Origin of the sequence: Caloramator sp. Dgby_cultured_2 (genome assembly GCF_028872215.1) — a bacterium.
Classification (GTDB): domain Bacteria; phylum Bacillota; class Clostridia; order Clostridiales; family Caloramatoraceae; genus Caloramator; species Caloramator australicus.
Genome location: NZ_CP118396.1, coordinates 2,277,501 through 2,333,330 on the forward strand (window position 1 = coordinate 2,277,501; position 55,830 = coordinate 2,333,330).

Annotated in this window: 72 protein-coding genes, 5 tRNA genes, 2 rRNA genes, 11 pseudogenes, 2 CRISPR repeat arrays and 1 other annotated feature (2 of these 93 running past the window's edge); of the genes and pseudogenes, 83 read left to right on the forward strand and 7 right to left on the reverse strand. The window is 33.2% G+C overall.

Going from position 1 to position 55,830, the window contains the following annotated elements; genetic code table 11:
- The 20 genes and pseudogenes from PWK10_RS15805 to PWK10_RS15895 all read left to right on the forward strand — a co-directional run.
- A 23S ribosomal RNA gene (locus PWK10_RS15805) occupies positions 1-1,299 on the forward strand (it extends 1,579 nt beyond the left edge of the window).
- A gap of 14 nt (positions 1,300-1,313) precedes the next feature.
- A 5S ribosomal RNA gene (rrf, locus tag PWK10_RS15810) occupies positions 1,314-1,430 on the forward strand.
- Between the two features lie 29 nt (positions 1,431-1,459).
- Positions 1,460-1,536 (forward strand) — tRNA-Asp (locus tag PWK10_RS15815).
- A gap of 3 nt (positions 1,537-1,539) precedes the next feature.
- Positions 1,540-1,615: transfer RNA gene (locus PWK10_RS15820), tRNA-Thr, on the forward strand.
- Between the two features lie 45 nt (positions 1,616-1,660).
- Complete coding sequence (locus tag PWK10_RS15825) at positions 1,661-2,143, forward strand: HD domain-containing protein (protein WP_274766693.1); 483 nt, start codon at positions 1,661-1,663, stop codon at positions 2,141-2,143.
- 59 nt (positions 2,144-2,202) lie between these two features.
- Positions 2,203-2,892 (forward strand): response regulator transcription factor, encoded by a 690-nt coding sequence (locus PWK10_RS15830; protein ID WP_008908113.1) that lies wholly within the window; start codon positions 2,203-2,205, stop codon positions 2,890-2,892.
- Positions 2,867-3,196: a hypothetical protein gene (locus tag PWK10_RS15835; RefSeq protein WP_274766694.1), complete on the forward strand. Its 330-nt coding sequence runs from the start codon at positions 2,867-2,869 to the stop codon at positions 3,194-3,196. Before PWK10_RS15830 ends, PWK10_RS15835 begins: the two co-directional genes overlap by 26 nt.
- Before the next feature lie 113 nt (positions 3,197-3,309).
- Positions 3,310-3,576, forward strand: a complete 267-nt coding sequence (locus PWK10_RS15840) for a hypothetical protein (RefSeq protein ID WP_274766695.1) — start codon at positions 3,310-3,312, stop codon at positions 3,574-3,576.
- 37 nt (positions 3,577-3,613) lie between these two features.
- Entirely contained in the window at positions 3,614-3,850 is a 237-nt protein-coding gene (locus tag PWK10_RS15845) for a histidine kinase dimerization/phospho-acceptor domain-containing protein (protein ID WP_342455817.1), read from the forward strand.
- Positions 3,851-3,900: 50 nt separating this feature from the next.
- Positions 3,901-4,218 (forward strand): sensor histidine kinase, encoded by a 318-nt coding sequence (locus PWK10_RS15850; protein WP_274766697.1) that lies wholly within the window; start codon positions 3,901-3,903, stop codon positions 4,216-4,218.
- 114 nt (positions 4,219-4,332) lie between these two features.
- Positions 4,333-5,013 (forward strand): GerMN domain-containing protein, encoded by a 681-nt coding sequence (locus PWK10_RS15855; protein ID WP_274766698.1) that lies wholly within the window; start codon positions 4,333-4,335, stop codon positions 5,011-5,013.
- Positions 5,014-5,094: 81 nt separating this feature from the next.
- Positions 5,095-5,595 carry a transcription repressor NadR gene (locus tag PWK10_RS15860; RefSeq protein ID WP_274766699.1) on the forward strand — a complete coding sequence of 167 codons (501 nt, stop codon included), beginning with the start codon at positions 5,095-5,097 and terminating at the stop codon, positions 5,593-5,595.
- 17 nt (positions 5,596-5,612) lie between these two features.
- Positions 5,613-7,821: pseudogene (locus PWK10_RS15865) on the forward strand (UPF0182 family protein).
- Positions 7,782-8,021 (forward strand): hypothetical protein, encoded by a 240-nt coding sequence (locus PWK10_RS19035; protein ID WP_342455558.1) that lies wholly within the window; start codon positions 7,782-7,784, stop codon positions 8,019-8,021. The pseudogene PWK10_RS15865 and the gene PWK10_RS19035 overlap by 40 nt, the downstream one beginning before the upstream one ends.
- Positions 8,022-8,041: 20 nt before the next feature.
- A complete protein-coding gene (locus PWK10_RS15870) occupies positions 8,042-8,263 on the forward strand; it encodes a hypothetical protein (RefSeq protein ID WP_274766700.1) in 222 nt (73 codons plus the stop codon).
- A gap of 64 nt (positions 8,264-8,327) precedes the next feature.
- A pseudogene (locus PWK10_RS15875) lies at positions 8,328-9,430 on the forward strand (aminopeptidase).
- A 35-nt stretch (positions 9,431-9,465) separates the two neighbouring features.
- Positions 9,466-9,664 (forward strand) — a binding site (T-box leader).
- A 44-nt stretch (positions 9,665-9,708) separates the two neighbouring features.
- A complete protein-coding gene (gene serS, locus PWK10_RS15880) occupies positions 9,709-10,989 on the forward strand; it encodes a serine--tRNA ligase (RefSeq protein WP_274766701.1) in 1,281 nt (426 codons plus the stop codon).
- Positions 10,990-11,232: 243 nt separating this feature from the next.
- Positions 11,233-11,323, forward strand: a tRNA-Ser gene (locus PWK10_RS15885).
- Between the two features lie 15 nt (positions 11,324-11,338).
- Positions 11,339-11,427: transfer RNA gene (locus PWK10_RS15890), tRNA-Ser, on the forward strand.
- 35 nt (positions 11,428-11,462) lie between these two features.
- Positions 11,463-11,539, forward strand: a tRNA-Arg gene (locus PWK10_RS15895).
- Between the two features lie 148 nt (positions 11,540-11,687).
- Here the strand turns inward: PWK10_RS15895 and PWK10_RS15900 are convergent.
- The gene (locus PWK10_RS15900; protein WP_274766702.1) at positions 11,688-11,975 is read right to left on the reverse strand and encodes a hypothetical protein; all 288 of its coding nucleotides are present in this window, start codon (positions 11,973-11,975) and stop codon (positions 11,688-11,690) included.
- Positions 11,976-12,399: 424 nt separating this feature from the next.
- Between PWK10_RS15900 and PWK10_RS15905 the strand changes: the two genes are divergently transcribed.
- From PWK10_RS15905 to PWK10_RS15930, 6 genes are all read left to right on the forward strand, one after another.
- Complete coding sequence (locus tag PWK10_RS15905; protein WP_446715391.1) at positions 12,400-12,504, forward strand: TipAS antibiotic-recognition domain-containing protein; 105 nt, start codon at positions 12,400-12,402, stop codon at positions 12,502-12,504.
- Between the two features lie 367 nt (positions 12,505-12,871).
- Positions 12,872-13,215: direct repeats of the CRISPR family, unit length 37 nt; unit sequence GTAGAAATGACCTTGACCTGATTGAAGGGATTATCAC.
- Positions 13,216-13,218: 3 nt separating this feature from the next.
- On the forward strand, positions 13,219-13,743 hold the full coding sequence (locus PWK10_RS15910) for a DIP1984 family protein (RefSeq protein ID WP_008908700.1): 525 nt from the start codon (positions 13,219-13,221) through the stop codon (positions 13,741-13,743).
- 331 nt (positions 13,744-14,074) lie between these two features.
- Positions 14,075-14,803 (forward strand): M48 family metallopeptidase, encoded by a 729-nt coding sequence (locus PWK10_RS15915; RefSeq protein WP_274766703.1) that lies wholly within the window; start codon positions 14,075-14,077, stop codon positions 14,801-14,803.
- 128 nt (positions 14,804-14,931) lie between these two features.
- Entirely contained in the window at positions 14,932-15,129 is a 198-nt protein-coding gene (locus tag PWK10_RS15920) for a hypothetical protein (RefSeq protein ID WP_274766704.1), read from the forward strand.
- Between the two features lie 50 nt (positions 15,130-15,179).
- Positions 15,180-15,557 carry a lecithin retinol acyltransferase family protein gene (locus tag PWK10_RS15925; protein ID WP_274768328.1) on the forward strand — a complete coding sequence of 126 codons (378 nt, stop codon included), beginning with the start codon at positions 15,180-15,182 and terminating at the stop codon, positions 15,555-15,557.
- A gap of 15 nt (positions 15,558-15,572) precedes the next feature.
- Positions 15,573-16,289 (forward strand): rhomboid family intramembrane serine protease, encoded by a 717-nt coding sequence (locus PWK10_RS15930; RefSeq protein WP_274766705.1) that lies wholly within the window; start codon positions 15,573-15,575, stop codon positions 16,287-16,289.
- An 81-nt stretch (positions 16,290-16,370) separates the two neighbouring features.
- On the opposite strand, the gene PWK10_RS15935 is transcribed toward PWK10_RS15930, so the two are convergent.
- Positions 16,371-16,508, reverse strand: a complete 138-nt coding sequence (locus tag PWK10_RS15935) for a zinc-ribbon domain-containing protein (RefSeq protein WP_274768329.1) — start codon at positions 16,506-16,508, stop codon at positions 16,371-16,373.
- Positions 16,509-16,702: 194 nt separating this feature from the next.
- On the opposite strand from PWK10_RS15935, the gene PWK10_RS15940 reads away from it, so the two are divergent.
- The 3 genes and pseudogenes from PWK10_RS15940 (at position 16,703) to PWK10_RS15950 (ending at position 19,348) form a co-directional block, all read left to right on the forward strand.
- The gene (locus PWK10_RS15940) at positions 16,703-16,858 is read left to right on the forward strand and encodes a hypothetical protein (RefSeq protein WP_274766706.1); all 156 of its coding nucleotides are present in this window, start codon (positions 16,703-16,705) and stop codon (positions 16,856-16,858) included.
- Entirely contained in the window at positions 16,831-18,093 is a 1,263-nt protein-coding gene (locus PWK10_RS15945) for a magnesium transporter (protein ID WP_274766707.1), read from the forward strand. Before PWK10_RS15940 ends, PWK10_RS15945 begins: the two co-directional genes overlap by 28 nt.
- A 9-nt stretch (positions 18,094-18,102) precedes the next feature.
- Positions 18,103-19,348: pseudogene (locus tag PWK10_RS15950) on the forward strand (Nramp family divalent metal transporter).
- A 48-nt stretch (positions 19,349-19,396) separates the two neighbouring features.
- Here the strand turns inward: PWK10_RS15950 and PWK10_RS15955 are convergent.
- From PWK10_RS15955 to PWK10_RS15965, 3 genes and pseudogenes are all read right to left on the reverse strand, one after another.
- Positions 19,397-19,951, reverse strand: a complete 555-nt coding sequence (locus tag PWK10_RS15955; RefSeq protein ID WP_342455818.1) for a carbohydrate binding domain-containing protein — start codon at positions 19,949-19,951, stop codon at positions 19,397-19,399.
- Positions 19,945-20,283 carry a carbohydrate-binding protein gene (locus PWK10_RS15960; RefSeq protein WP_274768331.1) on the reverse strand — a complete coding sequence of 113 codons (339 nt, stop codon included), beginning with the start codon at positions 20,281-20,283 and terminating at the stop codon, positions 19,945-19,947. Before PWK10_RS15960 ends, PWK10_RS15955 begins: the two co-directional genes overlap by 7 nt.
- Before the next feature lie 84 nt (positions 20,284-20,367).
- Positions 20,368-21,909 (reverse strand): annotated as a pseudogene (locus tag PWK10_RS15965) (carbohydrate binding domain-containing protein); the annotation flags it as partial.
- Between the two features lie 579 nt (positions 21,910-22,488).
- Between PWK10_RS15965 and PWK10_RS15970 the strand changes: the two are divergent.
- From PWK10_RS15970 to PWK10_RS16045, 16 genes and pseudogenes are all read left to right on the forward strand, one after another.
- Entirely contained in the window at positions 22,489-22,662 is a 174-nt protein-coding gene (locus tag PWK10_RS15970; RefSeq protein WP_274766708.1) for a hypothetical protein, read from the forward strand.
- On the forward strand, positions 22,644-23,324 hold the full coding sequence (locus PWK10_RS15975) for an ABC transporter permease (RefSeq protein WP_274766709.1): 681 nt from the start codon (positions 22,644-22,646) through the stop codon (positions 23,322-23,324). The genes PWK10_RS15970 and PWK10_RS15975 overlap by 19 nt, the downstream gene beginning before the upstream one ends.
- Positions 23,325-23,334: 10 nt before the next feature.
- The gene (locus PWK10_RS15980; protein ID WP_274766711.1) at positions 23,335-23,664 is read left to right on the forward strand and encodes a hypothetical protein; all 330 of its coding nucleotides are present in this window, start codon (positions 23,335-23,337) and stop codon (positions 23,662-23,664) included.
- 14 nt (positions 23,665-23,678) lie between these two features.
- The gene (locus tag PWK10_RS15985; protein WP_274766712.1) at positions 23,679-23,870 is read left to right on the forward strand and encodes a hypothetical protein; all 192 of its coding nucleotides are present in this window, start codon (positions 23,679-23,681) and stop codon (positions 23,868-23,870) included.
- Positions 23,867-24,229 (forward strand): ABC transporter permease subunit, encoded by a 363-nt coding sequence (locus tag PWK10_RS15990; protein WP_274768332.1) that lies wholly within the window; start codon positions 23,867-23,869, stop codon positions 24,227-24,229. The genes PWK10_RS15985 and PWK10_RS15990 overlap by 4 nt, the downstream gene beginning before the upstream one ends.
- Before the next feature lie 271 nt (positions 24,230-24,500).
- Positions 24,501-24,668: a hypothetical protein gene (locus PWK10_RS15995; protein ID WP_274766713.1), complete on the forward strand. Its 168-nt coding sequence runs from the start codon at positions 24,501-24,503 to the stop codon at positions 24,666-24,668.
- Entirely contained in the window at positions 24,665-25,936 is a 1,272-nt protein-coding gene (locus PWK10_RS16000) for an extracellular solute-binding protein (protein WP_274766714.1), read from the forward strand. The genes PWK10_RS15995 and PWK10_RS16000 overlap by 4 nt, the downstream gene beginning before the upstream one ends.
- Positions 25,937-26,232: 296 nt before the next feature.
- Positions 26,233-26,811 carry a hypothetical protein gene (locus PWK10_RS16005; protein ID WP_274766715.1) on the forward strand — a complete coding sequence of 193 codons (579 nt, stop codon included), beginning with the start codon at positions 26,233-26,235 and terminating at the stop codon, positions 26,809-26,811.
- A gap of 31 nt (positions 26,812-26,842) precedes the next feature.
- Positions 26,843-27,106, forward strand: a complete 264-nt coding sequence (locus tag PWK10_RS16010; RefSeq protein ID WP_274766716.1) for a hypothetical protein — start codon at positions 26,843-26,845, stop codon at positions 27,104-27,106.
- Between the two features lie 17 nt (positions 27,107-27,123).
- Positions 27,124-27,264: a HAMP domain-containing protein gene (locus PWK10_RS16015; protein ID WP_274766717.1), complete on the forward strand. Its 141-nt coding sequence runs from the start codon at positions 27,124-27,126 to the stop codon at positions 27,262-27,264.
- Positions 27,261-27,974, forward strand: a complete 714-nt coding sequence (locus PWK10_RS16020) for a sensor histidine kinase (RefSeq protein ID WP_274768333.1) — start codon at positions 27,261-27,263, stop codon at positions 27,972-27,974. Before PWK10_RS16015 ends, PWK10_RS16020 begins: the two co-directional genes overlap by 4 nt.
- Before the next feature lie 27 nt (positions 27,975-28,001).
- Positions 28,002-28,436 (forward strand): response regulator, encoded by a 435-nt coding sequence (locus tag PWK10_RS16025; RefSeq protein ID WP_274768334.1) that lies wholly within the window; start codon positions 28,002-28,004, stop codon positions 28,434-28,436.
- A 34-nt stretch (positions 28,437-28,470) separates the two neighbouring features.
- The gene (locus tag PWK10_RS16030) at positions 28,471-28,719 is read left to right on the forward strand and encodes a hypothetical protein (protein WP_274766718.1); all 249 of its coding nucleotides are present in this window, start codon (positions 28,471-28,473) and stop codon (positions 28,717-28,719) included.
- A complete protein-coding gene (locus PWK10_RS16035; RefSeq protein WP_274766719.1) occupies positions 28,671-29,519 on the forward strand; it encodes a helix-turn-helix transcriptional regulator in 849 nt (282 codons plus the stop codon). Before PWK10_RS16030 ends, PWK10_RS16035 begins: the two co-directional genes overlap by 49 nt.
- A gap of 233 nt (positions 29,520-29,752) precedes the next feature.
- Positions 29,753-30,853: pseudogene (gene tnpB, locus PWK10_RS16040) on the forward strand (IS200/IS605 family element RNA-guided endonuclease TnpB).
- A 105-nt stretch (positions 30,854-30,958) separates the two neighbouring features.
- Positions 30,959-31,909, forward strand: a pseudogene (locus PWK10_RS16045) (iron-containing alcohol dehydrogenase); the annotation flags it as partial.
- A gap of 185 nt (positions 31,910-32,094) precedes the next feature.
- Here the strand turns inward: PWK10_RS16045 and PWK10_RS16050 are convergent.
- Entirely contained in the window at positions 32,095-32,370 is a 276-nt protein-coding gene (locus PWK10_RS16050) for a prenyltransferase (RefSeq protein ID WP_342455559.1), read from the reverse strand.
- A 172-nt stretch (positions 32,371-32,542) separates the two neighbouring features.
- A complete protein-coding gene (locus tag PWK10_RS16055) occupies positions 32,543-32,869 on the reverse strand; it encodes a prenyltransferase (protein ID WP_274766721.1) in 327 nt (108 codons plus the stop codon).
- A gap of 227 nt (positions 32,870-33,096) precedes the next feature.
- Here PWK10_RS16055 and PWK10_RS16060 point away from each other — a divergent pair.
- The 38 genes and pseudogenes from PWK10_RS16060 to PWK10_RS16245 all read left to right on the forward strand — a co-directional run.
- Positions 33,097-34,353, forward strand: a pseudogene (locus PWK10_RS16060) (double-cubane-cluster-containing anaerobic reductase).
- 9 nt (positions 34,354-34,362) lie between these two features.
- Positions 34,363-34,578: a DUF3343 domain-containing protein gene (locus PWK10_RS16065; RefSeq protein WP_008908207.1), complete on the forward strand. Its 216-nt coding sequence runs from the start codon at positions 34,363-34,365 to the stop codon at positions 34,576-34,578.
- A gap of 13 nt (positions 34,579-34,591) precedes the next feature.
- Positions 34,592-35,362: pseudogene (locus PWK10_RS16070) on the forward strand (acyl-CoA dehydratase activase).
- Positions 35,355-35,846 (forward strand): C-GCAxxG-C-C family protein, encoded by a 492-nt coding sequence (locus tag PWK10_RS16075; protein WP_008908205.1) that lies wholly within the window; start codon positions 35,355-35,357, stop codon positions 35,844-35,846. Before PWK10_RS16070 ends, PWK10_RS16075 begins: the two are co-directional and overlap by 8 nt.
- 31 nt (positions 35,847-35,877) lie before the next feature.
- Positions 35,878-36,641, forward strand: a pseudogene (locus PWK10_RS16080) (TDT family transporter).
- Between the two features lie 314 nt (positions 36,642-36,955).
- A complete protein-coding gene (locus tag PWK10_RS16085) occupies positions 36,956-37,165 on the forward strand; it encodes a hypothetical protein (protein ID WP_274766722.1) in 210 nt (69 codons plus the stop codon).
- Positions 37,155-37,685 (forward strand): CRISPR-associated endoribonuclease Cas6, encoded by a 531-nt coding sequence (gene cas6, locus PWK10_RS16090; protein ID WP_274766723.1) that lies wholly within the window; start codon positions 37,155-37,157, stop codon positions 37,683-37,685. Before PWK10_RS16085 ends, cas6 (PWK10_RS16090) begins: the two co-directional genes overlap by 11 nt.
- Before the next feature lie 12 nt (positions 37,686-37,697).
- Positions 37,698-38,261, forward strand: coding sequence for a TM1802 family CRISPR-associated protein (locus PWK10_RS16095; RefSeq protein ID WP_274766724.1), 564 nt, complete (start codon positions 37,698-37,700; stop codon positions 38,259-38,261).
- 14 nt (positions 38,262-38,275) lie between these two features.
- Positions 38,276-39,610 carry a TIGR02556 family CRISPR-associated protein gene (locus tag PWK10_RS16100; RefSeq protein WP_274768335.1) on the forward strand — a complete coding sequence of 445 codons (1,335 nt, stop codon included), beginning with the start codon at positions 38,276-38,278 and terminating at the stop codon, positions 39,608-39,610.
- Positions 39,600-40,475 (forward strand): type I-B CRISPR-associated protein Cas7/Csh2, encoded by an 876-nt coding sequence (gene cas7b, locus PWK10_RS16105; RefSeq protein WP_274766725.1) that lies wholly within the window; start codon positions 39,600-39,602, stop codon positions 40,473-40,475. Before PWK10_RS16100 ends, cas7b begins: the two co-directional genes overlap by 11 nt.
- A 4-nt stretch (positions 40,476-40,479) precedes the next feature.
- A complete protein-coding gene (gene cas5b / locus PWK10_RS16110; RefSeq protein ID WP_008908200.1) occupies positions 40,480-41,196 on the forward strand; it encodes a type I-B CRISPR-associated protein Cas5b in 717 nt (238 codons plus the stop codon).
- Between the two features lie 34 nt (positions 41,197-41,230).
- Positions 41,231-41,494, forward strand: coding sequence for a CRISPR-associated endonuclease Cas3'' (locus PWK10_RS16115; RefSeq protein WP_274766726.1), 264 nt, complete (start codon positions 41,231-41,233; stop codon positions 41,492-41,494).
- A 68-nt stretch (positions 41,495-41,562) separates the two neighbouring features.
- On the forward strand, positions 41,563-41,820 hold the full coding sequence (locus tag PWK10_RS16120) for a hypothetical protein (RefSeq protein WP_274766727.1): 258 nt from the start codon (positions 41,563-41,565) through the stop codon (positions 41,818-41,820).
- Complete coding sequence (locus tag PWK10_RS16125; RefSeq protein ID WP_274766728.1) at positions 41,817-42,017, forward strand: hypothetical protein; 201 nt, start codon at positions 41,817-41,819, stop codon at positions 42,015-42,017. Before PWK10_RS16120 ends, PWK10_RS16125 begins: the two co-directional genes overlap by 4 nt.
- Before the next feature lie 46 nt (positions 42,018-42,063).
- Positions 42,064-42,606, forward strand: coding sequence for a hypothetical protein (locus PWK10_RS16130; RefSeq protein ID WP_274766729.1), 543 nt, complete (start codon positions 42,064-42,066; stop codon positions 42,604-42,606).
- Positions 42,573-43,181: a helicase-related protein gene (locus tag PWK10_RS16135; protein WP_274766730.1), complete on the forward strand. Its 609-nt coding sequence runs from the start codon at positions 42,573-42,575 to the stop codon at positions 43,179-43,181. The genes PWK10_RS16130 and PWK10_RS16135 overlap by 34 nt, the downstream gene beginning before the upstream one ends.
- Positions 43,182-43,261: 80 nt before the next feature.
- Positions 43,262-43,534, forward strand: coding sequence for a hypothetical protein (locus PWK10_RS16140; RefSeq protein ID WP_274766731.1), 273 nt, complete (start codon positions 43,262-43,264; stop codon positions 43,532-43,534).
- A 152-nt stretch (positions 43,535-43,686) separates the two neighbouring features.
- Positions 43,687-44,844: direct repeats of the CRISPR family, unit length 30 nt; unit sequence GTTCTTAGCCTACCTATGAGGGATTGAAAC.
- A 105-nt stretch (positions 44,845-44,949) separates the two neighbouring features.
- A complete protein-coding gene (locus PWK10_RS16145) occupies positions 44,950-45,159 on the forward strand; it encodes a Dna2/Cas4 domain-containing protein (protein ID WP_274766732.1) in 210 nt (69 codons plus the stop codon).
- Between the two features lie 52 nt (positions 45,160-45,211).
- Positions 45,212-45,439, forward strand: a complete 228-nt coding sequence (locus tag PWK10_RS16150) for a Dna2/Cas4 domain-containing protein (protein WP_274766733.1) — start codon at positions 45,212-45,214, stop codon at positions 45,437-45,439.
- Between the two features lie 145 nt (positions 45,440-45,584).
- Positions 45,585-46,438, forward strand: a pseudogene (gene cas1b, locus PWK10_RS16155) (type I-B CRISPR-associated endonuclease Cas1b).
- 1 nt (position 46,439) lies between these two features.
- Positions 46,440-46,702, forward strand: a pseudogene (gene cas2 / locus PWK10_RS16160) (CRISPR-associated endonuclease Cas2).
- 48 nt (positions 46,703-46,750) lie between these two features.
- Entirely contained in the window at positions 46,751-47,107 is a 357-nt protein-coding gene (gene csx20, locus PWK10_RS16165; RefSeq protein WP_274768336.1) for a CRISPR-associated protein Csx20, read from the forward strand.
- Between the two features lie 31 nt (positions 47,108-47,138).
- The gene (locus PWK10_RS16170) at positions 47,139-47,396 is read left to right on the forward strand and encodes a hypothetical protein (protein ID WP_274766734.1); all 258 of its coding nucleotides are present in this window, start codon (positions 47,139-47,141) and stop codon (positions 47,394-47,396) included.
- Positions 47,397-47,598: 202 nt separating this feature from the next.
- Positions 47,599-47,907: a hypothetical protein gene (locus PWK10_RS16175; protein ID WP_274766735.1), complete on the forward strand. Its 309-nt coding sequence runs from the start codon at positions 47,599-47,601 to the stop codon at positions 47,905-47,907.
- Complete coding sequence (cas6, locus tag PWK10_RS16180; RefSeq protein WP_274766736.1) at positions 47,904-48,062, forward strand: CRISPR system precrRNA processing endoribonuclease RAMP protein Cas6; 159 nt, start codon at positions 47,904-47,906, stop codon at positions 48,060-48,062. The genes PWK10_RS16175 and cas6 (PWK10_RS16180) overlap by 4 nt, the downstream gene beginning before the upstream one ends.
- Entirely contained in the window at positions 48,055-48,477 is a 423-nt protein-coding gene (locus tag PWK10_RS16185; protein WP_274766737.1) for an HD domain-containing protein, read from the forward strand. The genes cas6 (PWK10_RS16180) and PWK10_RS16185 overlap by 8 nt, the downstream gene beginning before the upstream one ends.
- A complete protein-coding gene (locus PWK10_RS16190) occupies positions 48,474-48,857 on the forward strand; it encodes a hypothetical protein (protein WP_274766738.1) in 384 nt (127 codons plus the stop codon). Before PWK10_RS16185 ends, PWK10_RS16190 begins: the two co-directional genes overlap by 4 nt.
- Before the next feature lie 47 nt (positions 48,858-48,904).
- Positions 48,905-49,195 (forward strand): hypothetical protein, encoded by a 291-nt coding sequence (locus tag PWK10_RS16195; protein ID WP_274768338.1) that lies wholly within the window; start codon positions 48,905-48,907, stop codon positions 49,193-49,195.
- Between the two features lie 140 nt (positions 49,196-49,335).
- On the forward strand, positions 49,336-49,608 hold the full coding sequence (locus PWK10_RS16200; RefSeq protein WP_274766739.1) for a hypothetical protein: 273 nt from the start codon (positions 49,336-49,338) through the stop codon (positions 49,606-49,608).
- 91 nt (positions 49,609-49,699) lie between these two features.
- Positions 49,700-50,314: a type III-A CRISPR-associated protein Cas10/Csm1 gene (cas10, locus tag PWK10_RS16205; RefSeq protein ID WP_274766740.1), complete on the forward strand. Its 615-nt coding sequence runs from the start codon at positions 49,700-49,702 to the stop codon at positions 50,312-50,314.
- Between the two features lie 11 nt (positions 50,315-50,325).
- Entirely contained in the window at positions 50,326-50,469 is a 144-nt protein-coding gene (locus tag PWK10_RS16210) for a hypothetical protein (protein ID WP_274766741.1), read from the forward strand.
- Positions 50,459-50,725, forward strand: a complete 267-nt coding sequence (csm2, locus tag PWK10_RS16215; protein ID WP_274766742.1) for a type III-A CRISPR-associated protein Csm2 — start codon at positions 50,459-50,461, stop codon at positions 50,723-50,725. Before PWK10_RS16210 ends, csm2 begins: the two co-directional genes overlap by 11 nt.
- Positions 50,715-51,527 carry a type III-A CRISPR-associated RAMP protein Csm3 gene (gene csm3 / locus PWK10_RS16220; RefSeq protein WP_008910000.1) on the forward strand — a complete coding sequence of 271 codons (813 nt, stop codon included), beginning with the start codon at positions 50,715-50,717 and terminating at the stop codon, positions 51,525-51,527. Before csm2 ends, csm3 begins: the two co-directional genes overlap by 11 nt.
- Before the next feature lie 16 nt (positions 51,528-51,543).
- The gene (gene csm4, locus PWK10_RS16225) at positions 51,544-52,470 is read left to right on the forward strand and encodes a type III-A CRISPR-associated RAMP protein Csm4 (protein WP_274766743.1); all 927 of its coding nucleotides are present in this window, start codon (positions 51,544-51,546) and stop codon (positions 52,468-52,470) included.
- Positions 52,471-52,497: 27 nt separating this feature from the next.
- Complete coding sequence (csm5, locus tag PWK10_RS16230; RefSeq protein ID WP_274766744.1) at positions 52,498-53,217, forward strand: type III-A CRISPR-associated RAMP protein Csm5; 720 nt, start codon at positions 52,498-52,500, stop codon at positions 53,215-53,217.
- A gap of 597 nt (positions 53,218-53,814) precedes the next feature.
- Positions 53,815-54,828 carry a helix-turn-helix transcriptional regulator gene (locus PWK10_RS16235; RefSeq protein WP_274766745.1) on the forward strand — a complete coding sequence of 338 codons (1,014 nt, stop codon included), beginning with the start codon at positions 53,815-53,817 and terminating at the stop codon, positions 54,826-54,828.
- Entirely contained in the window at positions 54,821-55,582 is a 762-nt protein-coding gene (locus PWK10_RS16240; RefSeq protein WP_274766746.1) for a hypothetical protein, read from the forward strand. Before PWK10_RS16235 ends, PWK10_RS16240 begins: the two co-directional genes overlap by 8 nt.
- 103 nt (positions 55,583-55,685) lie before the next feature.
- Positions 55,686-55,830, forward strand: the 5' portion of a protein-coding gene (locus tag PWK10_RS16245; RefSeq protein WP_446715392.1) for a hypothetical protein. 14 nt of this gene lie beyond the right edge of the window; only the first 145 of its 159 coding nucleotides appear in the window; the start codon lies at positions 55,686-55,688; its stop codon lies beyond the right edge, outside the window.

The following is a 55,830-nucleotide window of genomic DNA, read 5'->3' on the forward strand; positions in this document are numbered from 1 at the left end:
CACTGCCGAGAAAAGCCTCTATCGAGGATGCAGGTGCCCGTACCGCAAACCGACACAGGTAGGCGAGGAGAGAATCCTAAGGCGAGCGAGAGAACCCTCGTTAAGGAACTCGGCAAATTGACCCCGTAACTTCGGGAGAAGGGGTGCCTGCGAGAGCAGGCCGCAGAGAATAGGCCCAGGCGACTGCTTAGCAAAAACACAGGTCTCTGCTAAGTCGAAAGACGAAGTATAGGGGCTGACGCCTGCCCGGTGCTGGAAGGTTAAGGGGAAGGGTGAGAGCTCTGAACCGAAGCCCCAGTAAACGGCGGCCGTAACTATAACGGGTCCTAAGGTAGCGAAATTCCTTGTCGGGTAAGTTCCGACCCGCACGAATGGCGTAACGACCTGGGCGCTGTCTCAACGAGGGGCTCGGCGAAATTGTAGTGCAAGTGAAGATGCTTGCTACCCGCGATTGGACGGAAAGACCCCGTAGAGCTTTACTGTAGCTTAGCATTGGGTTTTGGTATTGTCTGTACAGGATAGGTGGGAGGCTAAGAAGTAGGGTCGCCAGGTCCTACGGAGCCGACGTTGGGATACCACCCTGATGATACTGAAGCCCTAACCGGAGGCTTTGAAGCAAGTCACGGGACATTGCTAGGTGGGCAGTTTGACTGGGGCGGTCGCCTCCTAAAAGGTAACGGAGGCGCCCAAAGGTTCCCTCAGCGCGGTTGGAAATCGCGCGGAGAGTGCAAAGGCAGAAGGGAGCTTGACTGAGAGAGAGACATCTCGAACAGGGACGAAAGTCGGGCTTAGTGATCCGGTGGTTCTGAGTGGAAGGGCCATCGCTCAACGGATAAAAGCTACCTCGGGGATAACAGGCTGATCTCCCCAAGAGTCCACATCGACGGGGAGGTTTGGCACCTCGATGTCGGCTCGTCGCATCCTGGGGCTGAAGTAGGTCCCAAGGGTTGGGCTGTTCGCCCATTAAAGCGGCACGCGAGCTGGGTTCAGAACGTCGTGAGACAGCTCGGTCCCTATCCGTCGCGGGCGTAGGAAATTTGAGGGGAGCTGTCCTTAGCATGAGAGGACCGGGATGGACGAACCTCTGGTGCACCAGTTGTCATGCCAATGGCACAGCTGGGTAGCCAAGTTCGGAAGGGATAAGCGCTGAAGGCATCTAAGCGCGAAGCCCACCCCAAGATGAGATTTCCCACGCGGAAGCGGTAAGACCCCTGGAAGACTACCAGGTAGATAGGCCAGAGGTGTAAGCGTCGTAAGGCGTTTAGCTGACTGGTACTAATAGGTCGAGGGCTTGATCTTATTGTGCAGTGAAATCCGGTGGTAATGGAGGTAGGGAAACACCCGTTCCCATTCCGAACACGAAGGTTAAGCCTACCTACGCCGATGGTACTAGGCTGGAGACGGCCTGGGAGAGTAGGTGACTGCCGGGTAAGTGCCAGGCACTTAAGTTTAAGATTTTGGCCCAGTAGCTCAGTTGGTTAGAGTGCCGGCCTGTCACGCCGGAGGTCGAGGGTTCGAGCCCCTTCTGGGTCGCCATATGCCGGCTTAGCTCAATCGGTAGAGCAACTGACTTGTAATCAGTAGGTTGTAGGTTCAAGTCCTATAGCCGGCTCCATAAAGGCAAGGAGAAATCCTTGCCTTTTTTCATAGGGGTGATTTTATGCTTTATAGGGTAAAACAGTTTTTAAGGGCCATAACGGCAAAATTAACTGAAGATGATTACAGGTTTATTAATTTTTATTTAAATGAAAGGGAAAGGCAGCTTTTCTATAGCTTAAGTAAATCTGAGCAGTATCACAGCATTAATGTGGCACGATGTGTTTTAGAAACCTCCATAAAGGAAGGATGTTATGATATTATTCTTATTAAAGCAGCTCTACTGCATGACATAGGAAAGATAGATAGCGGCCTTAATCCTATAACGAAATCTATTATGGTTATTTTAGATAAGATATTTTCACAAAAGCTTAAAATGCTAAAAAGGATTAAATTCATAAGGGCTTATTATGACCATCCTAAAATTGCCCTTGACTATCTTGGAAATAAGAAGAACTATCTTGCTTTTCTTATTGAAAATCATCATAATTATAATATAAATGATAGAAAACTTAAATTATTGCAGAGGGCTGACTGCAAAAATTAGAATATTTTTAATTTGACAAAAAATGTTATAATATATTGAAAGAGAATAGGGGGATTTGATTGAACTATAGAATTTTACTAATCGATGATGAAGAAAATATCGTAAAGGGTATAAAATATAATCTTGAGAACGAGGGATATAGCGTTGATGTTGCCTTCGATGGAGAAGCTGCCCTTAGGATGATATCAGAAAATATATATAATTTAGTAATTCTCGATATAATGCTTCCCCATTTTGATGGACTTCATGTATTAAAACGTATAAGGGATAGATCTACAGCAATTCCAATATTGATGCTCACGGCAAAGGGATATGATGAGGATAAGGTGAAGGCCTTTGAACTTGGAGCTGACGATTATTTAACAAAGCCCTTTAGCATTACTGAACTTAAGGCAAGGGTAAAGGCTCTTTTAAGAAGAGCTTATGAAACGTCAAATACAAAGATAGATATTATAAAAAGTGGAGATATAATGATAGATGTTGCTTCAAGGAAGGTCAGCATAGCTGGAAAATTAGTTGACCTCACTGCAAAGGAATATGATATATTATTTTTGCTTGTTACAAATCCTAAGAAGATCTATAGCAGAGATACCCTCCTTGAAATAATATGGGGATATGATTATATTGGTGATTCTAGAACTGTTGATGTCCATGTAAGAAGATTAAGGGAAAAAATAGAAAAGGATCCTGCTAATCCTCAGTATATTTTGACAAAATGGGGAGTTGGTTATTATTATAGTGGAGAATAATCTACGATATAGGCTTATCTTGTCTTATTTTTCAATCATATTTTTACTTGTTTTTCTTATAAATGTATCTATATATTATATCCTTCAGAAGTTTTACATCGATTCCAAGAAAAATGACGTTTTATTTGCTGCAAAAACAAGCCTCGATTATATCGATGTTTATAACAATAAAGTAGATTTAGAAAAACTAAAGGAAATACAAAGGGATGTATATTCTAGGATAGTAATTGTTTTAAACGGTAAGGTTGTTTATGATGATTTTAACAAGATATTGCCGTTAAGTGATCTGTTCAAAAAGAAATAGTAACCAAACAGTTAAATATCTATGGGGAAAAATACTATATTCTTTCATATCCTATAATGCTTTATAATAATCATATTGGGAATATAGTATTTATAAATCCCATGAAATGGGCGTTGCAAAGAATTAAATATATAGAAAGCCAAATAATTGTAATTTCAATTTTGGTTTTAGTTTTAGCATTTTTATATAGTCTATATATATCAAAAAGCATAACAAGACCATTAGATGAATTTGTATTTGAAATTGAAAAATCAAAGGACAATTTGGTTTTAGACGAGATAAATATAGATGGCTATAAAGAGATTAAAAGATTATGTGAAGCCTTTAATAACATGAATAAAAGAATTATAGAATTAGATAAAAAAGAAGACAATTTGTAGCAGATGCCTCCCATGAATTAAAATCTCCCTTGCAGGGATAAAGGTTTTAGTAGAATCACTGCAACAGGGGGCGATGGAGGATAAAAATATACGAGATGAATTTTTAAACAGTATTAATAATGAAATAGATAGACTATCAAACCTTGTTAATGGACTTTTAGAACTTGCACAAATTGAAAATTCTGATGAACTTAGAATGAGTAGCCTAGATATAAAGGAACTTATAAAGGATGTTGTAAAGAGCTTAAATCCAATTGCAAAAATAAAAATATAACTATAAATGTAGAGGGCGAAGGCATAATAACCTATGTAAATAGGGATAATATGTTTAGGGCAATTTACAATATAATCGAAAACGCCATAAAATATTCCTTTGAAGATTCTAAAATCGATATTTTAATTAAAAAGGACGAACAAATAAAAATAACTATAAAAGATTATGGGATGGGAATACCTGAGTGTGATCTTCCATATATATTTGACAGATTTTACAGAGTCGACAAAACAAGGGCGAGAAAAACAGGTGGGGCAGGCCTTGGGCTTTCTATTGCAAAGCATATCATAAAACTTCATAAGGGGGACATAGAAGTTAAAAGCAAAGTGGGGGAAGGAACTGCTTTTATAATTAAACTGCCTATTTAATGGAGGGACTAATATGAAAAGGATACTTGCCACTTTGCTTTGTTTTTTATTACTTTTAGGATGTAAAAAACAGGAGGTAAAGGTAGAAGATATCACGATAGAACAAAAAAGCAGATGGTAAATATTATTTTATTCTTTTCAGATCAGCAGGGGAAATATTTAGTTCCTGAGGAGAGGAAGGTTGCCTTTGATACTTCCCTTGAAAGAACCATTTTAAAGGAGCTTATTAAAGGTTCTAACAAAGGATACAAAAACACTATTTCTCAAGGTACAAAGATAATATCGCTAACCAAGAAGGATGATACTCTTATTGTGAATTTATCTAAAGAATTTATTAAAAACCATCCAGGCGGGGCGGATAACGAAAGGATGACGATTTTTTCCATAGTAAATTCTTTAACAGAAATACCTGGGATTAGAAAGGTTAAAATAGAGGTTGGAGGAAAAACATATAATACATTGAAGGGAAATGTTGCGATAAATGTTCCACTATCTAGAAACCGTAACCTTTTTAATAGAGATAAAAAGAGCCCACCTAATGAAATATTAAAAAGACAGATGACTTTAGAAAAACAAGGAAGATGGCTTGACGCTTATCTTTTAATGTCGGATGATGAGAATAATACCTATAGAAAATATTATGATGATTATGTTAAGGAAATGGAGGAGACAAAATCCTTAGGCTTTTTACAGGCGGACTTTGTTGTAGGAGGATATACTCTAGATCCTTCAAAGAAAAAGGCGAGGGTTAAGGTTAATTTCTATGAGACAGATGCATCAGGCAAAAAGTATTAGGAAAGGATTTATACTTTACATGCGTTAATATTGACGGTGCATGGATGGTAGATTGGTTAACTGCTCAATAGGAGGGATCAAATGAAGGGGGATGAAAGAAAGCTTGAGATTTTGAACCTTTTAAAGGAATCTAAAAATCCAATCAAGGGGGCTTATCTTGCGGAAAGGTTTGGCGTTACAAGGCAAGTTATAGTTCAGGATATTGCTCTTTTAAAAGCCCAAGGCCACAACATAGTATCAACGCCCCAAGGATATATATTCTTAGGAGGAAATGAAAGCTATTCAAGGGTAATCGCCGTAAAGCATGGACCTAAGGATATAGAGGAGGAACTAAAGACCATAATTAAGCTTGGTGGTAAAGTGATAGACGTTACTATAGAACACAAGGTTTATGGTGAAATCACAGGAAAATTAATGCTAAAATCCCTTTACGATGTTGAAAAATTTATTGAAAGGCTAAGGGAAAGTTCTGACATGCCCCTTTCTAATCTGACAGGAGGGGTGCATCTTCACACCATCGAAGCGGACTCTGAAGAAAACCTTGAGAGGATAGTAAAGGAATTAGATAAAAGGGATTTTTAATCGATTAGGGGTATTATATGAAAGGTTTTATTGGAAAGCTTCTAATAATCATTGTTATTTTGTTAATTTTAATTTCATCCATCTCTGGCTTTTTAGTGGACATCCAGTGGTTTAAGGAGGTTGGATACTTAAACGTATTTTTACATCCTTTAAGGCAAAGCTTTTAATATTTATTCCTTCCTTTTTTGTTTTTCTAATTGCAATATATTTCTACGCAAAATTTCTTGCTAAAAACTACCTAGAAATAGGCGGAATGGTTTACGACAAGGCAGAAATAAGGAAAAGAAATAAAATTATATTCTACATCTCTTTAGCTATAACGCTTATAATTTCATTTATATTTACCTCGGCCTTTTGGTATAGGATTTTGGAATATGTAAATGGAGAAAATTTTAATATTAATGATCCTATTTTCAATAAGGACATAGGATTTTTGTATTTAAGCTTCCGTTAATTCAAGCCATATTGAGCTTTTTGATTACTGTTGTATTGGTCCTTGCGATTATTTCCTTCATATTTTACGCCTTTGAAAGGGCAAAGGATGGCTTAAGCCTTATTGGGTTTAACTTTAGGCAAAACCCAAAATCCAGATTCTTTGGAAGACAGCTTGCTTATTTTGCCGCTTTGTTCTTAATCCTTTTATCCGGCGTATTTTATATTAGGGCATTAAATTTAGTTTATTCCCCAAGGGGAGTTGCCTTTGGAGCAAGCTATACTGATGTTCATGTAACATTACCTTTATTAAGAGTTTTAATCATACTGTGCATTATTTCTTCATTTATTATATTTTTCTCCATACTAAGGGGAAGGATTAAACCTATTATCTATACTGCAGCCTTTATAGTTTTATTTATAGCCTTTGAAGGTATAGCTTCCTTTATAGTAGAAAAAATAATAGTAGCGCCTAACGCAAGGGAAAAGGAAATGCCCTATTTAGAGCACAACATCCAATACACAAGAAGGGCCTTTGGACTTGAAAATATAAAGGAAATAGATTTTGATGTAAAAAACGATTTAACTTCAAAGGATATAATAGAAAACAAGAACACAATTGATAATATAAGGGTTACGGAATTTTCCCAATCTTTAGAGGTATTTAACCAAATTCAATCAATTAGAAACTATTATAGGTTTAACGATGTGGATATAGATAGATATATAATTGATGGAAGGTTAAGACAAGTGTTTATATCTGCAAGGGAACTTGATAATTCCCTAAGGGATCCTAAATTCCAAACATGGCAGAATAGAAGATTGTTCTACACCCACGGCTATGGAGCAGTTATGTCCTACACTAATGCTGTAACTCAAACCGGCCTTCCCCAGTTTATAGTAAAGGATATACCAATGTCGGGCAGATTCAATGTTGCAAAACCTCAGATTTACTTTGGGGAGATAAACAACGATTATATAATAATAAATGCTAAAAATAACGAGATAGATTACCCTTATGGAAGCGGAGAAAAGGAAACAAGGTATGATGGAAAGGCTGGAATTAAGCTTAATCCATTAAATAGGCTTTTATTTACCCTAGCCTATGGGGATTTTAATATTATATTATCTAACAACATAACCTCTGATTCAAGGATAATCCTGCATAGGGATATTGTAAAAAGGGTAAGAAAGATTGCACCATTTTTAAACTATGATGAGGATCCATACCTTGTAATGGCAGGGGACAGGTTCTATTGGATTATAGATGCCTATACAGTTACAAATAGATTCCCCTATTCCGAACCCTATTACGGAATAAACTACATCAGAAACTCAGTAAAGGTTGTTGTTGATGCTTATGATGGAAGGGTTGACTTTTATCTTACAGATAAAAACGATCCTATAGCTTTAACGATAGGGAATATATATAAGGGTATCTTTAAAGATATAAAGGATATGCCTGAGGATCTTAAAAAGCATTTAAGATACTCAGAAGATGTATTTTTAATTCAATCAACAGTTTATGAAAAATATCACATGAAAAACCCAATATCTTTTTACAACAGCGAGGATCTATGGTCTATTGCAAGGTATAAAAATCCCGACGGAAGCGAAAGACAGGTTGAGGCGGTTTATCAGGTTATGAAAATATTTGACGATGAGGAGTTTTTACTTACGATTCCATATACCGTTGCTAAAAAGGAAAACATGGTTTCATGGCTTGCAGCAAGGATGGATAAAAATTTAGGGAAATGGTTCTTATTAGATTCCCGAAGGAAAAGGCAATATTAGGACCTCAACAGTTTAATTCAAGGATAAATACCGATATACAAATATCAAGCCTTATAACCCTTTTAAATCAGCAGGGCTCCAGCGTAATATTAGGCGAAACTAATATAATACCTGTTAAAAATTCCCTTCTCTATGTAAGGCCGCTATACCTTAAAGCCCAGGGTGGAAAGAGCCTGCCTGAACTTAAAAGGTCATTGTAAACTATGGAGATTCTATAGTTATGGAGGACAACATAGGTCTTGCCATCCAAAAACTATTTGCAGCACAAGTTCCAACAACACCTGTAGAGGAGGAAGAAGATATTAAGACCCTCATTTTAAGGGCAGATGGCACCTACAAGAATGCAATAGAAGCCCAAAGGCAGGGGGACTGGGCTGGATATGGAAGGTATATAAAGGAATTAGAAAACATCCTAACTAAACTAAAGGAAAAATCAAAGTGATATTGTAAATTTATGGTTCTATGGTATAATTTCCATAGAACCATTTTTGATTGGGGGTTTAAAGATGGATCCAAGACTTTTAAAACTTTCTGATGTTTTATTGACCTATTCGTTAAAGATTAAAAAGGGAGATAAGCTTTTAATTTCAGGAGGGGAATCCACATTACCTTTAATTAAGGCGATATATAAAAGGGCAATAGAGCTAGGTGCGTATCCTCAGATTGATATAGGTGTTGAAGACTTAACTGAAATACTTTTAAAATATGGTTCGGAGGATCAAATTACATATACACCCGAATCTCTAAAAAGAGCCTTTGAAACGGTAGATGCTGTTTTAACTATTTGGGGAGATAAAAATACAAGATTTTTAACTAATGTAGATGCTTCAAGGATGAAGTTAAGATCAAGGGGAAGAAGAGAGCTTATGGAAATATTCCATGAAAGGATGGCAAAGGGAGAGTTAAGATGGTGTGGAACTCAGTTCCCAACCCATGCAAATGCGCAGGAAGCCTCCATGTCCCTTTCAGAATATGAGGATTTTGTATATGGTGCAGGATTTATAGACGAAGATGATCCCGTTGCAAAATGGATGAATATAAGGGATGAGCAGCAGAAAATATGCGACTTTTTAAATACAAAAGAAACCTTAAGAATTGTTTCTAAGGATACCGACATTACAATGAGCATAAAGGGCAGAAAATGGATAAATTGCTGTGGTGAGGAGAACTTCCCAGATGGGGAAGTATTTACAAGCCCTATAGAGGATAGCGTGAATGGACATATAAGGTTTAGTTTCCCTGGAATATATGCAGGAAGAGAAATCGAGGATATATATCTTGAATTTAAGGATGGAAAGGTTGTAAATGCAAAGGCAGCAAAGGGAGAGGATCTTCTTTTAGAGCTTCTTGAAACCGATGAGGGTGCAAAATTCCTTGGTGAGGTTGCGGTAGGAACAAACTACGGAATTCAAAAATTTACAAAAATATGCTATTTGATGAAAAGATAGGCGGAACAGTTCACCTTGCCATTGGAAGGGGCTTCCCGGAAGCCGGCGGACAAAATGTATCTTCAATCCACTGGGATATGCTCTGTGATATGAAGGAAGAAGGCAAAATCTTTGCAGATGGAGAGCTTATATACGAAAAAGGTCAATTTTTAATAAAATAATTTAGTTGCATTTTTGAAAATATTGATATAATATATTAAAACCGGTGATGGAGAATAGTAGATAAGGTTTAAACTCAAGAGAGCCGGTGGTTGGTGTGAACCGGTGTTTAGCCTTATTGAATCCACTCCAGAGGGTTTGCGAAGAGCAAAACGGATGTGGCCGTTATACCACAAAGAGAGGACCTTATGGTCAATTAGGGTGGCACCGCGAAAGTATAGCCTTTCGTCCCTTTGGGGATGGAAGGCTTTTTATTATATAAAAACAAGGAGGGAAGAAAATGTTAGATATTAAAAGAATAAGAACAAACCCAGAGGAAGTTAAGGAAGCACTAAAGATTAGGGGAGAGGCCTTCACCCTTGATATGATAGACAAAGTTGTGGAGCTTGATGAAAGAAGAAGAGAGATTCTTGTCGAGGTGGAGGCATTAAAAAACAAAAAGAATACAGATTCGCAGGAGATTGCAAAATTAAAAAGAGAGGGTAAAAACGCAGAACACCTTGTTGCTGAAATGAAGGAGCTTTCTGATAAGATTAAGGAGCTGGATGATGAACTTGCAAAGGTTGAGGAGGAGATTGAATATCTTCTTCTTAGAATTCCAAATATCCCAAATAAAGATGTTCCAAAGGGAGATACTGACGAGGATAATGTTGAGGTTAGAAGATGGGGTGAACCAAGAAAGTTTGAATTTGAACCAAAGGCCCACTGGGATATCGGAGTGAACCTTGGAATACTTGATTTTGAGACGGCATCAAAGGTTACAGGAGCAAGATTTACATTCTATAAAGGGCTTGGTGCAAGGCTTGAAAGAGCTTTAATTAACTTTTTCCTCGATCTTCATACAGAAAAACACGGATATACAGAGGTTTTCCCACCATTTATGGTGAATAGAAAGAGCATGACAGGAACAGGACAGCTTCCAAAGTTTGAAGAGGATGCCTTTAAGGTTTCTGATTTTGACTACTTCTTAATTCCAACTGCAGAAGTTCCTGTTACAAATATGCACATGAATGAAGTATTAGACGGTTCAAAACTTCCTTTAAAATATGCTGCATATTCTGCATGTTTTAGATCAGAGGCAGGTTCAGCAGGAAGGGATACAAGGGGACTTATAAGACAGCATCAATTTAACAAGGTGGAGCTTGTTAAATTTGCTGATCCAGAAAAGAGCTATGAAGAGCTTGAAAGTCTAACAAGGGATGCAGAGGAAGTTCTGCAGCTTCTTGGACTTCCGTATAGAGTTGTATTAATCTGTTCGGGTGACTTAGGATTTACAGCAGCTAAAAAGTATGATATAGAGGTTTGGATGCCAAGCTACGGAAGATATGTAGAAATTTCAAGCTGCTCAAACTTTGAAGACTTCCAAGCAAGAAGAGCTAACATAAGATTTAAGAGGGATCCAAAATCAAAACCAGAATACGTTCATACATTAAACGGTTCTGGAGTTGCAGTAGGCAGAACAGTTGCAGCAATACTTGAAAACTATCAACAAGAGGATGGTTCAGTTATCGTTCCAGAAATATTAAGACCATACATGGGTGGAATAGATATAATAAAGTAGGCTCAAGAGCCTACTTTATTATTGAGTGCCAGGCACTTGACATTTTGACTTTTTGATATTTCCATATACTTACAAAACACATTTACATTTTTACAAATAATTACTTCTTGAAAAATGCCTATTTAGACTGTATACTATCTATTGTGACTTGAGGTGTGGCACATTAAAAATAATTTAATAAAAGATATAAAAAATATGTTGACATAAGTGAATGTAGCTGCTATAATAATTAATGTCCGACACGGAGAGGTGGTCGAGCTGGTTTAAGGCACCGGTCTTGAAAACCGGCGTGGGGGTAACTCCACCGTGGGTTCGAATCCCACCCTCTCCGCCATATTTTATATATTGTGGAGAAGTACTCAAGCTGGCCGAAGAGGCGCCCCTGCTAAGGGCGTAGGTCGGGAAACCGACGCGCGGGTTCAAATCCCGCCTTCTCCGCTAAAGCCGCACAGAGTGCGGCTTTTGATTAATATGCGCCCGTAGCTCAGCTGGATAGAGTAGCTGACTACGAATCAGTTGGTCGGGGGTTCGAGTCCCTCCGGGCGCACCAAAACCCTGCAAGCTTTATGCTTGTAGGGTTTTTACTAGTGCCAGGCACTTAAGTTTAAGATTTTGTCTCTATATTAATAGTAAGGGTGGGCAATTATCTAAATGCCCACCCTTGTTAAGTTATTTAAGTAAATAACAAAATTTATTTTTTATTTTGCTATCTTTAGCTTAGTTATTTCATTCCAGTTTTTAGATGTTACATATTCGATAGCGTTAATATCATCTCTAATGTTATCAAGTTTTTCTTTAACCTCGGTTTTAAATTCTGTAAGGTCGGCCACTTGGTCAAATATAGCGTTAACTTTATTGTTTATATTTTTAATATTGCCTTTTACTTCTATGATGTCGTTTTTTATCTCTAAAATGTCGGCTTTAATAGGTTCAAGTTTTTTATCAAGCAGTTCTTCAATTGCAGCCAAAAGATTTTGATTATCCATATAAAAACACCTCCGGAAGTGATATAAATATTATAACACAAAGGGTAAAGGACATAAATAATCACTTAGACTTTTTATTTTTATTATATACTTCAAACAGATGATTAATTTTCATAGCTGCAGCTTTTTTAACTTCCGGTAAAACATGAGAATATATGTAATTCCTCTATTGCTGCGGGTGGTAATAGAATAATCCTAATGCCGGAGCTTTTAGGTTTTTTAAATATTATAATAGTATTTTTCTTTATTTATGATGTTAAGTATATTTATTATAGTTTTAGGTGATAAACCTTCTTTTAGTTTTTCATTCATTAATGCAAATAACGTCTAAGGGGGGAATAAGCTTCACATGACAGCTTGTTAGCTTTTAAATGATTATTGATTACTGTTAAATTGAAATATTTAGAGGATTAGGAAGCTTTGCATTACAGATGAGCGCTTTACACAAAACATAGATAATGTAAAACCTGGCCTTGCAGGATTTATGAGTAAGGTAATTAAGGTGTATTGTGATAGGGTAAAGAAGTAATTAGTCTTTTATTAGGAGAAAAGATTTGTTTTATGTGAAATATATTTTAAAAAAATAGTCCTGAACTACTTTTTAGTTTGGGGCTATTTATTTTTAATAAGAAAAATAATTAATAAAATAGAAGGATTTTGAATATTTTGGTAGAATTAATATTATAGAAAAATAAATCAAAAACCCCTAAAATGTTTTTATACATAGGGGTTTTTTGAAAACCTCTACATCGCAGAAAAATCAAAGCTTGAGAGGCAATTTTTTTAACATACAATCTGTGTATAAAACTTATTTTAACAGCTAAAAAAGCGATTTTAAATAGGTTTTCAAAAACCACATTCTCAGGCTAGATTTTTCAATGCCTCCCGAGGGTGCCGTAGAAATGACCTTGACCTGATTGAAGGGATTATCACGCTACTGTAATCGGCCTCAGACCAGAGGTCTATATTAGAGTAGAAATGACCTTGACCTGATTGAAGGGATTATCACATATTTAGGTCCTTCTTCATCACCGCCTGGGAATACGGGCGCGTAGAAATGACCTTGACCTGATTGAAGGGATTATCACAGGAATATTCTTTACGTCCTTTAGCAATGTTACACAAAGTAGAAATGACCTTGACCTGATTGAAGGGATTATCACACAAGATGCTGATAAACTCATATTTTTACACCTTCTTTCAGTAGAAATGACCTTGACCTGATTGAAGGGATTACTATTGCATGAGAAATAAGAAAGGAGGGATTTTTACGAATCTTAATGAAGCAAGGCTGCTTTTAGATAGGTATAATAATGACTTGGCAACATTATATTCTGAGCTTAAAAATAATGTTGTAATTCAAAAAATTAAAGAATTGAATGGGACAGAAGAAGTATTGAGCAACACAAAGAGTTTTGTTGAAATTTATACTAAAATAGTTGAATTAATCAATAATATAAACAAGTTATCTTCAGAAATAAATAAAGCTAATAATGAAATTGAATGCATGCCAGGGGTTACAATTCAAAATGCGCTATCCTCTTTAAAATCTCTTAGAACTTTGCGTTCTAATTTGTCGGCAATATATACATGCAACAGCTTTAAACAAAGAAAATCAGACGTAAATGGTAGTTCTTACTATTTAATTCAAGAATTAAATTTTGATAAAGAATGGCTCCAAAAAGAAATAAATAGAATAAGTGAAGAGATAGATAAATATGAAGCTGCAATATTAAAGGCTAATAATGAAGCTCAGATTGAATTTTGATGTTAACGGTGCACAGCTTCAAATATATACTGCTTACATTCTGTAGGCAGATATATATTTTGAATAGGTATAGTTATGCGATTTAGTTTTTTAGCACAACTAACAATTTACATGTTATACTTCATTTTCTTAATATTACATTTTACATTTACAGGTTATATTTTGTGTTTTTTAATTAATTATTTTTCATAACCACCTCAAGTTGTGCACTGTTAATCATATCATACATGTGTTCTGCGGGCGGCATATGTATGATTAACTTTAGCCCGCAATTTTATATTTTCAACTTATAGTTAAAGTTTTAAAATATCAATATAGAAAGGACATTGACATGCCACATATAATCTACAATGGACAAAGGATTGATTATAAAGTATCTAAAAAGGGAAAAAAGATGATAACTATTAGAGTAAATGAAAAAGGGGAGGTTATTGTAACTGCTCCTCCTGTTGCAGATGATGATTTTATTCGTATGTTTGTTGAAAAGGGTGCAAATTTAATTTTAGAAAAGTTAAAGGAGCTTGGGAAAAATAAAAAGGATGAAAAGAAGAAAGAATTTAAAACGGGGAAAAGGCTGCCCTTTTTAGGAAGTGAACTTACTCTAAAGGTTATTGTGGATGATGTGGATAAAATAAGAGCATATAAAAAGGATTGTGAATTAATCGTTTGTGTTCCTAAGCTTTTAGATAAAACTGAAAGACAGCAGCATATTAATGATATAATCATAAAATGGTATAAAGAACAGGCAAAGAAAATATTTAAGATAAGGCTTGATTATTACAGCCGAAAATATGGATTTGAATATAAAAGGATGGCTGTAAAGGAACAAAGGACAAGATGGGGAAGCTGCTCAACTAAGGGGAATATAAACTTAAATTGGAGGCTTTTGTTTGCACCGATCGATGTTATAGATCATGTAATAATTCATGAGCTTTGTCATCTAAAACATCACAATCACTCAAAATCCTTTTGGAATGAAATAAAATCTATAGATCCCGATTACGAAAGTAAAAAGAAGTGGCTGAAGGAAAATGAAAAGTTGATATTTTCAATAATTTAGGGTAGGAGAAATCCTACCCTATTATTTTAAAATAAATATTTATAATGTTTACATTAATTGCTATAATATGTTTATAAAATTTTTATAGGAGGATATAAAGATGGGGGTTTTTTAAGGATTTGTTTGATTTGGATGCATATGATTTAGAAGACGCTTTTAGAGATTTGTTTGGTCCGCGTAAAAGAACAATATTAGATGATTTCAATGAAGTTGTAATTGAACCTATAAGAGAAGAGTTGAATGATATTAAAGAAGAAATAAAAAGTAGCAATCAAAGGGTAAAAATGAATTTAAGAAAAAGTGTAAGGAAATTTCCCCAGAATTAGGTGAAGCTGTAGAAAAACTTGACAGGACAGCAATTACAATACGTAATCATATTGAAGCAAGTTCCTCTAGATCTGCAAAATATTTAAGAAAAAGAGTTAAGTCTATAAATCAACTAAAAGAGGGAGACCATTTATTTGTTGATGGGAAAATAGGTCCTGATATATATACCCACCATGGCTTATATGTAGGTGATGGTTATGTAATTCACTATGATAATGGGCTTGTGTGTGAAGTAACATATGAAGAATTTGCTAGTGGTAGAAAAGTATATGTATTAGATAGCCCTATTATATATTCAAGGGAAACCGTTGTTTATAGGGCTAGGATGAGATTGGGTGAAAACAAGTATGATTTATTTTTTAACAATTGTGAGCATTTTGTAAGATGGTGTAGAGGAAGCGATGAATGGGAAATAAATAGAGATTAATTAGGAGGCAATTTTATGATACCATTAAGAGATGCAAATCCCAGCAGAAAAAAACCAGTGGTTACCTTTCTTATTATATTTGTCAATCTAGTAATATTTATTTTTGAAACTTCTATGCCGCATTATCTTTTAGAGGATTTTTTAAAGGTGTTCGGCTTTATTCCTTTAATGCTAACTAAGTCCCTTTTGGGAGTTTTGAGTGGCAATATAGAGATTTATATCTTGCCTATATTTACAAGCATGTTTCTGCACGGAAGCTGGACTCATCTTATTAGCAACATGTGGGCCCTTTGGCTATTTGGTGATAATGTTGAGGATAGGATGGGGCATTTTAAGTTTTTAATCTTTTATCTAATAAGCGGTTTTATCGCAGCACTTGTTCATTATTTATTTAATTTTAACTCGCCGGTTGTGACTATTGGAGCCTCGGGTGCCATTGCCGGAGTTATGGGAGCTTATTTTATAATGTTCCCCTTTGCAAGGATAACAACTTTAATTCCGCTACTTTGGATTCCATTTTTCGTAGACATTCCATCTTTTATATATATAGGCCTTTGGTTTATATCCCAAATTTCAAACGGGGTTCTTACGTTGATAGGTCCTTTATATGGAGCAGGCATTGCATGGTGGGCTCATATAGGTGGATTTTTATATGGTGCATATGTGGCACCTAAATATAAAAGAAAAAGATATTATGGTTATATGAACAACTATTACGGCTTTTTCAGTTGAATTTTTTAGATTTCTATAGTAGAATATTAATGCATAAAAAAGTAGCCTTTTGGCTACTTTTTATCTTGAAAAGTTTCTTTTTCAAGCTTTTGCTCTTCTACATTCTGGGCATCTTTTTGGTTCGTTTTCGAATCCCTTTTCTTTGTAGAATTCTTGTTCTCCTTGTGTGAAGATGAATTCCTTACCACAATCTTTGCAAATTAAGTTCTTATCCATAATTCTCATTCCTCCTGGGAAAATAATTTGATTCAAAGACCCTACGCCCATTCCCAAAGAGGAATGCTAGTGACCTTTGAATACTATATAACTATAACATATTATTATATAAATAGCAAGCATTATTTTAAATTATTTGTAGAATAATTTTTCACAAAGCAGTATAATGATAATGGGGTTACATAGAAGGAGGTGGTATGATGGAGGGTGGCCCTTATCCTGGTATTATTTATAATTTAATAGAAACAATAAATGGTAGGGGAACTACTGCTTCATCCATACTGCCTTATGTAGTTCTCCTGCCAAAAGGGGAGGAGGACGAGTTATGGAAAGGGTTAAAGGATGCTTTGTAAGCTATATTTTAAACGCACCAGTTTACGACCAAAACGATATTTACCTTGGTAAAGTTATTGATATTATTGTAACATCCGATGAGCATCTGCCACAGGTTGAGGGAATAAAGCTTAAAAATAGAAACAATGTAAAGGAAATCGCTTTTAAGAGCTTAAATATTTTCAAAGACAACAAAGGATACAAGGTCATTGTTGAAAACTATTATGAATACAAAAGGGAAAAGAATTACTACTCCCTATCAAACGATATTTTGGATAAGCAGATTGTAGATATTAATGGGAAGAGGGTTGTAAGGGTTAACGACCTAAGGCTTGCTGAAATAGGAGATGGATATAAGGTTGTGGCGGTTGATATAGGCTTTAGAGGTCTTTTAAGAAGGCTTGGAGTGTTAGAACCTTGTGAGTTTGTGCTTTCAAAGTTTGGCAGAAGGCTCAGCAACAACCTAATCATTTGGGATAACGTTGAACCAATTCAAGGTCAGATAGACAGAATAACCTTATCTATGCCCTATAAAAAGCTAAAATCCCTGCACCCCGCTGATATTGCAGATATTTTGGAGGAACTTGATGCAAGATATAGAAGCGATATATTTAAAACCTTCGATGCAAGGCTTGCTGCAAATACCCTTGAAGAGTTTGAGGATGAATATCAAACAGATCTTGTTGAAAACATCGATGCAAGCTATGCAAAGGAGATATTCGACAACATGCCTAACGATGAGATTGCAGATATTCTAGAGGATGTAGACGAAGAGCATGTTGAAAAGATACTTGAAAAGATGGATAAAGAGGATGCAGAGGAGATAAAAGAGCTTCTTGATTATGACGAAGATACCGTAGGAAGCATAATGACCACTGACTACATTGCCTTTAATGAAAATGAGACGGTGGATGGAGTTATAAGAAACCTTAGGGAGACAAAGCCAAGTTCAGAAATTGCCTATTATCTTTATGTTATAGACGATGCTGGAAGGCTTGTTGGCGTGGTATCTTTAAGAGATCTTATAGTAGCAGATGGGGATGCAAAGCTAAAGGATATCATGAGAAAGAATGTAATTTATGTATTAGATGAGGATAACCTTGATGATCTTACGGAGCTTGTTACAAAATATGAGCTTCTTGCAGTTCCTGTTGTTGATAAGGATAGGGTCCTAGTTGGTATGGCAATTCTTAACGATATAGTTGACGAAGTTCTTCTGCCAAGGTGGAAGAAAATATTAAGAAGGTCAGCATAGGAGGACATCATGAGGATAAAGAGCAAAAGATTAAAAAATATAATTTTCATTTTAAGCGTTATAGGACCTGGCCTTATCACAGTTAATGCAGGAAATGACGCCGGAGGAATTGCAACCTATGCAGCGGTAGGAGCTCATTTTGGCTACAAAATGCTATGGGGATTATTGCTTATTACCTTCAGCCTTGCGGTAATTCAAGAGATGAATGCAAGAATGGCTGTTGTAACAGGAAAGGGATTAGCTGACCTTATAAGGGAGCAGTTTGGTGTAAAGCTTGCCTTTTTGCAATGCTAACCCTTTTCATTGCAAACTTTGGAGTATGCGTTGGAGATTTTGCAGGAATTGCAGCCAGCATGGAGCTGTTTGGGGTAAGTAAATTTATATCCGTTCCCTTAGTTGCAGCCCTTACTTTATTCATCATTACAAGGGGTTCCTATTCTAAGATTGAAAAGGTGTTTTTAGCCTTTACCTTTGTTTTCTTTTCGTATATTATAACCGCATTTATCGTAAAACCGGATTGGAATTATGTATTTAAACAGATGATAACTCCCCAGATAGAGTTTAACAAGGAATTTATCTTAACCTTCATTGGAATGATAGGAACGACAATAACTCCCTATATGCAGTTTTATCTTCAATCTTCAATCGTAGATAAAGGCCTTAGCGTTGAGGATTACAAATATGAAAAGCTTGACGTTTACCTTTCAGCCTTTTGGGGGATTTGGTTTCATTTTTTATAATAGTAACGACAGCAGTGACTTTATACAAAAATGGAATAAGAATAGAAAGTGCAAATGAGGCGGCCCTTGCCTTAAAGCCTTTAGCAGGGCAATATGCTTCAGCTTTGTTTGGACTAGGTCTGTTTGGTGCCTCGGCCCTTGCAATTGCAATAATCCCCCTATCGACTACCTATGCTATATGTGAAGCCTTTGGATTTGAGAGGGGACTTGACAACGACTTTAAAGAAGCACCGATCTTTTATGGAATATTTGCAGGTATGATTATATTAAGCGCTCTAATAGTTTTAATGCCTAAGTTGTCCTTAGTTTCAATAATGCTTGCAACCCAGCAGCTTGCGGGTATATTATCCCCAATAATCCTTATATTTATGGTGCTTTTAACAAATAAAAAGGCTGTAATGGGGAAATATACCAACAGCAGGCTTCAAAATATAATAATTTGGCTTACGGTGGTATTTATAATAGTCCTTTCAATAATAATTTTCCTATCACCAATAATTGAAAAAATCATATAACCCCACGAAGGATCTACCTTGTGGGGTTATATGATTTTTCTTCGAGGTTTATTTATTTTTTATAAGAGTTATATTATCCAGATACACTTCGTGATTACCTATAATATTTGCGTCACCGATTTTGCCAAGGGCAAACACAATGTGGGCAACCTCATCGGTCTCAGAGTTCATGGTAAAAACAAAGTTAAAACGTCGCATTTCAGGGGTTAAAGTAATTGTTTGTGGTCCGAAATATTTTGCATAATCTCCACCATTTCTTTCTATCATGACCTGAATATCTCTTACAACTGACGACCTTGCATCAAAGGAAAGTTCGTAGGTTTCGCCTTTTAGTATGCTCAAATTAGATTGTGCAATTTGGGTTGACCAGAATTGTGGCCCTTCATAATAGATAGTTACTTTCATTTCTCCATTTTCCACTGCAGCAACTGAATAAGCACCATCCCAATCTGCCTTAAAATGTATCCAATATTCACTGCCAAGGTCAAAATTGCCGTTTTTAATTAGATTTGAAGAAGTATCGTCGTTTTCTGAAACAATTCCATATATAAATTTGAAGTAATTAAGATTAAATCCGCCCTTATTAGCATATATCCTTAAAATTTGTTCCCCTCTTGTAGTTCAACAGTAGTTTTTACAGTAGTATAAGTATCCCAACTGCCTGTATATTTTAGGTCTGTTGAGGAAAGTATTCTGCCATTTGATATTATATCTATTTTACCTATTTTATCTGAAAAACCTCCTGAAACCCTAAAAAATACTGTATATATTCCTGACTTTTTAACGTTTATAATGTAATCCATCCAATCCCCATCGTCTATATATCCAACAGTCTCTCCCCCACCAATGTCTGAACAAGGTCCAACCAAAACTCCGAACATCTGATGATAGTTTTCGGCCTCGATGATCGCCTCCTTAGTATCATCTATAACCACTGGTTTAGCTTTTTTCTTTAAGAATATATTATCTAAATAGACATCCTTTGGGTCGTTTCCAAATAGGAATTGAAGAACATAAGGATTATCAGAGCTATCTTCTGTTGAAAATTCAAAACTGTATTTTTCCATTTCTCTAGTTAATGTTAATGATTTTGTAATATATTTATCGTTAGATTTAATGCTTACAATTAATGGCCTTGGTTGGCTGCTCCTTGCGTTAAAGGATAGGATATAAGTTTCATTTGAGGGTAATTTTATTCCTTCCTGATAAAGTCTTATATCATCAGGTGATTTGCCATTATTTTTAATATTTACATAAACCTCACGATTATCAGTTGAAATTATAGCCTTAGCCCTATTAGACACTTCAAATTTCCAGAATCCCAATCTTTCTTTACCTTGATCAAAGGTTCCGTTGTATATATAGTTTCCTGACTTAAGAGGTTCCCTATTTTGGTTAGGGTCGCTGTTTATATTATCAGAGATTTTTATTAATTTTACGTTATCCAAATATACAATTCCATCGTCTTTCCCAATATTAAAATCAAGTCTTGCAAAGGGGTCAGCCTCATTTTTCATTGTGAATTCATACGAATAGTTTTTCATTTCTGTAGTTAAATTAATCACAGTGTCACCAGAGTAGCTAATCCAAGAGCCACCCACCATAGTAACTTTACTTATTATACTTCTTGGTTTTGATGCCTTTGCGTCAAAGGATACCCTATATTTAGCACCTTTTTCTATAAATATTGGTTCTTGGGTAAGCTGAACCGAATAGGTTTCTGATCCAGGATTAAGGATTTCAGCTTTAAAAATACCGTCTTCGATAGAAGGAATAGCTTCTCCGCCGAGTAAAGTGTTAAAGCGCCAGTATGAACTTCCATCAACTCCATCAATTCTATCTACGCCCTCAACATCTTTATCAAATGTTCCATTGTAAATATAATTTCCATCTTCAAGGGTAGGTCTTACAGTATTATAATCGTAGTTAATCTGGGGGTATTCACCTTTGTATTCATATACTCGAACATAGTCTATAACAAAGCTTTTGGGGAAAATGCTATCATCTTTGGGGTTACCAGGAAGGTTACCGCCAACAGCTAAATTGATTTGAAGATAAAAATCCCTATCAAAAGGTGCTGGATAAGTATATGAATCAGCCTCATTAAGATTTCTACTATACCAATGTCTTTGAACTTGATATAGATTACCATCGACATACCATCGGAATTCTCCTGGTAACCATTCAAGCTCAAAGGTGTGGAAGTCATCTGAAAATTTTTTTCCATCAGGTAGGTAGTAGTCTTTACCTGTATATTTCCAAGGATTGCCGTAGTGAAGAGTTCCAAAGACTTTGTTTGGTTCACTTCCTATGTTTTCCATAATATCTATTTCGCCACATGAAGGCCACCCACCATACATATCCATATCAGAAGGCATCATCCAAATTGCAGGCCATAATCCTTGACCTTCTGGAAGTTTAGCTCTTATTTCGAACTTCCCGTAGGTCCATTCACCTTTGCCTTGGGTTGTTAATTTAGCAGATGTATATTTATTTCCACCATAGTCCTCACGTCTTGCTGTAATTATCAATGTTCCGTTTTCAACCCTTGCATTTTCTGGTCTTGACGTGTAGTATTGTAGTTCGTTATTACCAAAACCTCCTCCCCCTCAACAAAATTCCATTTACTTTTATCAATGCTATCACCGCCAAACTCATCGCTCCATACCAGCTTCCAATTAGCATTGATATTTTTGCTTGATGTAGAGTTTTTCGATGCATTCACTCTTATAGAGTAAATTAAAAAAATTATGCAAAGAAGAACTGCAGATGAGGTTATAAGTATTTTTTCACTAATATTCCCCCTCTATTGTTTTACTTAATATTAATTATAACCTTTGACCTTTTAATTCATAGATTTTACATTTAGGAAATGGTAGCATTATTTTAGAATCAATCATACCTGAAAATAAAACACCAAGAACAAAAATTAATACCTTATAAAAATGGACAGGCTTTTTGTAAAATAATAATATAAATTATGGAAAATTTTCAAATTGATACATGGGGGACAGTGAAGTTATGAATCTATATTTAAGTCCTAACAGAATTTTGAAGAAAAACGAAAATTACAAAAAATATTTCGAGTATTATTGGCACAAAGATATTTGCAAATAATGGTTATTTTAGGTGTCATATGGATGATTGTTTTTAATTTCCTACCCATGTATGGAATTATCATTGCCTTTAAAAAATACAACATTGTAAAGCCAATATCTGCTGCACCATGGGTAGGGTTGCAATATTTCAAGGAATTTTTATCTGACCCTGAATTTTTTAATGCAGTAAAAACACATTGGGAATTAGCACTTTAAAGATATTGATAGGATTTCCACTTCCTATTATATTTGCTTTGTTTTTGAATGAGCTGACATCATTAAAATTTAAAAAGTTTGTTCAAACAGTTTCATATTTACCACATTTTTTATCTTGGGTTGTTCTTGGTGGAATATTAACTACTTGGCTTTCTGATGTTGGGATTATAAACGAGATTCTAGTTAAACTAAAATTAATTGATCAACCTATTAATTTTTTAGCGGAACCTAAATATTTCTGGATGATAGTTATAATTTCAGATATATGGAAGGAACTTGGTTGGTCAGCAATTATCTATTTAGCCGCAATAGCAAGCGTTGATCCGGAAATGTATGAGGCAGCAACGATAGATGGTGCAGGAAGGTTACAAAAGATGTGGTTTATAACCCTCCCGGCAATCAAACCTACAGTAACTATATTATTTATATTAACTGTAAGCGGAATTTTAAATTCAAACTTTGACCAAATACTAGTTCTTAGAAATCCTCTTAATGCCAGTGCCAGTGATGTCATAGATATATTTGTATATAGAATGGGTCTACACCTTGGAAGATATTCATATGCAACGGCAGTTGGATTAGTCAAGTCAATAATAGCATTGCTACTCTTATTATCTGCTAATTTTGTATCAAAGAAACTAAATAATACTTCGCTATTTTAGAGGTGATTCAATGAAAATCAGCATATTAAAACGAAGGACATTGGGAGAAAAAATATTTGATACTGTAAATGTTATTATAATGCTTATAATTTGCTTTATAACCCTATATCCTATTTGGTATGTTTTGGTAAATTCTTTCAACGATGGCATGGATGCTATGAGGGGAGGAATATATTGGTGGCCCAGAAAATTTAGTCTTGACAGTTATAAAGCCGTTTTTTCAAGTCCAGGCATATTAAAAGCTCTGGGGATTACTGTTGCTAAAGCTGTAATTGGAACTTTCCTACACGTTTTTTTACAGCTATGGTTGCCTATGCATTGTCAAAGAAGGAGTTATTAGGAAGAAAGTTTTATATGACTTTAGGAATTATAACATTGTTTTTTAGTGGAGGACTAATTCCATATTATTTACTATTAAGAAACTTAGGATTTCTTGATAAGTTTATAGTTTACATAATTCCTGCGATGTTCAGTTTTTACGATGCAATAATATTTATAGCTTTTTTAGAGAAATTCCTTCAAGCCTTGAAGAAGCAGCTAAAATAGATGGGGCAAATGACTTTTTAATATTTTTAAAAGTTATATTACCGGTTTCGCTTCCTGTTATAGCTACAATAGCTCTTTATCATGGAGTTTATCAATGGAATGATTACTTTACAGGTATGATATTTATAAATGATCCCGATCTTCAACCCATTCAAACTTACCTTTATAGGATTGTTGCCCAGGTAGGTTCTAATACAGCTATGCAGGCAGCACCGGGAGGTATAATAACAAGGACAGTTACAAGTCAATCTATAAAGCTTGCAACTATGGTAGTTACAACCTTTCCAATAGTTTGCGTTTATCCATTTTTACAAAAATATTTTGTAAAGGGAATGTTGATAGGATCCATAAAAGGCTAAGAAGAATATAATCTTCGCCTGGCCGAAGATTATAAAATAAAATTATAGAGGGGGATGGTCATGAATAAAAAAATTTTATCAAAACTGACTGCACTTTTACTACTTATGGTAATGGCTGTATCTAGCTTTGCAGGGTGCAGTAAAAAACATCTAATTCAACCGATAATGAAAAAGTTTCGACAGTAAGCGAAGATGAACCAGGATGGAAAAAGGACGTAGATAAACCGATTACATTTGATTGGTATATAAACTTTTCCTGGTTCCCGAATAAATGGGGGTTGATCTTACTTCGCAATATGTAACTAAAAAGACAGGAGTAAACATAAATTTTATAGTTCCAGCTGGAAATGAAAACGAAAAGCTTAATGCAATGATAGCTTCAGGTAAACTCCCAGACTTTATAACCCTTGGATGGTGGGAGGATGCTGTCCAAAAATGATAGATGGTGGGCTTGTTCTACCGCTTGATGAACTAGCAAAACAATATGATCCATATTTCTTTAAAGTTGCAGATCCTATGAAGCTTGCATGGTATACAAAGGAAGATGGACATGTTTATGGATATCCCAATGCATCATCATCACCAAAGGATTTTGAGAGATATAAGGAGTTGAAACCATCAAATCAGACATTCCTTGTAAGAAAAGATATATATGAGGCGCTAGGCAAACCAGATATGAGAACCCCTGAAGGTTTTCTTAATGCATTAAAGGCTGCGAAGGAAAAATTCCCAACTGTTAATGGACAGCCTCTAATCCCATTTGGCTTACACGAATTTACCGATACAGGAAATTATTCACTAGAGTCATACCTCCAAAATTTCCTTGCAATACCTATGGAAAAAGACGGGAAATTATATGATAGGCTAACTGATCCGGAATATATAAGATGGCTAAAAACATTAAGAAAGGCAAATGAAATGGGACTTCTTGCTAAAGATATATTTGTAGATAAAAGGGCACAAATGGAAGAAAAGATAGCCCAAGGCAGATATTTTGCTATGCTTTACCAGAGAAGCGATATGGCAGCACAGCAGCAGGCCCTTTATGCAAAGGATAAGAATTCGATTTATATAGCAGTAGATGGACCGGCAAACTCAAATCTTGATCCACCAACATTAGCAGGTGATGGAATTGCAGGTTGGACAATTACTTTAATTTCAAAGGATGTTAAGGATAAAGCAAGGGCGATAAGATTTTTAAGTTATCTAATTAGCGAAGAGGGACAGAAGGATTTATATCTTGGCGAACAGGGTGTAACCTATGATATTATAGATGGAAAAGAACAATTCAAGCCAGAAGTATTAGAACTTCTTAACAAAGATAGAGCAGCATTTGATAAAAAGTATGGTGCATCCTATACCTTCTGGATGCTCATGGATACTAACATGATGCTTAAGTGGCAGCCACCAACTGCAGAACCTTTTAAGCAGATGGAAGATTGGACTAAAGGAAAAACAGTAAGCTTTGCCGCCTTTGATGGAATTAATCCAACGGGTGATTCGGAAGAAGGTATTGCGGCTAATAGAATTGCACAAGAATGGGGAAAAACGCTTCCAAGACTTTTATTAGCAAAATCGGATGAAGAATTTGATAAAATATTTAATGAATTCCTGAAAAAGAGAAAAGAATATGGCTACGATAAGGTATTACAGTATCAACAAAAGAAGTATGAGGAAAATAAGAAAAAATTAGAAGGCGCTAATTAAATATAAAAATATGGATAAAAACCCAGAATTTCTGGGTTTTTATCCATATTTATAATAGGGATTTCTTTTATTTTTATTATGACTTATAATATATAATAAAAAGTGCTGGAAGTGGTGGGATTTTGAAAAAAATCAAAAATTATTAGGAAATCAAAAATAAAAAAAGCCCTATTAAGGATAGAAAATATGTCCCTTCAAAAAAATTAGTCTTATCTTATATACTAATAATTTTGATACCAATTATAACTTTTTCTCTATATATATTTAAACAATTTAAGGACAGTGCTATAAAAAATATGATAAAGGAAAATGAATATCTGCTTGAGATGGAAAAAATCACTATATCTAAAAACATATATTCTATGGAAAATGCAGCTCAAATGGTCGTATCTGATAAAAAATTTATTAATTTTATTAAAGATAGAAATGAATACACAACAGAAGAGCTTTTGGATTTTAATTATAATAGCATAATGAATATAGTTAAAATACAAAACAATAATCCTAATATTGAACATATTAGGTTTTATGTTGATAATAACAATATCAATGAAATATGGCCTGTTGTTTTTAGCGAAAATAGAATTAAGAATAAACCTTGGTATAATGAAGTTAAAAGACTAAAGGGAATGGTATTATGGAAATTTGAAGAAATCGATCAGGATATAGTAGATAGGCAATATAAGTATATATATGAAAATTCAGCAAAGATAATGCTTTTGAGGGAAATAAGTTATCCAGAGGGAGAACACCTCGGAATAATTGAGGTGGATATGCTACTTAAAAACTTCTTACCCAAAATGTATGCAGAATTATCTAATCAACGTTCGCAGATGTTTTTATTGATAGTAAAGGAAACCTTTATACCAACATAAACAATGATTTTTTAAAAGGAATAAACTTAGTTTGGAAAATATAAAGGAACAGTTTTATAAATATAAAAACAATGATAGAGGTAGCTTTTTCCTTGAAAATCAAAATAATAATATCTTGGCTATATATACATATATAGAAGCTATAGATTCATATGTTATTTCGCTAATTTCCCTACAGGATATTTTTACAAATATCTCAAGGACAAGAAATATTATTATATTGACTATCATATTCTTGATTATAATACTATCGATAATAACAAACCTAATAAATACCATTATACTAAAAAATTAAATATGCTGATATATTCTATGAAAAAGATTAGACAAGGGGATTTTAACATTGATGTTAGTGTTAGAGGTGACGATGAAATAGGAGAACTAGCACATCATATAAGAAGACTGCTAGTAAAGATTAATGAACTTATAACTGATGCTGTAAATAAAAAATAGTATCAAAGGAAGCAGAACTTAGAGCCCTAAGGACGCAAATCGATTCTCATTTTTTATATAATACGTTGGAAAATATTAAGATGCTTGCAGAAATAGAAGGACAATTGGAAATATCCGATGCATTAACTTCCCTAGGGAAAATGATGAGATATAACATGAAATGGGCAAGTGAATATGTTACATTAAGGGAAGAAATAGACCATATTAAAAACTATACATCCCTTATGAACATAAGATTTGATAATAAAATAAAATTAATCATAAATATAGATTCATATCTTCTTGAGCAGGAAGTTTTGAAATTATCTATTCAGCCTATAATAGAGAACTCGATAAGCCATGGAATAAAGGATAAACTTGACAAAGAATTAGGAATTATTGAAATTAAAGCATCAATTGATGGAAATACGATGATTATAGAAATTACTGATAATGGAAAGGGAATGAGTCCTGAAGAAGTTGAAAAGTTGAATTACAAAATAAACCTTGAAGATGAAGAATTCAACAAAAATCTCCTAAATAAATATGAAGGTCAAGAAACAGTTAAAAGAGGAAATGGAATTGGCCTTAGGATTGTAAATCAAAGAATAAAACTTTATTATGGAGATGATTATGGCCTCCAAATATCAAGCAAAAAAGGAGAATATACAAAGGTCATTTTAAAGCTGCCTTATTTGATCGTTAATGGAGGTATTAGTAAGTATGCGTAATATTCTCATTCTCGATGATGAAAAAACATAAGATTAGGTTTAAAGGCCATGATTGAACGAAAATATTTAACCTATTATAATTTATATTTAGCGTCAACTGTCAAGGAGGCACTTATTTATTTTGATAATAATAAAATAGATATAGTAATTACTGATATTCGTATGCCTGATGAAGACGGGATTGCTTTTATGAAAAAGCTTAAGGAAAGAAACATTAAAACAAACATAATTGTTTTAAGTGGATATGATGATTTTAATTATGCTGTTGAATCTTTAAGATATGGGGTGAAAGATTATTTGTTGAAGCCTATAAATAGAGAGGAATTATATAAAACTATTGACAAAATTGAAGAAAACATTAAACAAAATGAATATATTGAAAATCAAAGTTCTTCAGAAGAATTTGAAGAATTTAGAGCTGCACAGATTAAATTATATATTTTTAAATTCACATATAAATGAAGAGGACATAGAAAAGATATGCAGCAAAATTAAAATGGATATTTTTGATAAAGGCTACTATGTTGGTGTTATAAATAACAAAAGATATTCCAAATGCATAAATGATAAGGAATTATTTGGAATAATCAAGGATACTATAAAAGAATATGAAAAAACAGTTAACGAGAAAATAATTATTTTAACAGATGGTATTGGAAATATTGTAATAATAGGAGAGGAATTTGAAGTTTTTAAATGTTTAGAATCGAAAATATCTACAAAAACCATATGGTTTATGCAATAGGATTAAGCGAAAAGCAGTTTAATATAAATAAGATAAGGGAAGGATATTTACAGGCTATAGAAGCATTAAAATATACATTTTTATATAATAATCATCATCTTTTAAGCTTTTCAAGTATAAAGGATAAACTTAAAAATTATGAGCTACCCATTGATAAAATTAAAAAAATTAGCAATATGATTGGAACGGACAGGGAAAATGAGATTAGAGGGATTTTAAAAGAGGTCTTAGATATTAAAGAAATTACAAAGTATGATATTTCTTATTTAGAAGGAATTAATAAAGCAATAAATGAATTTATATTTAGTAGTGCTATTAAGAAATTAGATGGCGATACTTTAAACAAAGTAAGGGGGATAAATAAAATAGGTGATATTTTTAATTATGAAAATTTCATTGAATATTTTCATGCTGTAGAGGAGTTAATTATATGCCTAAACGATTATACAAAACAGATAATGTCTATTTATGCGGATAACCCGGAAATGAAAAGGGCAGTTCAATACATACACGAAAATTTTAATAGAGATATTAATATGGCCATGGTATCAAATTATGTTTCATTAAATTATTCTTATTTTAGCCAAGCTTTTAAGGAGTATACTGGATATAATTTTGTAGATTATTTGAAAAAGATACGAATAGAAAAGGCAAAGGAACTACTTGAAAACTTTGATTATAAAATTTATGAAGTGGGTGAAATGGTGGGATATAAAAATTCAAAGCAATTTGCTAAAACCTTTAGAGAGATGGAAGGTATTTCACCAATTGAATATAGAAACAGATTAATAATGAGATAATAAAGTGTCCAAAGGATATAGAAATAATATAACCCTACATTTTAAGGGCTAGTAAATAAACTTTAACATTCTTCTAGCTGAATATGATTAAGAAAGCGTCCACACACTCGTGACTTTAGCCATGAGTAAGGACGCTCTAATAATAACATCTATTATTTGTGTATCATAACTTATATTAGTTAAAAGTTTGTTTTGTGTAACAACATATGTTACAATAACTATGAGGTGAAAGTATGGAAAAAGCTTTTAAATTTAGGCTTTATCCTAATAAACAACAAATAGAGCTCATAAATAAAACCTTTGGTTGTGTTAGGTTTGTATATAACTACTACCTTGCTAAAAGAGAAGAAGAATATAAAACTCAAGGTATAACATTTAATTATAACAAATGTTCTGCTGACTTAACTAAACTTAAACAAACTAATACATGGCTAAAAGAAGCAGATAAGTTTGCACTTCAAAATTCGCTCAAAGACTTAGACAAAGCATTTAAGAATTTTTTGAAGGTAGAGCAAATTATCCAAAGTTTAAGTCAAAGAAATGTAAATATCAAAGCTATAGAACAACATTTACAAATAACAACATTGAAATTAAAGGAAACAAAATCAAACTACCCAAATTAGGCTGGGTAAAGTTTGTAAAATCAATGGAAGTAGAGGGTAAAATACTAAATGCAACTATAAGTAGAACTCCAACAGGGAAATATTTTATTTCAATTTGCTGTAGGATAGAAAAAACTATAGAAAAGTCTAAAACTAACAAAGTAATAGGTATAGATTTAGGAGTAAAACACTTTCTGATAGATAGTGAAGGTAACAAAATATCCAATCCTAAATATCTTATAAAGTTAGAAAAAGACTTATTAAGGAACAAAGGAAGCTTTCTAAAAAACAATTAGATAGTAGTAACTATAAGAAACAAGCTAAGAAAGTAGCAAAAATACATGAGAAGATAAGAAACCAAAGGGAAGATTTTTGCAAAAGCTGTCCTCTAAAATTATAAACGAAAACCAAGTTATAATTTTGGAGGACTTAAAGGTTAAGAATATGTTAAGAAATAACAAACTATCAAAGTCCATATCAGATGTAGCATGGTCAAAATTTGTAAACATGCTTGAATATAAAGCATTATGGTATGGAAGAACAATAGTAAAAGTAGATATGTTTTATCCATCGAGTCAAATATGTAATGTATGTGGTTATAAAAATGAAGAAGTAAAAGACTTAAACGTAAGGGAGTGGGAATGTCCAATATGTAGGACAGTCCACGATAGAGATGTAAATGCAAGTAAAAATATATTAAAAGAAGGAAAGAGGATATTAGGCATAGCATAAGTAAAAACAGTAGGGTAGGGACTACCCGAATTAACGCCTGTGGAGATAGTAGGTTACGAGGTCAATGAAGCAGGAATCCCGCGACTTTAGTCGTGGGAGGTTCAAGAAACTAAGCCTAATCCAACCGTTAAAAATGTAGAAGATGGACTTAAAATGTTAAAGGAAAACAATTGCGACTTTTTAATATCCTTTGGGGAGGTTCACCCCATGATTGTGCAAAGGCGATAGGCCTTGTTGCAACCAATGGAGGTTCTATAAAGGATTATGAAGGTGTTAATAAATCTAAAAGCCTATGCTTCCTCTTGTTGCAATAAATACAACAGCAGGTACAGCAAGCGAAATGACGAGATTCTCAATAATCACAGATGAAGATAGGCACGTGAAGATGGCCATTGTAGATTGGCATGTGACTCCTATCCTTGCTGTAAATGACCCTGAACTTATGATAAATATGCCAAAATCCTTAACAGCTGCGACTGGAATGGATGCATTGACTCATGCAATTGAGGCCTATGTTTCAACTGATGCAACACCTGCAACGGATGCTGCAGCCCTTATGGCAATTGAACTCATATTTAAATACCTCAAAAGAGCAGTTGAAAACGGAAATGACATAGAAGCAAGGGATAAAATGGCCTATGCAGAATATCTTGCAGGAGTTGCCTTCAACAACGCAGGGCTTGGGTATGTTCATGCCATGGCCCATCAGCTTGGAGGATTTTATGATCTTCCACATGGAGTATGCAATGCAGTTCTTTTACCACATGTTCAATCCTTTAATATGAAGGTGGCAGCAAAGAGATTTGTAGATATAGCAAGGGTTATAGGAATTACAATAGAAGGTTTATCTGAGGAAAAGATAGCAGAGGAAGTTATTGAAAGCATAAAGAAGCTTTCAAGAGAAATTGGAATTCCAAAGGTCTTAAGGAGCTTGGCGCTAAGGAAGAGGATATAAAAGTATTAGCTGAAAATGCCTTAAAGGATGCTTGTGGGTTAACAAATCCACGAAGGGCAAATCTTGAAGATATAATGAGCATATTTAAGGCAGCATTTTAAGAAAATAAAATAATCTCCATGATAGCTATTACTGCTGCCATGGAGATTATTTTGTTTATTGTAATATTATTGCAATTATCATAAAAATCCCTGTTAGAATATATATTTGAGCTGTTTTGGCGTTTGATAAAATTAGCCTTTGGATATCGTTGTAGTGTTTTTTGCGTTCTTTACAGCACTAATAGTTAATGGAAGAGTAATAAATCCAAGCAGGAAAAAGTAATTTTTAGGATAATGCTTATTAATATAAATGAAATATATGAAAATGCGAATAGCATAGCATAAACACCTACGGATTTTTCTTTTCCAAGTCTTACAACCCAGTTTCTTTTGTTTGCCTTCATATCTGCTTCATAGTCAGGGAACTGGTTTATCCAAAGAACATTTGTAATCAAAAATGAAAGTGGGAGAGAAATTAAAACAACATTCCAATTTATATTATGCGTCATTGTTACATACATTCCAAGGGTTACAAGAATACCGAAGGTAAAACCAACGGCGAACTCTCCAAGCCCCTATATGCAAGCTTCAAAGGTGGAAAAATATAAAATACTGCAAAGAAGACTCCTAATACTCCTATGGACAAAACCTTTATTTCCCAATAAAGAGCAATGATAATTCCTATCACACAAGCTAAAAAATGGTAACAATGCCAATCCATTTGGCCTCTTCAAGCGTAAGGACACCATCAACTATCGTTTTCTTGCCGCCACTAAAAGGAGTTCTTTTGTCTTGAGTTACAAACCTATCTGCACCAGTTATATAATCTACAACTTCATTTACTGCATTCTTGCCTATTTCGATTAAATAAACACCAATTAATGCTAATAAAAACCAAAGGAAATTAAAGCTTTTTTCATTAACATAAGCAAATGTTGCTCCAACTAACATTGGGATAGTGGAAGCAATCCAAATCTTTGGATCAGCAAGTTGCCAAAAACCTTTCCAGAACCTACTCATACCATCCCCAACCTTTCCATTTAAGTTAATAATTTCACAATATCATTATATCAAAATAATTGAGTGCCTGCCACTTGACATTTTGACTTTTTGACATTTCCAGAAATAAACAGTAGTATTTATAGGTTTTAGCTATAATAAATAGATAAGCTATAGAAATTTTGGAAACATTTTTAATTTTTTAGTTGATATAATTGAATTGTAAAAATATACACAGGGGGATGCTTATGGGAGATTATAGAAAGCTTTGGGAAAGTTTACAGATGGATCTTGAAAAGCATGATGCTTTGTGTGCAGTTTTGCCTGAACTTTACGGCTCTGTTTATCTATCTCAGAAGGATAGAGCTGAAGCCATGAATTATTTTAACTTTGTTATATCAGAAGTTCATGGCCTTAGGATAGAAGAGCTTAATAATCATCGTCAAAAGGGTGGCAAGGTTGTTGGAACTTTTTGTGTTTATGTGCCGGATGAAATTTTAAATGCCCTTGGAGTTATAGGTGTTGGCCTTTGTGGTGGTTCACAATTTTGGATAGAGGATGGAGAAAAAGTTCTTCCAAGGAATTTATGCCCTTTAATAAAGGCCTTTGTAGGAGCTAAGATAAGCGCTACATGCCCTTATTTCCAATCCTGTGATCTTTTAGTTGGAGAAACTACTTGCGATGGTAAAAGAAGGCTTATGAAATATTAGCAGAATATGCACCAACCTATGTTATGGAACTTCCACAGATGAAAAGGGAAAAGGACATAAAGGATTGGGAGGCAGAAATAAAACGCTTTATAAATGAAATTGAAAACTTAACAGGGAATAAATTAACATATGAAAACCTAAAAAATTCTATAAAGCTTATTAATAAAAAAGACGTGCATTAAAAAGGTTATACGAACTTAGGAAAAATACTCCATCTCCAATATCAGGCCTTGATGCCCTTTTAGTTTCGCAGATTGCATTTTATGATGATATAGAAAGATTTACTGAAAATGTTGAAAAGCTCTGCGATGAACTAGAAAAAAGATTAGCATATTAAAAGCAAACAGAAAGAAAAGATTAATGGTTACAGGAACTCCTATGGCTATTCCAAATTGGAAACTCCATCATATAATTGAAAACTTAGATGCCCAGATAGTAGTTGAAGAAACCTGCACAGGAACGAGATATTTTGAAAATGAAGTTTCTGAAGATGGAGAAACTATCGATGACTTGATTAGAAATATAGCAGAAAGATATATGAAGATAAATTGTGCTTGTTTTACTCCAAACGAAGGAAGGGTAGAGGACATAATAAGGCTTGCTGAGGAATATAAGGTTGATGGTGTGGTTTACTACAATCTATCCTTCTGCCAGCCATATTCAGTTGAATATAAAAGGGTTGAAAAGGCATTAAAGGACAAAAACATTCCTCTTATTTTAATCGAAACGGATTATTCAACAGAAGATGTAGGACAAATAAAAACAAGAATTGAAGCTTTCCTTGAAATGATTTAAGGTGATAGCATGAAAAATTATATTCTTTTTCCTTCGTATAACGAAGGCTTGAGATTATCTAGCCTTCTTAATGAAGAAGGTATAAAACATACAATAGCTCCTACGCCACGGCAGCTTTCAACCTGCTGTGGCATGTCTATAATTTATAAAGATGAAGATGAAGATAAAATAAAAAAGATAGTTGAGGATTATAAAATAGGCGTTATAGGGTTTTATACTGTATAAAAGAGGGATAATTATGTTTTATATAGGGATAGACATAGGCTCAACGGCAACCAAAGTTAGCGTATTAAACGAGGATAATATAATAAAAAACATAGCTTTACCAACAGGATGGAATAGCAAAGAAACGGCTAAAAGCGTAGAAGAGATATTAAAGAAGGAAGGTTTTTGAGGAAGCAAAGATCGTTGCAACGGGATATGGAAGGGTCTCTGTTCCTTATGCCCATAAGACCGTAACAGAAATAAGCTGTCATGCACGAGGAGTTTATCACTTAACAAAAAAGATTTTACAGTTATAGATATAGGCGGTCAGGATACGAAGGTAATAGAGCTAAAAAACGGACAAGTTGCATCCTTTCTTATGAATGATAAATGTGCGGCTGGCACCGGACGTTTTGGAACTTATGGCAAATATATTAGGATTAACCCTCGAGGAAATGACAGACCTTGCAAGAAAAGGAGAGTCGGTTCAAATTTCCTCGATGTGCACGGTCTTTGCAGAGTCAGAGGTTATAAGTCTAATTGGCAATGGTGAAAAAAGGGAAAATATATGCTCTGGAGTTATAGACTCAGTTATAAATAGAGTATACAGTATGGTTCAAAAACAAGCTCAAGTGGCGATTTTTTCTTAACTGGGGGTTTATGTGAAAACGACTACATAGTTGAAAGGTTAAGCAAAAAGTTAGGCAAAAACGTTAAAACTGATAAACTTGCAAGATTTGCCGGCTCCATCGGAGCTGCATTATTTGCAAAAATATATAATATAAGGAGGAATTTTTATGGATAAGCAAAGATTAATAGAGGATGTAAGAAAAAAGGCAGAAGGGTATTTCCAAAGGGGAGAGTTCTTCTGTTCGGAAGCTGTGGTTCACACTATTAACGAATTATTAGGCTGGCCATATCCTGCTGAAATAGTTAGGATGGCTTCGGGTTTCCCAATTGGCGTAGGGAAATCAGGATGTCTTTGTGGTGCTGTAAGTGGTGGGGTTATGGCCCTTGGTATGGTTTATGGAAGAGTCCATGGGGAACCTATGAAGGAAAAAATGTTTCCTGTTGCTGCAGCCCTTCATGACCATATAAAGGAGCTTTACAAGAGCACATGCTGCAGAGTCCTTGTAAAGGATTATGAATTTGCAAGTCCAGAAAGAAAGGCCCATTGTGTAAGAATTACCGGTGAAGTTGCTGCATTTATAGCACAAAAGCTTTTAGAGGATGAAGAAATAGCAAATAAAATAAAAACATTGGAAGAGGTGGCATCATGCAAGGAATAATAAAAAAGTTCCTATTCCAATGGCTGGGCTTATGCTAGCCCTTGCATCACTTGGAAATTTGTTAGCGGGTTATAGTGATGTTTTAAGAGGCATTTTGGGTGGAATTTCTTTTATATTATTTTTATTGTTAGTTATTAAATTAACTTTATATTATAAAGATATATTAAAGGACTTAGAAAATCCTGTTGTAGCAAGTGTTGCTCCTACGTTTTTCATGGGGATGATGATATTGTCTACTTATGTAAAGAATTTCAATCAAAGTATAGCCTTTGGAGTTTGGGTTATAGGATTAATTATGCATGCGGTGTATATTGTGTATTTTACAAAAAATTCATATTAAACTTTGATTTTAAAAAAGTATTTGTAAGTTATTTTGTAGTTTATGTTGGAATAGTTGCAGCTTCGATACCCTCACCTTTATATGGAATGAAAAGCATAGGACAAGTAATATTTTGGTTTGGCTTTGTAAGTTATATTATTTTACTACCTTTAATTTTTTATAGACTACTTAAAATAAAGAACATACCTGAGCCTGCAATTCCTACGACGGCAATATTAACAGCACCTGCAAATCTTTGTCTTGCAGGATATTTAAGTGCATTTGATGAAAAGAATAAACTTATAATTTACCTCTTGCTTATGTTATCAGTAATAATGTTTGTTGCTATTTTAATTTATCTTCCAAGCATTTTAAAACTTAAATTTTACCCAAGCTTTTCATCCCTTACCTTCCCGTTTGTAATTACAGCAATTGCAATGAAAGGAACAAACGTGTTTTTGGAAAATCGGGAGTAAATATAAGCTTTTTCAAATATTATGTTAGCTTTTTAGAGATACTTGCAAGCGTAATGGTATTGTATGTTTTCATAAACTATATATCATTTTTATTTGGAGAAAGGGAAAAACAAGAAAAGAAAATAACAGCTTAAGGCTACCGCAAGGTAGTCTTTTTGTGCCTGCCACTTGACATTTTGACTTTTTGACATTTCTACATTTTTCCATAAAAAAGCAGGAGTTTAAATATTTATGTAGAATTTTTAAGATAAGGTAATAATTGTGCAAAAAATGTGAATGGCAACATATATAAAATAAGCTTATGAGGTGATATTTTGAGGGCAAATTTAAAGCTTAAATTTGAAAAACCGCTTGTCCTTCCAATCCATTATAACCACATAATTCAGGCAGCAATATTAAAACTTCTTAGTGATGAAAATTATTCAAGATTTATTCACGATCAAGGCTTTAAATATGAAAAAGGCATTTTAAAATGTTTACCTTTTCAAGGCTTGAGGGGAATTTTTAATCGATATGGGAAATAAAACGATAACCTATTTTGATGGTGCAAGCTTACAGATTTCAACTATTGAAGAGGAATTTATGAAATATATTATAAACAACGTTCTTTTAAACGAGGGAATAAAGCTTATAGGAAATCATATTCAGGTAGAAAAGGTTGAACTTAAGCATATGGACGTTGAAGAAGGCGGAGGAAGGATTACAACAAAATCTCCGATAGTTGTCTATAGCACCTTTGAAATAGAAGGAAGAAAAAAGACCTATTATTATAACCCAAAAGAAAAAGAGTTTGAGGAAATTTTAAGAAAAAACCTAATAAAAAAATATATGGCTTACTTTGGCAAAGAGCCGAAGGATAAATATTTTAAAATTACTCCAATAGAAAATCTAAAAGAGAGTATAGTCATCTATAAAGGAACGGTTATAAAGGGTTGGAATGGAATCTTTGAAGTTAACGGCTCACCAGAAATATTAAAGCTTGCCTATGATGTAGGTTTAGGGGCTAAAAATTCCCAAGGGTTTGGCTGTTTTGAATTTATATAAGGAGGTGAAATTTTGTTAGAGGGAATAGTGCAGATCGGAAGGGCCCTTCTTGAAGAAGGAAATCTTCTTGATAATCTCATTAAAGAGCTTCCAATTAACGATAAAAAGGGAAGGCCTTATTTAGTTCTTAAGCTAAACTTTAAGAAGGATAATTTAGAGCTTGATATCTCAGAGGAGATGGACAGCGATACGGTGAAGAAATATTTATACGTTGGAACAGCAAATGGTCCTACGTCTCCCCAATGGTTTGCCTCTAATAAGAGTATAACTTACTTTTTATCAGAAACGATTTTTAACTTAACAAATATTGATTTTGGTGATTTTTTAAATCAAAAGCTAAAATATGTTTTTGAAAAATTTTATGTGGAGGTAAACCCAAATGCCAAAAGCAATAAATATAGATATGCTTTGAATTTAGCATATTTAGATAATGATGTTAACGTTGTGAATTTGTATAATGATTATTCAATGCAAGGCAAGGAGGATAAAGGGTTCTTAAAGGTTCTTGAGAAGGAGTTTGAAGATATTTTAAAGAAAAAATATGGTGTAAAATTTAATGAATTTGGCTTTTTGTAATTTGCATTGATGACATTCCTTTAACTGAGTATGAAGAATATAAAAATAAGGTTTTAGAGTATAAAAGTGCAGGTAGCAAAGAAGATAATGAGGACAAGGGGAAAAAAGATAGTAATTTGTGCTGCAGCCTTTGTGGCTCGGATGAAAATGTAACCTACGATTTAAAGAAGATGAAAATAAAATACTATATAATCGACAAAATAACCTTTGCCAGCGAACTCGATTCAAAAAAGTTTTATAAAAACATGCTCCTTTGTGAGAACTGCTTAAACTCTGTAATTGCAGCAGAGGTTTACATCGAAAACAATTTAAAAACCCAAATAGGCGATCTCAACCTTTATATAATTCCCCACTTTATATATGGTGAGCCACTAAATAAGGAAGAACTTGACTTTGCAGTTAAAAGGCTTAACAACTCATATAACACAGCGAAAAATTTAAAAGACATAGAAAATCTAGAAAAGGACATTCTTAACTTAAGGGATGAAAAAAGCTATTTTTTAGTCAACTTCATGTTCTTTAGAAAATCCAATCAATCCACTAAAATCCAACGCTTCATAAAGGACGTTCCACCATACATCTTCGAAAAAATAGCAAAGGCATCAAAGTATTCCCACGACCTAATTGAAAAATCATTAGGATTTAGTTATAAGACATATTTAAACCTACAAAACATATATTATTTAATCCCCGTTAAAGTAAGCGGAGGCGAGGCGACGGAATATAGATATATCCTCAATTTTTACGAGAATATTTTCACATCAAGACCAATAAATAAAGAAAAGCTTATAGACAAATTCATCGAAGCTGCTAAAGTGATTATGCTTAAAAAGGAAGGATATAACATAGATAACGGTGAAATTGAATTTTACATTTTAAATTCCAATATGCTCATAAAATTTTTAGAAAAGCTTGGATGTCTAAAGGAGGGAAAGGGATTGGATGTTGCTAAACTTAATGTTAAAGAAAGCATAAAGGAATATATCTCTAACATGGGATATGACGAACAGCAAACAGCTATGTTCCTTTTAGGAGTTTTAATTGGAGAGATTGGAAACAGCCAATACCATAGGTTCGACGGTAAAAAGCCTATTTTAAACAAGTTAAACTTTAACGGAATAGATAAATCTAAACTTATTAAACTTTCAAATGAGGTTTATGCAAAGTTGGAACAAGAAAAGATAAGAAACTACAACGAGGTTGTTTATGCTGATTTTAAAAAGCTTTTAGATTCTAACTTGGACAATTGGAAACTCAATAAAAACGAAAACCTATTCTATATTCTTTCAGGCTATTCCTATGCCACAACAAAAGTTATGATGAAGGAGGAAGATGAGAATGAACAATAGTGAAATTTTATTCCTTTATGATGCTAAATTTGCTAATCCTAATGGAGATCCAGACGAAGAAAACAGACCACGTATGGACAGCGAAAGGGATATAAATTTAGTTTCTGACTTAAGGCTCAAAAGATATATAAGGGATTATTTACTTGATAAGGGATATGACATATTCGTAAGAAAGGTGGAGGACAAATCAGTTACGGCAGAAAAAAGAATGGAGGAGTTTAAAAATTCTACTGAAGATGAAATTTTAAATAAGCTTATAGACGTTAGAATGTTTGGTGCAACAATGCCAATAAAGGGTGATAACAAGGCTTATATAGGACCTGTTCAATTTAACTGGGGATATTCCTTAAATAAAGTTGAACTTCTTGAGGCTGGCATTACTTCCCATTTCTCAACAAACGATAAGGTGCCGCATGGAACGATGGGAAGGGATTTTAGAGTAAAATATTCATTGATTGCCTTTTCAGGTGTCGTAAGCGGCAAAAGGGCAGCCAAGACAAAGCTTACGGATGATGATTTAAAACTTTTAGATGAGGCGATGAGACATTCCATTCAAAATCAAGCGACAAGAAGCAAAATAGGTCAATATCCAAGGCTGTATATAAGGGTTGAATATATCGATTCAGAAACGATCTTAGGAGATTTTAGGGATTTAATAAGCCTAAAGGAAAAGGTTGAGAGCATAAGGGATATTAAGGAATGCTCCTTAGATATTACAAAGCTTGTAGATACTTTGAGGGAAAACAGGGAAAAAATAAAGAATATATATTATTTTGTAGACGAAAACCTTGAACTTAAGATTAATGAAGGGGTTATTGTATTGTCGGAGGCACTTAAGGATTTCAATTTGATTGAAATAAGGTGAAGTTATGGACTTTTTGGTGTTTGATTTAAAGGGTAAGTTTGCACATTTTAGAAAGTTTTACACAAATTCATCATCCCTTTCCTATTCCGTGCCTCCAAGGACTACAATAGAGGGCCTTATCGCAGCAATATTAGGCTATGAAAGGGATAGCTATTACGAAATATTAGACAGCCAAAAATTAAACATTGGACTTAAAAAACTTACACCTACAAGGAAGATAGTCCAGAGCCTTAACTATATAAAGGCAACGTCGATAAGTCATGTTATAAAGCCAAAGGAACACACTCAGGTTCCCTTTGAAATTGTAACTTCTGAAGGTAATTTAGGATATAGGGTTTATGTAAATCATATTGATGAAAGATTAATGGAGGATTTAGAAGATAGGCTAAAGAACAACAGATTTCACTATGTTCCCTACTTAGGTGTTGCATCCTTTAATCTATCTATAGAGTTTATAGGTAGGTTTCATGGAGAGCGTAAATTTGATGAAGACTTTGTAGAAATATCCTCTATAATAAGAAAGAGCCTTATAAAAGAAGGTGGACTTGATGTGAATATAGAGGGCATTATAGTTAAGGAAAAAATGCCAAGGGACTTTTTAAAGGATAGGATAGTTAAGGAGATTGAAGATTATATTTTTGAAGAAAATGGGGGACCCCTTAGGGTGAAGCTTAACTCAAACTATTATGAAATAAACGATGAAAAAATAGTTTTAATGTAGGTGCCTTATGGCACCTTTTTAAGAGGTGAAAAATATGTTTTGTTCTCATGAAGGTAAAAGGTTGATTGAGCATTTAAAAGAAGTGTATCAGATAAACCAAGATAAGATAGATGAAGAATTTAAACCCTGTTTTAAAATAATATCCTATTGCCATGACTTTGGAAAGTTTACATCATATTTTCAAATGTATCTTAATACGAAAAAGAGGGGAAAATTTACAGACCATGGCTTTTTATCAGCATTGTTTGCTGCCTTTTGCAGTTTAAAAGTTTTAGGGAGGATAGTTTCCTACCCTTAATATCCTATAGCGTAGTTTTGCATCATCATGGGGATTTAGAAAATATTTCTGAAGATTTACCCTCTACGATGAGGGGGATATTAGATAGCGATTTTAGATTGACAGAAAAAATAGAGATTGCCAAAGAGCAAATTAAGGATATAGCTAAAAATAAGGATTTAATTAAAGAAGAATATAGCCTCTTAAATTTTGAGGATTACTTTTTAGAGTTTTTAAACTGTGATATAGTGGATGTTTTAAAAAGTCTAAAAAAACTTCAAATTAAAATGGAAATGGCTAAAAAGAAAATCTATATTTTATCCACCAACTGCTTTATTCTGCCTTGATTTCGGCGGATAAACTAAGTGCAGCAAAAATAGAAATACCATATGAAATGTTTGCTGGGTTTGAGGTTTTAAACAGGGAAAGGGAAAAGGATTTAGAAAACAAAGATATGGATATAAATAAAATTCGAAGTGAGATATTTGAAAAAATACAAAAAATATTGAAAAAAACTATAAAAATTCTAAGATATTTACAATAACATCACCAACAGGAACAGGAAAAACCTTTGCTGGATTTTTGCAGCGGTGAAGTTAAGGGAGCTTTTAGGGGACAATAGAAGGATTATTTATTCCCTTCCATTTACTTCAATTATAGAGCAAAACTATGATGTTCTTTATAGGCTTCATAAAAATATAGAGGGATTTGAGAAGGAATCGGGACGATATTTATTAAAACATCATAGCCTTGCAAATATAAAATATGAAAGCGATGAGTATGACTTTGATAATTTACAATCTGAGCTTTTAATTGAAAACTGGTCAAGCGGAATCGTCGTAACTACTTTTGTTCAGCTGTTTGAAACGCTAATAGGAACAAGAAACAGGATGTTAAAAAAGCTAATAAATTTAAAAGGTTCAATTATAATTTTAGACGAGATACAGGCTATAGATATATCACTGCTCCCTCTTGTTGAATTTGTTTTAGAAAGGGCATGTGAAATATATGATTTAAGGATAGTAATGATGACGGCAACTAAGCCATACATATTAAAAAATTCAATAGAACTTTTAGAGGATAACCAAAAATATTTTTTATGTTTAACAGAACAACTCTTTTGCCTGATTTAAACAACAAAAAGCTTAGCACTTTTTTAGATGAGTTTAAAGAAAGAATAGAGGATAAATCCTACTTAATAGTTTGCAACACTATAAGCTCTTCTTTGGATGTATATAATAATCTAAAGGAACTAAACCGACCTGTATTTTATTTGTCCACTAATCTAATACCTATTCATAGAAGGGAAAGGATAAAGAATATAAAAAAGCTTTTAGACAAGGGGGAAAAGATAATATTAGTTTCAACTCAGGTTGTGGAAGCTGGGGTTGACGTTGATTTTGATGTTGTAATAAGGGATATAGGTCCTTTGGATTCAATTATTCAATGTGCCGGAAGATGTAATAGAAACGGTTTAAAGGATAATGGGTTAGTTTATGTTTATTCCTTGGTTCCAGAAGATAATGATGTTTTAAATTTTGGTTTTGGTAAGTATGTATACGGGATTCCAACCCTTGAAATAACAAAGAAAATATTAAAAGAGCCCCAATACAGCGAGGGAGAATATTTTGATATAGTTTCCGATTATTTTAAATTAATTCAGCAGGATAGGTCAAAGGAAAAGTCTAAAAGTTTATTAATTCAATAAAAACATTGAATTTTTCTCAAGAGACTAAAGATGCCCTTCCACTATATAAATTTTCTTTAATAGAAGATAATCCGGGATTTATGGATGCATTTGTAATATATGATGATTTAGCACAGCCGACCTTTAAAAGATATTGTGATATGTTAAAATTAACGGATTATTATGATAGAAGAAGGGAATACCTAGAGATAAAAAATATAATAAGGGATTATACCGTATCTTTGCCTATAAAATACCATTCGTTGTTTGATGAGCAATTTGGACTTTATATTTTACCAAGGGAAAGGGTAGTCGATTGCTATAACGAGGAAATAGGGTTTATAAGGCAAGAAAAATCCTACGATATCTTTTAATTTTATTTTTGTCGTCGACCTCCAATCCTGCAAAAAGTGCTGGGGATCGACGACAAAAGAAAATGAGTATTTTCAAGGGTTTGAAGATTTTGTTAACAAAAAATTCAAAATTGACAAAATCTTCAAACCCAGTTATAATAAGCATTGAACGGGTTCTTAGCCTACCTATGAGGGATTGAAACAAGTAAACAGAGCAGGCGAGTGTATAGCTTTTAAAGGTTCTTAGCCTACCTATGAGGGATTGAAACCCAGCTTTCGCTTCATCATCCTGCGCTCCATCACCAAGTTCTTAGCCTACCTATGAGGGATTGAAACTACTACATACCATATATCCTCAATTTTTTTATTAAGTTCTTAGCCTACCTATGAGGGATTGAAACACTTGTACCATGATAGCGTATTCATTCACGAACACAACGTTCTTAGCCTACCTATGAGGGATTGAAACTAATTGATAAATATTTGTCAACTCCAGACTACTACATCGTTCTTAGCCTACCTATGAGGGATTGAAACTTAGTATTCCACTATCTTTTGTTCCTGTGGCGTTTCCGTTCTTAGCCTACCTATGAGGGATTGAAACAAATATCTCCCACTTGATAAAACAGTAGCATTAGAGTTCTTAGCCTACCTATGAGGGATTGAAACTCTTTGCAAACTGAAGGAACTTCATTACTGGTTGTGCGTTCTTAGCCTACCTATGAGGGATTGAAACGAAGAAAAGAAGGAATATGAATTTTGGAAGAAATAGTTCTTAGCCTACCTATGAGGGATTGAAACAAATATCTAATAAATCATCATCAGAAAAAACATATGGTTCTTAGCCTACCTATGAGGGATTGAAACCATTGTTTATTTTTATGCTTTTTCGTGCTTCTTTTGTTCTTAGCCTACCTATGAGGGATTGAAACTTCATGATGTCGAATGGGAGTTCTCAGTTCATCCATGTTCTTAGCCTACCTATGAGGGATTGAAACTTAACTTGATAGTTCATTTCCCCAAGCACAACAGCGAGTTCTTAGCCTACCTATAAGGGATTGACACTCCATTAGAGCTTGAGTTAACAATACCCAATCCCCAAGTTTTTAGCCTACCTATAAGGGATTGACACGTATCTCAATACTATAATTTCCTTTAGTAATGTCGGTTTTTAGCCTACCTATAAGGGATTGACACACAATTTTCTCGTAAGGTTGTCCTGTAACGGCAGCAAGGTTTTTAGCCTACCTATGAGGGATTGAAACTGGCATTCGTCCAATATCACTACCCAATCTTCGTTGGTTCTTAGCCTACCTATGAGGGATTGAAGCAATTTACTTTCTCTAAGGCACTAACGATGATACATTATAACCTATCTAATATTAGTGCAAAAATGTGAATGGCATTTAAAGTATAATTTTTTACGAGGTGATACATTGGAGGTAAATGGAACTTTAATTTGGTATTATAAAATATGCAAAAGACAAGTCTGGTTGATGTCCCACGGAATAGTTCCGGATCAACATAATGAAAATATAGATATAGGAAGATTTATACATGAGAACTATTACAAGAGGGACAAAAAGGAAATAAGATTTGGCAATGTTGTGTTTGACCTTTGTATGAAAGGGGAAATGAACTTATAATTGGTGAAACAAAAAGTCTTCGAAATTTGAAGATGCTTCAAAGTGGCAGCTCATGTTTTACTTAAAGATTTTAAAGGAAGCTAATATCAAAGCAAAAGGCATACTAAATTTCCCCGAAGAGAGAAAAAGTATAGAAGTTGAACTTTGCGATGATGCGGAAAGGGAACTTGCAAAAATTTTAAAGGAAATAGAGGATATTGTAATCAAACCGCATCCGCCTAAAATAGTTAAGACTAATTTTTGCAAGAATTGTGCTTATAAAGAATATTGTTTTTCCTAAGGAGGAGCCATGAAAAAGGATATTTATATTTTTAACAATGGAGAGCTAAAAGAAAGGATAATACCCTTTATTTTGAAGGAAATGAAGGCAAAAATATCTTCCTGTTGAAAATATAAACAATATATGGATTTTTGGAGAAGTTGACATAAACAAAAGATTTTTAGAGTTTGCTTCGGAAAAGGAGATATTAATTCACTTTTTTAATTTTTACGGCTATTACGTTGGGACGTTTTATCCAAGGGAACATTTAAACTCTGGGTTTGTTACATTAAAGCAAGCTGAACATTATTTAGACCAGGAAAAAAGATTGAAACTTGCAAAAAATTTGTTGAAGGTGCCGTTGAAAATATTTTGGTGGTTTTAAAGTATTACAAAAATAGAGGCTGTGATGTTGAATTGGAGATTGAGGATATAAGGCAAAAGAAGGAGGGTATTAATAAGGCTAAAGATATAGAATCACTAATGGCTAATGAAGGGAACATTAGGGATGTTTATTATAAATGCTTTGATAAAATAATAAAAAAGGATGAATTTGCTTTTGAAAAAAGGAGCAAAAGACCACCTTTAAATAAATTAAATGCACTCATTAGCTTCGGCAACTCTTTATTATACACATCTGTATTAGGTGAAATATACCAAACTCAGCTTGATCCAAGAATAGGTTATCTTCATTCCACCAATACCCGAAAATTCACCTTAAACCTCGACGTTGCAGAAATTTTTAAGCCTTCCATTGTTGATAGGGTTATATTTTCCCTTATAAACAAAAACGTTTTATCCTCAAAGGATTTTGAAAATCAATTAAATGGAATAATACTAAATCAAAACGGAAAGAAAAAATTCATAGAAGAATATAACGAAAAGCTTGAAACGGTTTTCAAACATCAAAAATTAAATGCATCTGTCAGCTATAAAAGATTAGTCCGCCTTGAACTTTATAAAATCCAAAAACATATAACGGAGGATGAGGAATACCAACCCTTTGTTGCGAGGTGGTAATTTGTTTGTGATACTTGTTTATGATGTAGGTGAAAAGAGGGTAAATAAAATACTAAAAAATGTAGACAATACCTAACCTGGGTGCAAAATTCGGTTTTTGAAGGTGAGATTACCGAAGGGAACTTAAAAAAGTTAAAAATGGAGCTCAATAGGATGATTAAACCTAATGAAGATTCGGTAATAATCTATACTTTTCAAAATACAAAGTATTCAAATAGACAAGTTATGGGAATAAATAAAAATTATTTGGATATTATTGTTTAGAAATGAAAAATATTGTAAAATAATCTTGGAGGGTTTAGTTTGAAGAGGATGGTTTTACTTTTTTCTCATGATTTAACACAAGAGCAAATTAAAGAGGCAAATGAAAGGTTCAATATAGAGGAATTTATAAAACTTCCTGAGAAATTGCAGCAAAAGTGGTCAAATGTTCCACCGGAAGGTGAATTTACCGAGATTTATTTTGATGATTTTAAAGAATTTATAGAAGATAATTTAAGAAAAGGGGACTTTGTTTTAATTCAAGGTGACTTTGGAGCAACAGCTTACATGGTTAATTGGGCCTTTAAAAGGGCTTTATCCCTGTTTATGCAACAACTGTTAGAAAATATGAGAATTACAAAGGGGAAGACGGAAGCATTAAAAATATTCATTATTTTAAACATGTAAATTTTAGATTATATAAAGTGGAGTGATATTTTTGTTTGATGTAAGATGGACAAGGCTTAGATTCAAAATAGAACTTTTAGAGGACTCCTATCTTCCAACCCAGAAAAATTCGGCCCTAAGGGGTGGTATGGGAGCAGTATTAATTTCTTATTTTTGTATAAACAAAGGGCAATGTAAAGAATGTTTAATGGCAGAAAATTGCGTTGTTCAAAATATAATGAATCCCAAGTTAGAAGTAGAACTTCCCTTTACAAAAATGCTAATACAAGTTCACCGGGTTTTGTTATAGAGTGCATGGATTATAAAAATGAATATAAAAAGGGGATATAATCCAATTTGACCTTCTTATTTTTGCAAAAACTTTAAATTATATTCCCCAGTTTATATTTGCCTTTGATAAATTAGGGGAAAAAGGTTTTGGGAAAAATAGAGCTAAATATAGATTAGAGGGTATATATAACAAGGAGGATAAGCTAATATTTAAAGATGGTGTGTTTTTTAAGGAAAACCTAATGATATTAAAACTAAGTGATTATATTTTAGAAAGACAAAAACAGATAAATAATATTAAAATTGTCCAATTTATTACCCCTTTTAGATTTATGAAAAACAACAAGCTTGTTGATGATATAGAATTTAAGGATTTTATAATCTCCCTTCAACGGCGCATAAGTATTTTAAATGCCTTAGAAGGAAGGATGATAAACAATTTTGAAACGGATGCTTTAGGTGAAATTGTTGAAAAAAATATCTATTGGACGGAGTTTAAAAGGTATTCTTCAAGACAAAAAGTGCTATGAAGCTTGGAGGCATAAAGGGTAGAATAAGCTTTTCAAGTGATATCAATAACTTTAAAGAGCTAGTTATTGCTGGAGAGCTTACCCATATAGGTAAGAACACATCCTTTGGCCTTGGTAAATATGTGATTGAGGAGGGGAGTGATATTATTGAATAGTAATTTTAATTTTGAAGACTTATATCTTTCAGCCCTTTTACATGACATTGGTAAATTTTATCAAAGAACTGAGCTTGAAGAGGACAAGAAAATAATTTATAAGGCCTATGAAAGCATTTTTAAAGCAGAAAATGCCTATGGGCCAAGGCACCAGGAATGGGGAGCTTATTTTTGCGAAAATTTAAATTTAAACAGTAAAATTGTTCAAACAGTTAGAAATCACCATAACCCTTCAACTATAATTGAAAAAATAGTTAGAATAGCAGATATGCTATCAGCGGGTGAAAGGGAAGGAATAGATGATAAAGATGAAAATGTAAAAAATTTGATATCCGTATTAACTCTTGTAAATATTGGGAAACCAACAAAATCAAAGTATAAACAATTAAAAAAGCATCTGATTATCATGAATTGATTGATGATGAACAAAAAAGTGTTGAAAAGGAATATGAAAAGTTATGGAAGGAGTTTAAAGAAATAATAAAGGATGAAAAAGATCATGAAAGGATTTATTATATATTAAAAGAATTTACACAAAACATTCCATCTGCATATTATTATTCAAGACCAGATATTAGTTTGTTTTCTCATCTTAGCACAACAGCAGCTATTGCAAGTTGTATTTATAGGCAATATGAAGATGAAATAATAAACGGAGATTCAAGGGCAATAGATTCATTGCTCACTAGATTAAGAAATAAACAAACTATAAACGATGAGGTCTTCTGCCTACTTAAAGGTGATATTTCAGGAATACAAGATTTTATATTTAATATTGATATGGAGGGGCTTTAAAGTCCTTAAGAGGAAGATCCTTCTATGTTGCATATATTTTAGATATCATTGCTAGATATATTATTAAAAACGAAGGACTTAGTTTAAGCAATATACTATATTCAGGAGGCGGACATTTCTATATATTACTTCCTGCAAAGTCTATGGATAGAATTAAGCAATATCAAAAATACATAGATGAAGTCTTTTATAAAGCTCACAATCTAGAAGTATCAGTTCTACTTGCTGCAGAAAAATTCAGCGTTTCTAAGCTAGCTACAGCAAATTTCTCAGAAGTTTTCGATGGTGTTGGTAAAAGGTTATATAAGGAAAAAACAGAAAATTTAATAGCATTTTAAATGACGAATTTTTCAAGCCAACAAAGCTTTTAGATGATATATGTCCGTATTGTAGACGAGAAATTAAAAATGATGAGTGTAGTTTTTGTAATTCCTTCAATGAATTAGGCGATAAGCTCTCTAAATATTCATATATTCGTATGGAAAATATAGAAGCTAAAATAGGAAACATAAATAATGTTTTTGATATTTTCAAATGCTTTGGCATAGATATGCAGTTCGAAAATCAAGGTAGCAAGAAAAGCTATGCAATAAATAAAGATAGAGCGGATTTTAAAAATTCAATGTTTTATATTAAAACAGCAAATTATGTATATAAAAATAAAAATGGCGTAGCAACGCTTGAAAATGTTGCAGATGAATCTGATGGAGTTAAAAAATGGGGAATATTGAGGGGGATGTGGATAATCTAGGCAAGATATTCCACGATGGTTTAGGAGAAAATAAGTCTATTTCAAGGGTTGCAACCTTATCTAGTGAACTTGAAATCTTTTTGGAAAATTTTTGGAAGAGTTTATAGAAAAAGAATATAAAAAGTGTAGTGTTGTTTATTCCGGTGGTGATGACTTTTTCTTAGTTGGTCCTTGGAGTGAATTACCTTATGTAGCATATTTGATTAAAGAAAAATTAAAAGAATATTCGGGTGGCAATGAAAATATTGCTGTTTCAATGGCAATAGAAATAACCCCTGATAAAAAATTCCCTATATACAGGGTAGGGATAGCGACTGGAGAAAGCTTAGACAAAGCAAAGGAATATGAAAGAAATGGTAAAGCAAAGGATGCTATTTTTCTATTTGGAAAAGCCATTGGATGGGAAGAATTTAATAGTCATAAGGAAATAAAAGATTTAATCGTAAAAGTTTTAGTAAACAAAGTTACAAGGAATATATTAAACATTTTCCATTCAATTTCATATCAAAGCAGAAAAGCGGAAGAAAAAGAAGAGATATTTAAAGCGTGGAGGCTTGTGTATTATATGGCAAGGCTTGAAGAAAGATATGGAAAATCAAAGGATGATTTAAAGAGACTTTTAAATCTTATATTAAATAAACAAAATAGACTTTATAAGAATCTTGAATCAGCAACAATTTGGGCTGATTTACAAACAAGAAGTTAGGAGGGATGAAAATGCCTATAAATGTTAATGATGCACAAAGCATTTTAAATCCAAGAGATGCTGGAGGAGAAATGCTTTTAGAAAAGCAGAGGAAATTGGTAGAGAACTTGTTGACAAAAAGTTTCCATGTCTCAGATAAGAAAGTTGTTTTCTGAAATAAAGAAGATAGAATATGATGCTCAGAAGAACTACCAATACAAACTTAGACTTTTAAAGGCACAAATAGGATATACATCTGGAAGATTTAGAGAATTTAGTTACTTTAAAGAGAGCTTTTATAATTTGATAGATAAGACTTTAAGCGGTGGGGAAGCTGAACTTAAACGATTTAAAGACTTTTTGAAGCAACGATTGCCTATTTCAGAGCCTTTGGCGGCAAGTAATTTTAAGGAGGGATATTATGAGTTTTAAGGAAGTTACTTTTAAAGGTAAGTATATTGTTAATTTTGATATAGAACTTAAAACAGGATTACATATTGGGACAGCTGGAAATACTTTAGATATTGGTGGTGTTGATAATCCAGTTATAAAGGACGCCTTTGGAAGACCATATATTCCAGGTAGCAGCTTAAAAGGTAAATTGAGAAGTCTAATGGAATTTTATCATGATAAAATTAATGTAAATAATTTAGTTTATTCCGTTAAAAAAGAACAAAGAAGAGATTCAATAGTCATGCATATGTGTGGGGAAGAAGATTGTCCGGTTTGTAATTTATTTGGCAGAAATCATGGTGAACATGATGTAATTGTTAATGATGAAGGAAATTCTAGAAAAGTAGATTTTTCAGAAGTAGTAATGCCAACTAGACTCATCGTAAGAGATGCTTTACTTGATGAAAAGAGCATAACTGACGAAATGAAGGAAAATATGGACCTTGAATTTACAGAAGTTAAGTTTGAAAACAACTTGGATAGAATAACTTCAGCTGCAAACCCAAGGCAAACAGAAAGAGTCCCAGCAGGAGCAAGATTTAATGCTTCTATGGTTGTTACTGTATATGATGAAGATGGAAATAAATATGTTAAAGAATTGATAACTGCTTTAAAACTTTTACAGGATGACTATTTAGGAGGACAAGGAAGCCGTGGTTATGGTCAGGTTGCAATTAAGAATATAAAGATATCCTTCAGAGATATTGAATATTATAAAGGCCAAAGCAAAGAAGAAAAATTGGTTGCTAATGCGGATTCTTTAGACAAAATAAACTTATAGGATTAGGATGATGATTATGGAGAGATATAGGGTAAAATTAAATTTTACTTCACCTATTCATATAGGATATAGGGAAGGTGTATTTAATCTTACTGAGACTACTATTCATTCTGATACCATATTTTCTGGGATAATAAATTGTTATCATAATTTATTTGGCATAGCGAAAACAAATGATTTAGTAAGTAAATTTATAAATGGTGAAGAACCGTTTTTGGTTTCATCCTCATTTTACTATATCGATGATGAATACCTTTTACCAAGGCCAATGAGCATAAGCTTATTAGACTATGTAAAGGATTTTAAAAAGGAAAAGAAAATAAAATTTATATCTGAAAAAGTTTTATTTGGAAAAAGCAACAACGTATTCATCAAAGGAGAACCATTGCTCTCAAAGGATATAGATAAGGATATATATAAAATAGAAGAAAGACCAAGGGTTGTAATTGATAGGATTACCAATGGAACCAATATTTATTACAACAGCTGTTGTAGATTTAATGAAGGATGTGGACTTTGGTTTTATTTAGATGTAAATGAAGAATTTAAAGAAGAAATATTTGCAGCAGTAAAGCTTCTTGGAGATGAAGGAATTGGCGGTGAAAGAACATATGGCTGCGGACAATTTGAGGCATCCTTTGAAAAGATAAATATTAATAATAAAGAAGGAAAGAATTATTTATTATTATCATTATGTATTCCAAATAATAAAGATAATCTAAATGACTTAATATCCTATCAAATAACTGAAAGAACAGGATATATATATTCACCTTATATAACATCAAAAAGACATATGCTTTACAAAGTTATCAAAGAAGGAAGCATTCTAAAAAGTAAGTTTTTAGGTAATATAATTGACGATACGCCAGAAGGGTTTAATGCCCATAAGGTTATAAAATACGGTAAAGCCTTTGTTATTCCTCTGGGATTGGAGGGTTAAAATGAAAATCAAAAATTTAGGTATGAGATGGAAATAATAAGTCCTACGGTTGTGACATCGGGAAACAATATAAATGGCTTTGAATTAATATATGATAGACGAAATGACAAAGTCTATGTAATGAATATCATGAAACTAATTAAGAATAGCAGAAGATATATTGATGCGTTTTTTACCTTTGATTATAATAGTAGGGATTTTCGTTTAGAAAATAAATTAAAAGAAATTGGCATAAATAATTACTTGAATTATGTAAAATATGAATTATCATTAAATGGAACGAGTTTTAAACCTAATTCAATAAAGGAAATAACAAAAACTTCAGGGAAACCATACATTCCAGGTTCTACTATTAAAGGTGCTATACGCTCAAGTTTAACAAGGGTGTTAAATAGGGAGAATGATTATAAGATCTCTCTTGATGAAACTGCTAGAAGAAGTAATGAAATTAGAAACCCAGAAAAACAAGCAGATAATAAAGCAGAAGAAAGAATTTTTGGCAGTCCCAATAATTCTCCATTTAGATTATTAAGAATATCGGATACTGAAACAAAGGATTATTCAGATTTAGAGCTTTATGATGTTAAGGTTATGAATATATGTAATAACAGGGTAAAGTGGTATACAAGGAGTGGAAACGTGGACAATATTGAGGGGGCAACATCTATTTATGTGGAAGCTTTTAAGGAAGGCACTATTTTAAAGGGACAGTTATCACAAGGATTTTTGAAACTTTTAAAAACATAAACATAGCGAAGAGAGAAATAGAATCCATTGATACTGTTGAAGGTATAGTTAATAAGATACGAAATGATATTGACTTATATATTGATAAAGAAATTGAATTTTATTCAAATTATCATGTAGATGAGCTAGTAAGTTTCTATAGAAAATTAAAAAGTATGCAACAGCAACTTAGACCGAATGAATTTATAATACAAATCGGTTTTTCAACTGGGTATTTACCAAAAACAGTAGTTAGAAATATAGATTCTCGTTTTATAATAAAACTACAGCAAATATATAGGGAAGGATATATAACGACTTATTTCCTAAAACAAGAAAAATTATAATCAAAAATGGTAAAATTTACAAACCCCTTGGTTGGGTAAAGATTAGGCTAATCGAATCATAGTCGCCATAGGGCGACATATTTTTGGGGTGATTATATGGCTTTTAAATCAAGTAGCCAGGAGCTTGCCTTTTACAGACAAAAATATTATATTTTTTAATCAATCATTCTGGAGAATATACGATTGATGATTTGACTAAAATGTTTGGATTTAAAAAAGAAGAATACAGGATTTTATATCGGAATACAATCAAAATGGATTTGAAATTATAGTGAGGAAGGGTAAAATCTGTGTAGAAAAAGTTCCGGAAGTTTATGATTCCTTTAATAAGCTTTTGCTTTATCAAAACATGCAAAAGCTTGCCGTATTGCATGAAGTTAAAAAGTATGAAAACGGAATAAACAGAAGGCTTTTGTATGATATCGTATCAAGGGAAAAGGGTATAATTTGGGGTAATACTACTTATCATAACATAATAAACTTTTTGGCTGAAGAAGGTTTGATTTATTATGATAAAAGTTCTAATTTAATAAAACCTTTAAATAATATAACAGATAATCTTAATGATGATGAAATATTGGACCTTTTAATATTTTTAGATGTTGCAAGATTTATATCCTCTAAACCCAAGACGGTAGAGGGAATTTATAATAAAATAAAACTTCAGGCAAAGAAACAGGGGATTTATTTTAACGGTAAAAGGATATATTCTGTAAACAATCGAAGAGTTATCATATTCGATGAGATGATTTTAAAAATAATAGAAGAGGCGATTTTGGAAGAAAAGGCATTGAAGATAAAATATAAAAGCAATAGAGGGGATATTATCGATTTAACAGTAAATCCTTCTGGATTAATATATTTAGACTATAAGGATATGTGGTATTTGGTTGTGCAAAATAATAGGACTAGCCTATATAGATTAGATAAAATAATTCAAGTAGAGGTTGTAGAAGGCAGTTTAAGCGGATTTAATAAAGACTTGTTTGAAGAAAGCTTTGGAGTATCTCCAGAGGAGCTAGAGGATATAATAATCAGATTTGATAAAGAACAATTTATATATAAAAAACTTATAAAATACAAAGCAGTGCATAAAAGCGCAGAAATAATTGAGACAGAAGATAGCTATATTTTAAAGGATAAGGTAAGAGGGGTTTTAGAAATAAAAAGATGGATAAGGGGATTTGGAAAAAGCGCCTATATAATAGAACCAAGAAGGCTTAGGGAAGATGTAATCAAAGATTTAGATCTTATGATAAAAAGGTATGGTGATATAGATGGATGAGGCGTATTATCTTATAAAGATAATTAATGCCCTTGAGGATGGCTCAAAGACAATTAAAGAATTAAGCGAAATAACAGGAATTGAAAAGAATAATTTGAAAAGGTTCTTTGCAATGGATTTAAAAAACGGAGGAAACCTTTTAAACTTTTGGAATATAGAGCTTTATGATGAGGATGGCAACAATATTTATTTTGCCGATTCATTTTTAGAAGATGATGATGTATTTCCAGATACAGAATATTATATGGAATTTTTAAAGGATGACGTTGAGGTCCTAATATTTAACGACGTAGCATCCTATGAACCAATAGGGCAATTAAGCGAAAAGGAAAGGTTTTTGCTTTTTGAAATTTTAAGTTTATCTAATTCAGAAAGATTAAATAGCATAAAAGAAAAGATTTTTGCATCTCAAAAAGAATATTATGATAAACTAAATAAACTGTCAGAAAGAAGGATTATAAAACAATATATAAGCTTAAATGCCTTTGATAAAGGAATAATTGTAGAACTTTATAAAGCTATGGATAATAAAAATAGAATAATTTTAGAATTAAAATCTGGTAAAAAAATGAGCATAATTCCGCAGAGGATTTTATACGAAGATGATGCTGGAAGGTGGTATCTTGAGGCTGTAAGAAAGGGAAGATGCTTTATAATCGATTTAGACAACATCGTAAAAATATATAATGAAAAATGTATAAAAAACAAACAATGGATGAAATTTATACAAGCTTTGGAATCGGCAAAAGAATAACTTATGTTAAACTTAGGGTTTATAACGAAAAAAACGCAAAGGAGAGGGCAATAAGGTTTTTATTAAGAAAAAACATAATAGAACAAAAAGCTTTGATGATTATATAGAAATTAAGGCAAAGGTTTCAGATATTGCTGTGTTTAAACGTTGGTTAAGGGAGATGGGTCCATCAGTAGTTTTACTTGAACCAGGATGGCTAAGAAAACAAATCATTGATAGTTTATATTGCTGGAGAAGAATTTATGAAG

What these genes read in the sequence shown, in the direction of transcription:
- PWK10_RS15945 (WP_274766707.1), top strand. Translation starts at nt 16,831, where the DNA reads ATGGAAAGGGTTAAAGGATGCTTTGTAAGCTATATTTTAAACGCACCA.
- PWK10_RS15915 (WP_274766703.1), top strand. Translation starts at nt 14,075, where the DNA reads ATGCCACATATAATCTACAATGGACAAAGGATTGATTATAAAGTATCT.
- cas6 (WP_274766723.1), top strand. Translation starts at nt 37,155, where the DNA reads ATGGGAAATAAAACGATAACCTATTTTGATGGTGCAAGCTTACAGATT.
- PWK10_RS15995 (WP_274766713.1), top strand. Translation starts at nt 24,501, where the DNA reads ATGGGGGTTGATCTTACTTCGCAATATGTAACTAAAAAGACAGGAGTA.
- PWK10_RS15980 (WP_274766711.1), top strand. Translation starts at nt 23,335, where the DNA reads ATGAAAATCAGCATATTAAAACGAAGGACATTGGGAGAAAAAATATTT.
- serS (WP_274766701.1), top strand. Translation starts at nt 9,709, where the DNA reads ATGTTAGATATTAAAAGAATAAGAACAAACCCAGAGGAAGTTAAGGAA.
- PWK10_RS16030 (WP_274766718.1), top strand. Translation starts at nt 28,471, where the DNA reads ATGGATATTTTTGATAAAGGCTACTATGTTGGTGTTATAAATAACAAA.
- csm3 (WP_008910000.1), top strand. Translation starts at nt 50,715, where the DNA reads ATGAGTTTTAAGGAAGTTACTTTTAAAGGTAAGTATATTGTTAATTTT.
- PWK10_RS16075 (WP_008908205.1), top strand. Translation starts at nt 35,355, where the DNA reads ATGGATAAGCAAAGATTAATAGAGGATGTAAGAAAAAAGGCAGAAGGG.
- PWK10_RS16035 (WP_274766719.1), top strand. Translation starts at nt 28,671, where the DNA reads ATGTTTAGAATCGAAAATATCTACAAAAACCATATGGTTTATGCAATA.
- PWK10_RS15930 (WP_274766705.1), top strand. Translation starts at nt 15,573, where the DNA reads ATGATACCATTAAGAGATGCAAATCCCAGCAGAAAAAAACCAGTGGTT.
- PWK10_RS15855 (WP_274766698.1), top strand. Translation starts at nt 4,333, where the DNA reads ATGGTAAATATTATTTTATTCTTTTCAGATCAGCAGGGGAAATATTTA.
- PWK10_RS16005 (WP_274766715.1), top strand. Translation starts at nt 26,233, where the DNA reads ATGATAAAGGAAAATGAATATCTGCTTGAGATGGAAAAAATCACTATA.
- PWK10_RS16240 (WP_274766746.1), top strand. Translation starts at nt 54,821, where the DNA reads ATGGATGAGGCGTATTATCTTATAAAGATAATTAATGCCCTTGAGGAT.
- csx20 (WP_274768336.1), top strand. Translation starts at nt 46,751, where the DNA reads ATGGTTTTACTTTTTTCTCATGATTTAACACAAGAGCAAATTAAAGAG.
- PWK10_RS16000 (WP_274766714.1), top strand. Translation starts at nt 24,665, where the DNA reads ATGATAGATGGTGGGCTTGTTCTACCGCTTGATGAACTAGCAAAACAA.
- PWK10_RS16150 (WP_274766733.1), top strand. Translation starts at nt 45,212, where the DNA reads ATGTTTTACTTAAAGATTTTAAAGGAAGCTAATATCAAAGCAAAAGGC.
- PWK10_RS15870 (WP_274766700.1), top strand. Translation starts at nt 8,042, where the DNA reads ATGGAGGACAACATAGGTCTTGCCATCCAAAAACTATTTGCAGCACAA.
- csm5 (WP_274766744.1), top strand. Translation starts at nt 52,498, where the DNA reads ATGGAAATAATAAGTCCTACGGTTGTGACATCGGGAAACAATATAAAT.
- PWK10_RS15850 (WP_274766697.1), top strand. Translation starts at nt 3,901, where the DNA reads ATGTTTAGGGCAATTTACAATATAATCGAAAACGCCATAAAATATTCC.
- cas7b (WP_274766725.1), top strand. Translation starts at nt 39,600, where the DNA reads ATGAACAATAGTGAAATTTTATTCCTTTATGATGCTAAATTTGCTAAT.
- cas6 (WP_274766736.1), top strand. Translation starts at nt 47,904, where the DNA reads ATGAAGCTTGGAGGCATAAAGGGTAGAATAAGCTTTTCAAGTGATATC.
- PWK10_RS16140 (WP_274766731.1), top strand. Translation starts at nt 43,262, where the DNA reads ATGGATGCATTTGTAATATATGATGATTTAGCACAGCCGACCTTTAAA.
- PWK10_RS15900 (WP_274766702.1), bottom strand. Translation starts at nt 11,975, where the DNA reads ATGGATAATCAAAATCTTTTGGCTGCAATTGAAGAACTGCTTGATAAA.
- PWK10_RS16065 (WP_008908207.1), top strand. Translation starts at nt 34,363, where the DNA reads ATGAAAAATTATATTCTTTTTCCTTCGTATAACGAAGGCTTGAGATTA.
- PWK10_RS19035 (WP_342455558.1), top strand. Translation starts at nt 7,782, where the DNA reads ATGGTTCTTATTAGATTCCCGAAGGAAAAGGCAATATTAGGACCTCAA.
- PWK10_RS15825 (WP_274766693.1), top strand. Translation starts at nt 1,661, where the DNA reads ATGCTTTATAGGGTAAAACAGTTTTTAAGGGCCATAACGGCAAAATTA.
- PWK10_RS16200 (WP_274766739.1), top strand. Translation starts at nt 49,336, where the DNA reads ATGGAAAATATAGAAGCTAAAATAGGAAACATAAATAATGTTTTTGAT.
- cas5b (WP_008908200.1), top strand. Translation starts at nt 40,480, where the DNA reads ATGGACTTTTTGGTGTTTGATTTAAAGGGTAAGTTTGCACATTTTAGA.
- PWK10_RS15940 (WP_274766706.1), top strand. Translation starts at nt 16,703, where the DNA reads ATGATGGAGGGTGGCCCTTATCCTGGTATTATTTATAATTTAATAGAA.
- PWK10_RS16135 (WP_274766730.1), top strand. Translation starts at nt 42,573, where the DNA reads ATGTTTAACAGAACAACTCTTTTGCCTGATTTAAACAACAAAAAGCTT.
- PWK10_RS15970 (WP_274766708.1), top strand. Translation starts at nt 22,489, where the DNA reads ATGATTGTTTTTAATTTCCTACCCATGTATGGAATTATCATTGCCTTT.
- PWK10_RS16050 (WP_342455559.1), bottom strand. Translation starts at nt 32,370, where the DNA reads ATGTATGTAACAATGACGCATAATATAAATTGGAATGTTGTTTTAATT.
- PWK10_RS16015 (WP_274766717.1), top strand. Translation starts at nt 27,124, where the DNA reads ATGAAAAAGATTAGACAAGGGGATTTTAACATTGATGTTAGTGTTAGA.
- PWK10_RS16055 (WP_274766721.1), bottom strand. Translation starts at nt 32,869, where the DNA reads ATGAGTAGGTTCTGGAAAGGTTTTTGGCAACTTGCTGATCCAAAGATT.
- PWK10_RS15985 (WP_274766712.1), top strand. Translation starts at nt 23,679, where the DNA reads ATGACTTTAGGAATTATAACATTGTTTTTTAGTGGAGGACTAATTCCA.
- csm4 (WP_274766743.1), top strand. Translation starts at nt 51,544, where the DNA reads ATGGAGAGATATAGGGTAAAATTAAATTTTACTTCACCTATTCATATA.
- PWK10_RS16210 (WP_274766741.1), top strand. Translation starts at nt 50,326, where the DNA reads ATGCCTATAAATGTTAATGATGCACAAAGCATTTTAAATCCAAGAGAT.
- PWK10_RS15860 (WP_274766699.1), top strand. Translation starts at nt 5,095, where the DNA reads ATGAAGGGGGATGAAAGAAAGCTTGAGATTTTGAACCTTTTAAAGGAA.
- PWK10_RS16120 (WP_274766727.1), top strand. Translation starts at nt 41,563, where the DNA reads ATGAGGGGGATATTAGATAGCGATTTTAGATTGACAGAAAAAATAGAG.
- PWK10_RS15910 (WP_008908700.1), top strand. Translation starts at nt 13,219, where the DNA reads ATGAGAAATAAGAAAGGAGGGATTTTTACGAATCTTAATGAAGCAAGG.
- PWK10_RS16115 (WP_274766726.1), top strand. Translation starts at nt 41,231, where the DNA reads ATGTTTTGTTCTCATGAAGGTAAAAGGTTGATTGAGCATTTAAAAGAA.